Below are 57,671 nucleotides of genomic sequence, written 5' to 3' on the forward strand. Positions count from 1 at the left end.
TTTTCCGATTGTACTTCTGCCTGAACGTAAAAAGAAACCCAAGGTCGTAAAAATGACCTGGGTTTCTCGACAATCTGAGCCTCTATAACAGAGGCTCTTTTCTTTTTGGCCGGACCCTTACTTAATATACTGCCTGCGGTACTGATAAGGGGTGACGCCATATTGATCCTTGAACAGCTTGATGAAATACTGGTTTTTCTTGTATCCAACTAAATGGGAAATATCGACCACGTGTAAGCTGGAATCTATTAATAACTGTGAAGCCTTCTCCAGTCTTTTCATCGAAATGTAAGTGGATAGATTCTCTCCGGTTTCCTGTTTATACAATTTGGACAGATACACCGGATGAAGATGTACGATTTTGCCCAAATCCTCCAGACTCAGGCATTCACTGATATGATCGGCAATATAGGTCTGAACAGTATGTACAATTTGATTATTGGCGCAATCGTTGTGCTTGTTCCATTCACTGATGCTCAGCATGATGGATTTTAGCGCTTCATCCGGGTCCGATAATTGATGGAATAACAAATCTGCAACCTCGGCAGGCTGCAAGGGATCGGATTCAAAGTATACGGAATGGATAAACTCCAGAAGATAGAGCAGCTTTTGTTTCCTGGTGGTCAATTGAGCGAATTTCTTCAGCATATTTCTTCGCACAAGCTCCCACTGCGCAGCATCAAATTTCGCGGATAAATTCCAATCTTTCCATCTGGAAAAGTCACTGGCCTCCATTTCTTCATTGTGGAAAAAATGATAAAAGGTATGACGAACCGTATTTTTTCTAGTCAATTCAAAGCTTTGGGAAAATTGAATGTGCTCCACCTTGTGTTCTAAGCTGCTCATTCTGCTGGTTAAGACAAGCCCTGCCAATCCAGATGGCGTCCGCCAAAAAAAATCATCCAGACCTTCACAGTTGTCTTTAAGCGTGATCTCATCTTTCCCACTGGCCTTCGGAACTTGAAAAAAGCAAAAGGATTGCGTATTGAAGGAATAACTATCGTTGCTGCAAGGATGGACCGAAGGCTGCTGCTCACAGATGACGGACAACAAATAGCCGAGACCATCAAACTCCACCTTGTCCGGGGGATTCTCACCGATGTTCTTAATAACACTTTGCATGGCCTTCTCCATATCCTCTTTATCCACTGGCTTCAGCAAATAATCGAGCGCCCCTAAACGAATAGCACTTTGGGCATAATCAAATTGAGAATAACCGGACAGGATAATCACCTTCGTTTTGAGCATGTGTTTATTAATGTGTTCCAGTAGATCAAGGCCGGAGACCTCGGGCATACGAATATCTGTAATCAGAATATCTGTCTGGCCCTGTTCCAGGATCCCCTTGGCTTCAATGGAATTGGTGGTGGTCTCAATCTGGTCAACTCCGTACTTGGTCCAATCCAGCAGATGCTTTAAATACTCCACGATATAAAATCCGTCATCAACGATTAACAATCTCATGTTGTCCTCCCCCATCAAGTGAAAAGTCAATATAAATAAGTACCGACAAGCCTCCCCAGTCATTTTTGAAAAATCTCAGGCCACTAAATGGACCATACGCATTGATCAGACGCTGATTGATATTCCAGAGACCTATTCCCCGGGTTCCTTCAGGCGGCGATTCATGCTTAACTTTGTCCGCGAGCTGCTGGATATCACCGGGCGTCAGCCCTTTACCATCATCGGCAATAATAATGAGCGCTCCGTCATCGAGAGCTTTGATATCTATGGAAATGCGGTAGGCACCCTGCCGCTCTTCAATCCCATGCTGAATCGCATTTTCAACAATCGGCTGAATAATAAGCGGCATAAGTCTGTGCTCCCCCAGCTCGGGCGGCAAATTAATTTCATATTGGATTCTTTTGCTAAGCGACATGATGGACAGATAATGCCCGGCAAGCTGCAATTCAGACCTGAGTGTGGCGTCGTGCGCATCCAGTTTGGTCAAATAGCGGTAGTACTCGGCCAAATGCTTGCTCATTTGCATGACAGCTTCTGGTGAGGACTTAGCCATCGACATAATAAAAAACAGACTGTTATATAGAAAATGCGGATTGATTTGCGCTTGCAGCTGCTTGATTTCCGCGTTTTTTCGCAGCTCTGTTTCAATTTTCAGGGATGCAAACAGGGTTTGAATTTTGCTGACCATATGGTTGAAGCTTTTAAAGAGATTATTGAACTCATTGACCGGATTTGCGCTTATTCGGGTGCTGTAGTTGCCTTCCTCTACTTGATTGAACTTCTTGTCCAGCAAATACACATTTCGGAAAAAGTTCCGGTAGAACATGAGAATGACAATAAGTCCGATAATCAGAATAACCACAATGCTGACAAAGAAAACCTGTTGATTGCGGTGCAGCGGATACATTAATTCACTCATTCGTGTATAGGTAACCAGGTAGGTGTCAATAGGTTCGATGTACTTGGACAAGACATAATAATCCTCATGATTGATATGATAGTCAAATTTTAAAATCTGCAGCGTATCCGGTGTAATGGTCTCCTTAGCCTTCTTTTCGATTGTGCTGTCTACCATTTTGTCGCTGATTAAGATGCTTTTATTGACGAGAAAAAAGGCATTGGAGCTCTCGCCATTCACAGCCTTGTTCAGCAAACTGGTTAAGTAATCCGTATTCAGCTTAACACCTACAACATATTGAATATTGGCCGGATTCTTGGGCTGATGAATATAGGGATAGACAGAAAAATAATACAGACTGTTATTGATAGTTTGCCAGCCCCGGTGTTTTACATTCTCAAAAGGCAGCTTATTCAGCGGATCATGTCCTGTGGAGATAAAAGTGCCCTCAGCCCGCCAATAGATTCCGATGGAATCAATGGCTTGACTGGAGAGAAGGGGCTCGGAGATCCGGTCGAAAATATCGTTTTTTTTCATCTGGGCATCGTAGTTGCTTAAATCTTGTATCCGGCTTTGATAGAAGCGTACGGAGTTGTCAGCGGTGAACTGAATACCGTACAGACTGGCTTCAGAGATGACATTATCAACAATGCTCTCTGTATAAGCAAGCTGGTTTTTAGAGGCGCTGATCAAGCTCTCCTGAATGGTTTTCGAGCCCAAGGTGTTCAATATAAAAAACAAACCCAAGGTAAGCAGCAGAAAAAAAACGAAGAAGTATATAAAGCGCTTCATATTTACTTTTTTAATGATCAACACTTCCCTAGTAAGGTATATGAATATCATAAACCCTAAATTCCAAAAGAAAAGCCTAACCTGCCCTTTAAAATGTAAGCGCTTCAAAAGAGGTTGAGACATTGGCTATGATGTTTAGATTAAGACATTTTAGAATGAAGACGCCTTTGCTATCATGAACCTTGAACAGAAACAGACTTCTGAGAATGGAGAAAAGGGGGTAAGGAAAATTACTCAGGTTATGAATACCCAAGTTGAGCAGCTTAAGACAGATAGGGTTAAAAAGAGTGGGAAGAATCCATGGGGTAAGGAAATCAGGAAACACTGGCCTTTATATGTTCTGTGTCTCCCGGCTTTGATTTTTGTTCTGATCTTTGCCTACGGTCCGATGGTTGGTCTCGTCATAGCGTTCCAGGACTACAAGCCGTGGCTTGGCATCACCCGTTCAGCCTGGATCGGCATGGATAACTTTGCGAGAATATTCCAGTACGAGGAATCGACGCAGGCCATTATCAACACTCTTATTATTGCAGTCATCAAAATCGTCGTGGGCATTATCGTTCCCATTATCATGGCGATCCTGCTCAATGAAATCCGTCACATCGGAACCAAGAAGAGTATCCAGACCTTGGTGTACCTGCCACACTTTCTATCCTGGGTAACGGTAGCGGGCATCATGATTGATATTCTGGGGCTTGACGGCGGTATTAATCATTTACTCACCAGCATCTTTGGAACCAAGCCGATTTTCTTTCTTGGAGACCCGGCACTATTTAGACCCACAATTATTATCAGTGACCTCTGGAAGAACTTTGGATTCGGCATGATTGTCTATTTGGCCACGATTACAGGGATTGATCCTTCCTACTATGAAGCGGCTGAAATAGATGGTGCTTCGCGGAGGCAGCAGATTCGGCATGTTACGCTGCCAGGCATGCTGCCGATGATCATTGTGATTGCAACGTTAAGCCTTGGCAGCGTTCTCGATGCGGGGTTTGACCAGATTTTCAACTTGTATAATCCGCTTGTATACAGCACTGGGGACATTATAGATACCTATGTGTACCGTTCGTCCTTGCTGAATGGACAATATGGCTTCGGTACCGCCGTCGGGCTGTTCAAGTCAGGCATCAGCTTTATCTTGATCGTCATCTCTTACCGCATTGCCTATAAGGTTGCCAACTACAAAATTTTTTAGAAAGGAGGAAGGAGAGTGTATCATAAGTCCAAGGGGTATAAGGTGTTTTCAGTCTTCAATTATATCTTTCTGATTCTGATCGCATTATCGTGCTTTCTACCGCTGCTCCATTTGCTGGCGCAATCCTTCAGCAGTAAAGCGGCTGTCAACGGCAGTCTGGTATCCTTCTGGCCGGTTGATTTTAATACGGATGCTTATGTTAAAACGTTTAAAAACTCGAATTTCACAGGCTCGATGCAAATTTCGGTGGTTAGAACGATTCTGGGCACCTTAATCGGGATGTCGGTGATTACGATGGCCGGTTATGCGTTATCCAAGGATTTCCGTGGGCGCAACGCGCTGATGTGGGTTTTCGTATTCACGATGCTGTTTTCCGGTGGATTAATTCCTTCTTACATTCTGGTTACTAAGCTTGGACTCAAGGACACGATTTGGTCTTTGGTTCTTCCGGGTGCTTTTGGAGCGTATAACTTGATCCTGATTATGAATTTTTTCAAAACCATTCCGAAAGCGCTTGAAGAGGCGGCATTTATTGATGGGGCTTCCTTCTTCGGGATTTTCCTCAAAATCTATCTTCCACTGTCTCTCCCTGGCCTAGCCACCGTTGGATTGTTTATCATGGTGGGGCACTGGAATTCCTGGTTTGACGGGATCTTATATATGTCCAATACGACCAAGTATCCACTCGCTTCCTTTTTGCAGACGGTCGTTGTACAAAGCAATGCCCAGAGCATGGCCATGAGCCAGTCAGAGGCGGCGGCGATGTCGGAGCAAAGCATCAAGGCCGCACAAATCTTCATCAGCACATTACCGATTATTCTAGTGTACCCCTTCTTGCAGAGATTTTTTGTCAAAGGGATTGTGCTGGGGGCAGTGAAGGAATAACTAAATAACTCAATAGAATAGGGGCCTAATTTATGAAAAAGACAGGTATAACGCTCTCCTCTTTACTACTGATTGCCGGATTGCTTGCAGGCTGTTCTTCAGATAATAAAGGATCGAATTCGGCAGCGGAGGCTACACTTAAAGACGGCAAGTATGATCCTCCGATTAAGATCACCATAGCGAAACAGCAGGATGAAAATGCCGGCAAATATATCAATGGCGAAAGCCTGAATGATAATGTGCTGACCCGTTGGGGGACCAAGAACCTCGGCATTACCATCGAAACCACGTTGCTGGGTGGGGATGCGGCCCAATATAACACCAAGCTGCGCCTCGCGCTTACCGGTTCCGAGAAGCTCCCAGATGTCCTGCCTGTGTACGATACCTCTCTGGAGAATGATTTAATTCAATCCGGACTTGTCAAGGATATCACTGAAGACATCAACAAATATATGCCGGACCGGTTAAAAGAAATTTATAAACAGTATCCTACAACATTCAATCCGGTGATCCAGGACGGCAAGGTGTACGGGATGGCGATTTCCCCCAATCTGACCGAAGGTGAAGTGATGCTGATTCGTCAGGATTGGCTGGATAAATTGAATCTGAAAGCCCCTACAACCATTGATGAATTTGAAAAGGTGATTGCCGCCTTTACGAATGATGATCCGGACGGGGACGGCAAACAGGACACTTACGGGTTTGATTTCTCTGGTAAAGATTCCTATAACACTGGATGGGTTAGCGACTCTGTAATGATTTTCAGCGCATTTACAGGCAAGAATCTTCCGGGCTCATGGCATGAGGAGAACGGCAAGCTTACTTACGGGTCGGTGGCAGACGGCAACAAGGAAGCGCTGGCCAAACTTCGCGACTGGTATTCGAAAGGCTATTTGAATAAAGAATTGGCTACTCAGGGCGCTTGGGATGCTCTCGCTGACTTTACCGAAGGCAAGGCGGGGATTATTATTGGCCGTCCTTGGCTGTACGGCAGTGTGAAAGACGTTGAGGCTAACGTTAAGGGAGCCAAAATCAGTGCCTACCCAACGATCAATGGGGTTAGCGGAGACAAGACCTATCAATCGGGGCAGTTGAATGACGGTGTGTTCATGTTCAATAAAGACTTCAATAATATGGAAGCGTTCTTCCTGTATTATGACAAGCTGTACGATGCCGCCTTTGGTACCGGGGACTTCAAATACGGTTATGCTCAAGGCTATGACTATGATATTGTGGATGGCCAGGTTACCTTTGACTCCAAGAAATTCAACACACCTTTGGACGCTGTCCAAGGGGTAGGGAAGATGGCATTCACCAAGAATACGCCTAGTGTTGATGGTCCGGGGAAATCCTTCGAGGATCTTGCGGGTGGAGCCAAAGCGGATACTGGAGTGCTGATGAGATCGGAAGCGCTGGATCAAACGATGAAGGACGGTTATGTGATTTCTTATAAGAACAGCGAGTCGCTTTTGCCAAGCGCCTTCAACGGTCCGCCAACCAAAACGATGCAAAGCTCATGGGAACAGCTGACGACCATGGAAAAGGAAACCTTCACAAAGATTATCTACAGCAAGGAGCCGCTTAGTGCTTATGATGATTTTGTAAAACAATGGAACGAGAAAGGCGGCACTAAAATTACGGAAGAGGTCAACGCATGGTATGAAAATGCCAGCAAAGTGGATGTGATGTCTAATATGGGCTTGAAGTAAGTGGGGGAGTGCTTCCGGTAAAATAACAAATAACGGCACTGCGCTGGCAGGTTGTTCCTACATGGGAATATCGGCCAGCGCTTTTTTGTGCTTTTATAAGGTTAAGGACTGTAAGTTTCTTGAATTTAATGGCAAACGCATGTTCTGGTTATCGCGAGTATGCTATACTATTGAGACGAAGAAATGCAGAGCTACGGAAGGAGTTTGTCGTTATGTCGGTAACCTTGTTAACAGGCCGCTCGGGCAGCGGAAAGACTACTAAAATATGGAAGGGAGTGACCTCCGCTCTGGAGCAGGAGCCGCTGGGCGCGCCGATTATTGTCCTTGTTCCCGAGCAGGGCTCCTTCGGAGCGGAGCGCGGGCTGCTGACAACAGGGAATGTGCGGGGAAGTGTTCGGGCGCAGACGCTTAGTTTCTCGCGGCTTGCCTACCGGGTGAAGCAGGAGACCGGAGGCAGCGCCAGTCTGCCGATCAGCGAGGAAGGCAAGAAGATGCTGATCTACAAGATCATCAGCCGCCGCAAGGAAGAGCTGAAGCTGTTTGGTGCATCGAGCGACAGACCGGGTTTTGTAGAACGGCTTAGCCAACTGCATACGGAGCTGAAGCGCTGCTGCCTGGGCACTGCTGATCTGGAGGAGCAGATCGCCCGAATGCGGGACTCCATAGGGCGAAGTCCCATTCTTGCAAGCAAGCTGGATGATTTACATATGGTGTTCCGCGAGTTGGAACAGGAAATGTCCCGGCTGTACATCGATGAGGAGGATCGGCTGGCTGAGCTGGCTGAACATATTCAGGAGTCTTCATATATTCGTGGTGCGGAAATCTGGGTGGACGGTTTTCACGGCTTCACAACACAGGAATTTGCCGTGCTGCGAGAGCTGATGCAATATGCCGCTAAAGTCACGGTCGCTTTGACACTGGACCGGATCTACCCTGCGGGCATGCAGCCTCATGAGCTTGAGCTGTTTCATCCCGCGGCAGTAACCTGTATCAAGCTTCGCGGAATGGCAGAGGAAATGGGCCTGACGGTATGGGATGAACTTCTGGCACCGCCGGTGTTGCCGCGTTTTGCCGGAAGTCCTGTCCTTGCCCATCTGGAGAAGGGGTTTGGCCGGCGAATCCGCTGGAGCGGTGCCGCTTCAGAGGTTGCAGATTCCATTACCCTTACTGCGGCAGCTTCGCGCAGAGCCGAAGTAGAAGGAAGCCTGAGGGAGATGCTCCGTCTTGCCCGCGAGGAAGGTGCAAAATACGGGGAGATGGCAGTATTTATGCGCAATATTGCCGACTATGAGCAGCTTGTGGTTCCCCTGTTCCAAGACTACGGAATCCCATTCTTCCTTGACCAAAAGATGAATGAGCTGCATCATCCACTGGTAGAATTTATCCGCTCTGCCTTTGATGTGGTGCGCAGACGATGGCGGTATGAGGATGTGTTCCGCTGTGTGAAGACGGAGCTGTTGCTGCCGATGGATTACAGTGTGACGCGCGCCGATATGGATGCACTGGAGAATTATGTGCTGGCTTGCGGTATTCAGGGCCACCGCTGGACGAATGGCCGGTCCTGGAAAGGAATTCCGAGTCTGTCGCTGGAAGGCGAGAGAGTCGTGGATGAAGTGCTGCTGGCAAGAATGGAAGCATGCCGGGAGATCATTACAGGTCCGCTTCAGGCTTTTGAGAAGCGGGTCAAAACAAGCCGCAGCGGACTGGAACTGTGCAAGGCGGTCTATTTTCTTCTGCAGGACACGGATGCCGCACGCAAGCTGGAACAGATGAGTGCCAGGGCATTGGGGCTGGGGCAGCCTGAAGCGGCCCGCGAGCATACCCAGCTATGGGGAGCGGTACTGGACCTGCTGGATCAGATTGCCGAGATGATGGGAAACGAAAGAATGGAGTTTGACGTTTTTGCCGGGGTACTGGAGACGGGGCTGGCTGAACTGAAGATGGGGCTGGTGCCGCCTGCGCTGGATCAGGTGCTGGTGGGAACAATGGACCGCACCCGGGTATCGGGAGTCAAGTATGCCTTTTTACTGGGATTCAATGAGGGGGTTGTTCCCGCCCAATTCAAGGAAGACGGCATCCTCTCGGAAGGGGAACGTATGCTGCTGGAGAATGCCGGGATGGAGCTTGCTCCAGGTTCTTCCCGCAAGCTGCTGGATGAGCGTTTTCTGATTTACAATACACTCACTACAGCAAGCCGCAAGCTTTGGATCAGTTATGCGACAGCGGATGAAGAAGGCAAGGCCCTCCTGCCATCCGAAATGATCCGCCATTTGCACGGCATGTTTCCAGGGGCACTGAAAGAGCAGTTTGTTTCCGGATTTCCAACAGCTGTGGGTGGAGCGGCAGACGAAACTGAGGCGTTTGAAGCGCTTCATATGGGTTTTGTGGGTCAACCGGAACAGACGCTGCGCATGCTGATTTTACAGCTTCGGCAGTGGCGGCAGGGCGTGGACATTCCCGCACTCTGGTGGGATGTCTATAACTGGTTTATCACGGATGAGGAGCATGGACCGAAGCTGGTAAAGCTGCTCGGTTCACTGTTCTACCGCAATGACGGAATCCGGCTGAAGCAGGAGACGAGTCTGCGTTTATACGGCGGAACGACAGTGCGGGGCAGTGTGTCTCGCATGGAGAAATTCGTCGCCTGCGCTTTCTCGCATTTCGCTTCCTACGGGCTGAGACTGAAGGAACGCCAGCTCTACAAGCTGCAGGCCCCGGATATTGGTCAGCTGTTCCATGCCGCTCTCAGCGATATGGCTTTACGGCTGCAGAAGCAGGGACGCAGCTGGGGAAGTATGACGGCGGAGGAATGCCGCCGTGAGGCCGGGGAGACTGTGGACAGGCTCTCACCGCTTCTCCAAGGTGAAATCCTGATGAGCAGTAAGCGTTACGGATATATCTCCCGCAAGCTCAAGAACATCGTCGGCCGCGCCTCTGTGATCCTTGGGGAACATGCCAGACGGGGCAGCTTTGAGCCAGTGGGGCTTGAGCTTGATTTTGGACCGGGCAAGGACCTTCCGCCGCTTAGAATCACCCTGCCAAACGGCTGCGTGATGGAGGTGGTGGGCCGGATCGACCGTGTGGATATGGCCGAAGGCGAGCAAGGCATTCTGCTGCGGGTCATCGACTATAAATCCAGCCAGAAGGACCTTAAGCTGCACGAGGTCTATTACGGGCTGTCGCTGCAAATGCTTACCTACCTGGATGTTCTGCTCACCTATTCGGAGCAATGGCTCGGCAAGACTGCTCTTCCTGCCGGAACGCTCTATTTCCATGTGCATGATCCGCTCTTGACTTCAGCGAACGGTATGAACCGCGAACAGGCAGAGCAGGAACTAATGAAGCGTTTCAAAATGAAAGGGCTGCTGACGGCTGACCGTGAAGTAGTCTCGCTTATGGATACCACTCTGGACAAGGGGCATTCCTCGATTGTACCGGTGGCACTGAAGAGCGACGGGAGCTTTTACAGCAGTGCTTCGGTCGCTACGCCTGAGCAATGGGGACATCTGCTGACCTCGGTACGCAGCACGATCACTGATATCGGGACACGCATTACCGAAGGTGATGTGGCCATTCAGCCTTACCGGATACAGCAGGAAACGGCCTGCACCTTCTGCTCTTACCGGCCGGTATGCCAGTTCGATGAGGCTGTGGAAGGCAATGCTTACAACATTCTCGGCAAGCCGGGCAAAGAAGTCATCTGGGACCTGCTGTCCCGCGAAGGAGGAGAGAAGCCATGATACGAAAAGCGGAAATAGAGCCCAAACCGGAAGGAAGCCTATGGAGCGACGACCAATGGAGCGCCATCGCACAGAGCGGTGATGATATCCTGGTCGCGGCGGCGGCAGGCTCCGGCAAGACTGCGGTGCTGGTCGAACGGATTATCCGTAAAATCAGCAGCGAAGAGAACGGTTTTAGTGTAGACCGGCTGCTGGTAGCCACGTTTACAAAGGCAGCGGCTGCTGAAATGCGGCAGCGTATCCGCGAGGCACTGGAACGAAAGCTGGAGGAGGAACCCGGGGATGAAGAAGGGAACCGGGGCAATGAGCATCTGCGCCGCCAGCTTGCCCTGCTCGGCAAAGCTTCGATTACGACGCTGCATTCCTTTTGTCTGGAAGTCATCCGGCGTTATTACCAGCTCATCCCCATTGATCCGGGTTTCCGGATTCTGAATGAGCATGAAGCAGAGATGATGCGCCAGGAGCTGCTGGAGGAGCTGCTGGAAGAGAAGTATGGAGAAGTGACAGAAGACGGGGAAGATACTGTTTTTGTACAGCTGGCTGACTGGTTCAGCGGTGAACGCAGTGATGATGCTGTGCATGCGCTGGTGCAGCGGCTGCATGATTTTGCGCGCAGTCATCCCTGGCCGGCGGAGTGGCTGCGGGGTACTGCTGCGGATTTCTCGTTGCCGGACACGGAAGCTCTTAGCCGCACGCCATGGGTCCAGAGTATTCTGGCGGAAGCGAAGCTGACGCTGGACGGGGCTGCGAGCCAGCTCCGCCAGGGCCGGGATATCGCTTTGCAGCCCGGGGGTCCTGCTCCTTATGCCGAGAATCTGGTTGCGGATCTGGAGATGGTGCAGTCGCTGCAGGAAGCTCTGGAATCCCGTCCGTGGGCCGAGCTGTATGATATTTTTATGGAAATATCGTTTGGAAAGCTGAAGGCTTGCAAGAAGGACTCGACCGATCCCGGGCTGCAGGAGACGGTGAAGGATCTCCGTGACAGTGTGAAGAAGAACCTGCTGGAACTGCAGAAATCCCTATTTGGGCGTCCGGCTGAGGCCTTTCTGGGCGAGCTGCATGAGGCAGCACCGCTGATGCGGGAGCTTGCGGAGACGGTAATTGAATTCGGTGAACGCTACCGGATCGAGAAAGCAGGCCGGGGCCTGGTCGATTTCAGTGACCTCGAGCATTACTGCCTGAAGATCCTGCGCCACGAGGATTCTGTACCCGGTCATTCCGTGCCTTCGGATGCGGCGATGGAGTACCGCGACCAGTTCGACGAAGTGCTGTTGGATGAATATCAGGATACTAACAGCGTGCAGGAAGAAATTGTGCGCCTGATCTCCCGCGAATCCCCGGGCAACCGTTTTATGGTTGGAGATATGAAGCAGAGCATTTACCGTTTCAGGCTGGCGGAGCCGGGACTGTTTCTGGATAAATACCGGAGCTTTGGCTCAGTCACAGACAACAGAAGTGTTGGCGTAACCGGGACTGGGGAAGGTGCCGGAGGGGATGAAATCCCGGATTCAGATAAGCCGGAAGGTGGCTCGGTTATCGATCTGGCCCGCAACTTCCGCAGCCGCCTGGAGGTGGTTAATGCGGTAAATATGATTTTCCGGCAGATTATGGACAGTAAGGTTGCTGAAATAAGCTATGATGAGCGCGCAGAGCTGGTCTACGGAGCAAATTTCCCGGGGGCTGAGGAAAAAGGGCCAGATCTTTATTTTGCCCCTGAGCTGCTTCTTATTGACCGGGGAGCATCGACGTCCGGACGCTCAGAGGAGCCGGCTGAGGACGGGGAGCTTCCCCCGCAGGAGAATGAAGCCATTGAGAGTGAAACCGCACAGCTTGAGGCGAGGGCCATTGTGCGGCGCATCTCGCAGATGACCGGTATGAGTGGCGGCGAGCCTTTGCTTATTTATGATAAATCCCTGAAAATCATGCGTCCGGTTGTTAACGGCGATATAGTCATTCTGCTGCGATCCGCGCGGATCTGGACACCGCTGATGATCGAGGAGCTGCGTTTGGAGGGCATCCCGGCGTATGGCGACCAGAACAAGGGTTACTTTCAGGCTACCGAAGTAGAAATTGCCCTTTCGCTGCTGCAGATTGTGGACAATCCCCGTCAGGACATCCCGCTGGCTGGCGTGCTACGTTCACCTGTGGTGAATTTGCGCGAAGAAGAGCTGGCTTTGGTGCGTCTTTGCAGCAATGGTTCATTTTTTGATGCTGTCCTTGCGGCAGCCGGGGAAGAGAACAAGGCAGACTATTCTTCAACGTTTTTACGTGCGGAAATACAGCAGGCGGCAGCAGGACTGGCAGAGGCTGTTCAAGCCGAGAGTGCTGCTGCTAATGAAGAAAGCCGGGCACAAAGCGGTGGATTAGCGGAAGATAAAGCCGCTGCCGGAGACACGCCGGAGATTTCTGTGCAGCTTCAGACGAAGCTGCAAGCTTTTCTGAAGCTGCTTGAGGGCTGGAGAACTTCCGCCCGGCAAGGCAGTCTCAGTACATTGATCTGGCGGATTTATGGCGAGAGCGGCTACCTGGAGTGGGTCGGCGGCCTGCCTGGAGGCTTTCAGCGCCAGAACAATCTGACAGCGTTGTATGACCGGGCTGTACAATTTGAGAATGACACCTCTGCGCGAGGGTTATTCCGCTTCTTGGTGTTCATTAACCGTCTGAGAGAAAATGGCGGAGACTTGGGAGTGGCCGGAGGAACGGGTGAAGAGGCCGGAGGAGTCAGAATTATGACCATTCACAAGTCTAAGGGTCTGGAGTTCCCGGTTGTGTTTCTGGCAGGGATGGCGAAGCCGTTCAACCGCCAGGATTTGTATTCCCCGTTCCTGATGCATAAAGAGCTAGGATTCGGACCGCGTTTTGTAGAGCGGGAGACCCGGGTCAGCTACCCTACACTTCCTTATCTGGCCATTAACCGCCGTTCCCGTTTGGAACTGCTGGCAGAGGAAATGCGTGTGCTCTATGTCGGATTAACCCGGCCGCGTGACAAAATGATCCTTGTCGGCACGGTAAGAGATTTATCGCGCACCCTTGCAGGCTGGAGCAGTGTGCAGGCCCGTGAAGAATTGCTGCTGGAGGACCATTTGCTGGCCCGGGGACGCAGCTATTTAGATTGGGTAGGACCGGCACTCATCCGACATCCAGGAGCAGCTATTCTCCGTAAGTTGGCTGGAACAGAGGGGGCTGTATCTGCGGTACTGCATGGTGATGCTTCCAATTGGAGCATCTCAGCGGTGAACGCGGCAGAACTCAGTTCCGGCTCTCTTGCTGCGGCTGGTACAGTGGATCAGAATGAGGAACGGAATACTATGCTCGAAGCATTGAAGCGCGGCCGCAGTGTGGCATTTAAGAGCACAAGTAGAGAGACTGATATCACCGCACGACTGAACTGGGTCTATCCTTATGCCGCTGCATCCGGGATTCCCGCTAAAACTTCAGTCACCGAACTGAAATCGATGCTGTCCATGCAGGAGCAGCCTTCCTATGATTTGCTGGAAGAGTCCCGGCTCCCGGCTTCGGGGAACGGCCTGGCACGTGGGGTAGCCGGAACGGATAGTCTGCATCTCCAGCGCCCGAAATTTATGGAGAAACGTGGCTTGTCGCCTTCAGAGCGGGGAACGGCCTATCATACGGTCATGCAGCATGTTCCGCTGGAAGGTGCTGTAGACCGTGTTGTCCTGGAAGCTACAATAGCACGTCTTACACGGCTTGCCATTCTTACAGACGAGCAGGCTGAGGCAGTCGAGCTTGGTGAAATTGAGGCGTTTTATATGGGGGAAATGGGCCGGAGGCTAATTGGGGCTCCCTGGAAAAGAAGAGAACAGCCTTTCAGCTATATGGTTCCGGCAAGTGAGGCCTACCATGGACTCACTGATCTCAATGAAGCGGCAGCGGGACTTGAAGCTCCTGAAGAAAGCCCGGCCATGGGGGAATCCGTCCTGATTCAAGGTGTAATCGACTGCCTCTTCCGGGAGGAGGGACGGCTGATTCTGCTGGATTACAAGACGGACGCTGTTCTGGAGCATCAGGGCGGACTTGATTCTCTGAAAGAGAAATACCGGTTTCAGCTGGAGCTGTACAGCAAGGCACTACTGAATATTCTCGGGGAGCCGGTCAGCGAGATTTGGCTGTACTTTTTTGACGGCGGACATGCTGTAAAGCTATAAATCGACCCATATTTTTGCCGATGAAACTATAAATCTATCAATCGAGAAATACCGCATGAGGGCGGGGAAAAGAGGACGACAATGCGCATATTGCATACGGGGGACTGGCATCTGGGCCGGACGCTGGAAGGAAGAAGCCGGCAGAAGGAGCAGGAGCAGTTCATCGATGAGCTGGTAGAGATTGCCGATGATTCCCAGGCAGATCTTATTCTGATGGCGGGAGATGTCTATGATTCCGTGAATCCACCGGCAGCAGCAGAGCAGCTGTTCTACGATGCTGCCGCCAGACTTACGGCAAATAGCCGGCCGCTGGTGGTCATTTCCGGCAATCATGATCAGCCTGAGCGTGTAGCATCCGTATCCCCGCTTGTCCGCAGACAGGGCATAACACTGGTGGGTTTGCCTACCTCTGAGCCGGTGACGGTCCATGCCGTACGTACAGGAGAAATCGCCAAAATCGCTGCCCTTCCATATCCCTCCGAAGCCCGGCTTGGCGAACTTCTCGCCGGGGATAGCGGAGAAGATGAGCTTCGTCTTGCCTACAGCGCAAGGGTAGGCAGGCTGATGAGCATGCTGGGGCGGGAATTCACACCTCAGACGGTGAATTTGGCGATGAGCCATATCTATGTCCTGGGCGGGGTAGAGAGTGATTCGGAGCGTCCCATTCAGGTCGGCGGGGCGTACACCGTTGATCCCTCAGCGCTGTCATGCGGCGCACAATATACAGCGCTTGGGCATCTTCACCGCGCCCAGCGCGTGAAAGGCGACGGCATGATCCGTTATAGCGGATCGCCTCTGGCCTACAGCTTCTCTGAAGCGGGTCAGGCCAAGTCCGTGGCATTGCTTGAGATTGCACCTGGCGAAGAACCTTCCTTTGAGGAAATCTATTTGCGCTGCGGCCGTCCTCTGGTGAACTGGAAGTCTTCCGGCGGGTTACAGGAAGTCTACAACTGGCTGGACGAAGGACGGGATGAAACTGCTTTTATTGATCTGGAGCTCCGTCTGACGGAAGCGATGTCGCTGAATGATATCCAGCGGCTGCGCAAATCCCGTGAGGGGATTATCCATATCCGTCCGGTGTATCCGCAGATGGAGCAGGAGCTTGAGGAGATGGCCCGCTCGCGTATGCCGGTGCAGGAGCTGTTCCGGAGATTCTACCAGCGGCAGACCGGCGGGGCAGAGCCTGAGGACAGCCTGATTGAACTGTTCCTGGAGCTGGCGGAAGAAGAGCGGCGTGAGCCTGCGGAAGGGGAGGAGAACTGAAGTGAAGCCAATTCTACTAAAAGTAGCCGGCCTGCAAAGCTATAGAGAGCAGCAGGAGATTGATTTTGCGAGTCTGACTGAGACAGGACTGTTCGGTATTTTTGGGCCGACGGGAAGCGGGAAATCCAGTTTGCTTGACGCGATCACACTGGCCATGTATGGCAAAGTGGAACGGGCAGTGAACGGGACACAGGGAATCATGAACCATTCCGAGGACCAGCTTAGCGTGGCCTTTACTTTTGAGCTGACTTCCTCTGCTGGCCCCCGCCGTTACCGGGTCGAACGGAAATTCAAGCGGACCGGGGACCAATCGGTGAGCAATACAATCAGCCGTTTCATCGAGGTTGCAGATGACGGTGATCACGTGATGGCCGATAAGCTGGCAGATGTTACACGCTGTGTTGAGGAGCATATCGGACTTAAAATGGATGATTTCACCCGGGCCGTTGTGCTGCCGCAGGGTAAGTTTGCCGAGTTTCTGTCACTGCGCGGCGTAGACCGCAGACAAATGCTCCAGCGTCTTTTTCATCTGGAGCAGTATGGTGACGGGCTGGCGCTGAAGCTTAGCCGCCGGGTGAAGGAGAATGAGGCTGCGCTGCGCGCACTGGAGGCTGAGCAGCAGGGGCTGGGCAGTGCAGGCAAGGCGGATGTTGAGGCTGCTGAGCAGCGCCTGCAGGAAGCGGTCCGCCAGGCGGCAGATTGCCGCAAGCGGCTGGCTGAGGCGTTGCAGCGGGCGGAACGTTATGCCCGCATCCGCGAGCTGCAGGACGAGCGCTCCCGCCGTGAGGGGCAGCGGCAGGCTTTGCTTGCGCAGGAGGCGGATATCCTCCTGCTGGAGCAGAAGCTCGGCAAGGCTGACGAAGCCGAGAAGATGCTGCCCGCGCTGAAAGCCTGGCGCAGCGCAGAAGAGGCCTGGAAGAGCCGATTGGCCCGTGCGGAGAGCCAGGAGGTGCAGGCCGCTACAGCCGAGCGGCAGGCGGCGGCGCAGGCAGAGGCGGAAGCGGCGGCGCAGGCCGCTCTGGCCGCGGAGGAGCCCGCCCTCCGGCAGGGGGCGGATACCTACCGCCGCGCGCTCGAGCTGGAAGCTGAGCTGGGCGGACTGCGGCGCGAGCGCACAGCGGTGCTGGAGCGCCGCGATGAGGCCTCCCGCGGGCTCGCTGCCCGGCGGGAGAGTATGGCCCGGGAGCGTGAGCTTTTGGCCAAGGGCCAAAAGCGCCAGCAAGAGCTGCAGCAGAGCCTGCAGCCGCTGGCGGTCCGCTCCCAGGAGCGGCAGACGCTGCAGGAAGCCATGCAGCGTCTCCAGGGCCTGCGTTCCGCCTCCTCCCAGCGGGAGACGGCGGAACGGGAACGCGCCGAGCGCGCCGCGGTGCTCGCGGCGGCGGAGACTCGGCTCGCCGCCGCCGGGGACCGGCGGCGCTCGCTTGAGGCGCAGCGCGGCGCGGGAATCGCCGCCGCAGCGATGCACCTGGATGAGCTGCGCGCCGGAGAGGCCGCAGCGGGAGCCGCCGCCGATCAGCTGGAGCTTCACGGAAGCACGCTTGCGGCGGCGCTCAAGGGCCAAGAGCGGCACCGGCTCTCTCTGTCGCTCGCCAGTGAACTGCAGGACGGGCAGCCGTGTCCGGTCTGCGGCAGCCCGCATCACCCCACCCCTGCGCTGGCAGAGGACAGCGGCGAGCGCGAAGAGCTGGAGCGCCAGCTTGAGCAGTCCCGTACATTAGGCAGACGGGCGATTGAAGCGCGTCATCTGTTCCGCAGCCTGCTGGAGCAGGATGTGACCTGGCTGGAGCAGGTATACGGCGAAGGGGCAGCAGAATCCTTCGCAGCACCTGCAGCTGCGGGGCTGGAACAAGGCGGCGCTGCCGACTCAGCCCCGTCTTGGACCTTGACTCTTTCAGATTTAAATGCAGCCCCGGCTTCTTTGGATCGCCCTGCAAATCCGACTCTATCAACTGACCCTGAAGTCCTGGCATCATCGGATCGCCCTGCAGCCCTGGCTCCATCAGATTCATCGGCAGCTCTGGCCAATCCTTCTGAGGCTTCGGCTCCTGCCGGTCTCTCTGCCGATCCTGTTTCATTCAGCACTAGTACAGTTTCGGCTGAACAGGCTTTGTCCGGATTGGAAACTGATTTTTCTGCGCTTAAAATCCGCTCCGGCGAGCTTCGCCGAAGTGCGGCAGAATGGCAGCGCTCCTTGCAGGAAGAGCAGCAGCTGACCCATAAGGAAGCAGCGGCGGCGGAAGCCGAAGCAGCTTGGCTGCAAGGCGTTACAGCCAAGGCCGCAGATCTGGCCCGGCAGCTGGATGAGCTCCATAACGAATGGCAGCGGCTCTTTCCGGAGCTGGCTCCGGATGATGCGGAGCATGCCTACCGCGAAATGCAGAAGAAGGATGAGCAAGCTGAAGAAATCAGGGGACGGCTGGAGATCAGCGTCAAGTTCCTGGATGACAAGAGCACTTCCGTGCAGGTGCTTCAAGAGGAGATAGCTTCCTTAGACAAGGAACTGGCCCAGTTGAACGCACAGCTGGAAGGCAAAGAGGCGCTGGAGCAAGAGAAAGAGCAGCGCCTCCTTCAGTGGACTGGCGGAAGGTCTGCTGCCGTTTTGCTGGCGGAATGCGAGCAGCGCCTGCAGGTGTTGCAGGCGGGTCTGGACAGCAGCAGGCAGACTCACCGGACAGCAGCGGAACAGGCACAGCATGCGGTGAAGGAAGCAGCTATCAGCCGCCAGGCGGCTGATTCTGCCCGGGAGCATTATGCGGCTGCCGCCTCGCATTGGGAGGACGGCTTGAACGCTTCGCTGTTTGCTTCAGCCTCTGAGGTTGAAGGTGCTGCGCTCACCCCTGATGAGCGGACAGGGGCAAGTGCCCGTGTACGGGCCCATCGTGAAGGTGAAGCTGAAGTTACGCTGCAGCTGCGGAATATTGAAGAGAAGCTGGAAGGGGCTGTTCTAAGCGCAGAGGAATGGCAAGAGAGCCAGGAGACCCTGCGTAGATGCAAGGATGACGATGAGGCCGCTTTGCAGGGCCGGGCCCGTGCCGAACGTGATCTGGAAGACTTGCAGCACCGCCACGTCCGATGGATGGAGCTTGAAGGGAAGCGTGCGGAGCATGCTGAGCTTCAGGACCGGCTGTCCAAGCTGCAGACCGTGCTGCGGGGAAACGCCTTTGTAGAATATATCGCGGAGGAGCAGCTGATGCAGGTATGCCAGGCAGCTTCACAACGGCTTCGTTTCCTGAGCAAGCAGCGTTATGCGCTTGAGGTGGATTCCGGCGGCGGGTTTGTCATTCGTGATGACGGGAATGGCGGAGTAAGACGACCTGTATCCACCTTATCCGGCGGAGAAACGTTCCTGACCTCTTTGTCCCTGGCACTGGCGCTTTCGGCTCAGATCCAGCTGCGTGGGCAGTATCCGCTGCAATTCTTTTTCCTGGACGAAGGCTTCGGTACATTGGACCCGGATCTGCTCGACACAGTTATCACATCACTCGAAAGACTGCATAACGACCAGCTCTCCGTTGGGATCATCAGCCATGTTCCTGAGCTGAGGGCACGTCTGCCCCGCAAGCTTGTTATCGTTCCGGTAGAGCCGGGAGGCGGGGGATCGCGGATTATTTTGGAAAAAATGTGATGCCTGAAATACAGTGTGATAACTGTCACAGATACAGCATCATACCCTTGTTATAATACAGCTAAGCCGACATCATTTTGAAACACCTCGGCGGACGTATGACCGGGAGTTTTGCTCCTTTTCATACGTCCGCCGCCGAATCAGCTTTCTGAGCTGATAGGGTGTTTCTTTTTTTTTGTCTTTTTTTCATGGCAGAAATACACAATGAATTCCCAGCAATCTGTATCTATAACAGAGCTGATTATCTTCAAATTCCATGATTTATATATATTTAACTTTTAATTTTTCTATTATGGATCTGCTTTGACTACAGATATTCCTCATTCCTATTCCCCTATGCTCCTCAATCTTTCCGGCCCGCTCGCCGTTGCCACCGTCACCTGTCTTTCCCAATCCACAATTATCCTGTATGATAAGAGACATAAAAATAATGATGCCGCGAAGTAAGCCATTCTCGAGCACGGATTAGCACAAGCTGGATTCACCTGCTGGCTTTTCACCACAACTATAGGAGGAAGCGTCCCGATGGAAACCGTGTTTAGCAAAATCATTGAAGGTTCGATACCTTCCAAGAAGGTATTCGAAAATGAACGGATTCTGGCTTTTTATGATATTGAGCCTGCAGCTCCGGTACATGTGCTGATTATTCCAAAGAAGTTCATAGCTTCCATGAATGACGTTGCACCTGAGGACCTGCCGCTGATCGGTGAGATTCATGCCGTGGCGCAGCAAATTGCTGTCCAGCTTGGGATTGCAGACAGCGGATACCGCCTGATTAACAATTGCGGACCGGATAGCGGACAAGCCGTGCCACATCTCCACTATCACTTGCTTGGCGGGGCCAAATTAGGCGCTCTTGTCGGAAATTCGGCATCCCACGCCTGACAGATTTTAAATACGGAAGTACCTGGCCGAAAAAAAGAATAACACGAAGGTTGACACCTTATTTCGCTTTGACCTATAATGAAATTTGATGAACCGTGTTGTTATGCTCTTGGACGGTCTGGTCGGAGGGAGGGAAAACTGGTGTCTGAAACGAAAGTTCGCAAAAACGAGACAATTGATGCTGCACTTCGTCGCTTTAAACGTTCCATTGCTAAAGATGGTGTCTTGGCTGAGGTGAAGAAACGCAAGCATTATGAAAAGCCAAGCGTAAAGCGCAAGAAGAAGTCTGAGGCTGCTCGTAAGAGAAAGTTTTAGGAGGATTACCCACGCATGAATCTTAGCGAACGATTAAACGAAGATATGAAGCAAGCGATGAAGAGTAAGGACAAGTTCACACTCTCCACGATTCGAATGGTTCGTTCTACAATAAAGTATCTTGAAATAGATTTGAAGAGAACATTAGACGACAACGAAGTGCTTGATATCCTTAGTCGTGAAATCAAACAGCGCAAAGATGCCCTCCAAGAATTTGAATCAGCGGGTCGCGACGAGCTTGCCGCGAGTACGAAGGCAGAAATCGAGATTATCATGAAATACCTACCTGAACAGCTTTCCGAAGAAGAAATTAAAGTAATTGTACAGCAGACCATCCAGGAAACCGGTGCTTCTTCGAAAAGTGAAATGGGTAAGGTGATGAGCGCACTGATGCCTAAGGTAAAAGGTCGCGCCGATGGTAAACTCGTGAACCAGGCGGTTCTGCAATTTCTGCAATAATATAACGCTAGCACCCCTTTATTAAGGGGTGTTTTTCATTTTTTGGGGAATTTATGCATTTGTAGGTTTATAAGATTATGATAGGGACACATTCTAAGAATAGACTTTGATGTGTCTCTTTTTATGCTGCATTCTTTAACTTTGTTTTGAAACGCTTGTGTCTAAGGGGCGTACTATGCACTAAGAGCTTGAATTATGTGAAGAGGAGGTAAGGCCTTGGACAGATTTCGTAAAATCGCGGTATCCAGTATTTCCGTTCTCCTATTACTGCTGCTGCTGATACCGATAGCGGGTGTGGCAAGCGCAGACAAGGCTTCGCCGGGTACATCGGCAGCTGCGCCTGTGTCCAAGAATGGGCCTGTATTTATCATTCCGGTAGATCAGGAAATTGAACGTGGGCTCCAGAACTTTCTGGAGCGGGGATTCCAGGAGGCGGCAAACTACGGGGCTGTTCTGATTTTGCTGGAAATAGATACACCGGGCGGACTCGTGGATTCGGCTGAGCAGATCGGCATGATGGTACGCGACAGTAAAATTCCGACTGCAGCCTACATCAGGGGGGATGCCGCTTCAGCAGGCAGCTACATTGCGCTGAATGCAGGAAACATCATTATGAAACCGGGCAGTATGATTGGTGCAGCATCCCTGGTGGACGGCAGAGGAAATAGTGTGGAAGATGCTAAGCTCACGTCCTATTGGAAATCAAAAATGGTCGGTGCCGCTGAGCTGAACGGGCGTGACCCGGAAATAGCTGCCGGGATGATGGATAAGAATATTGTCGTCAACAAACCCGAGCTTGGCGTGGAAAAGGCACAGGGCCAGATTATCGCACTAAGCAGCGATGAAGCGCTCAAAGCCGGGTACGCAGACAGCATCGCAAGTACGCCTGAAGAAGCGATCACCTCATTGGGCTATTCTACAGAAGACATTTTTCGCGTGGAGCATACGGGTGCAGAAAAAATGTCGCATTTTCTGACCAATCCGATTGTGATGACACTTCTGCTCTTCATCGGAATTGCGGGAATTGTCATTGAGATGCTGGTTCCGGGCTTTGGTGTTCCGGGGATTATCGGCACGCTGGCCTTTGCGCTTTATTTCTTCGGTAATTACGTGGCAGGCTTTGCCGGTGCTGAGACCTGGCTGTTGTTCATTCTGGGGCTTGTGATGCTGATTCTGGAACTGTTTGTCCCAAGCTTTGGCATACTCGGTATTCTGGGCTCTGTACTCCTCGTAGCGGGCGTAGTAAGGGCTGCTTACAGCTATACACATGCGTTGTTCAGTCTGGGCATTGCTTTTGCAGCAGCGGCAGTAGTCATTATTGCTGTGGCTGTCACTTTCAAGGAGCGGGGGATATGGAACCGGTTTATTCTGAAGGACAGCCTAACCAAAGAGCAGGGATTTGTGCCTGTGCTGGAGAAGCTTAGTTTGGTTGGAGCCTCCGGCGTCAGTATCACACCGCTTCGTCCGGCAGGAACGGCCAGTCTGAATGGGGAGCGGGTGGATGTGGTCACCGAGGGCTCCTTTATTGACACAGGTGTTTCCATTTCTGTGATTAAGGTCGAAGGCGGACGAGTGGTTGTGAAGGAAGCCGCGAAGTAAGAATTGTGAAATTACATTTTAACGGAGGTTGGAAGAGGTATGATTGAAGCGTCTACTATTACGATTTTGCTGATCGCGGTTGTTGTGATTGTTGTGTTGAGTGTGTTTTTCAGCTTTTTCCCGGTCATGTTATGGGTTTCAGCCTGGGCTGCCGGAGTAAAAATCAGTATTATTACCCTGGTGGCGATGAGACTCCGGCGGGTTACGCCAAGCCGGATCGTCAATCCGCTGATCAAGGCAACCAAGGCGGGGCTTGGCGTGAATATTAATCAGCTCGAAAGCCATTATCTGGCGGGTGGGAATGTAGACCGGGTTGTGAATGCGCTAATCGCTGCGCAGCGTGCAGACATTCCGCTGGAATTCACGCGTGCCGCTGCGATCGATCTGGCTGGACGCGATGTGCTGCTGGCGGTGCAGATGAGTGTTAATCCGCGCGTTATCGAAACTCCGATTGTAGCCGCAGTAGCCAAGAATGGTATCGAGGTTAAGGTAAAAGCGAGAGTAACCGTACGCGCCAACATTGACCGCCTCGTCGGCGGTGCAGGTGAAGAAACCATCATTGCCCGTGTAGGGGAGGGGATCGTCACCACAGTTGGTTCAAGTGATTCCCATAAGGACGTGCTGGAAAATCCTGATTCCATCTCCCGGACTGTATTATCTAAGGGACTGGATTCGGGGACGGCTTTTGAAATTCTGTCCATAGATATTGCAGACATTGATGTAGGCAAGAATATTGGTGCCTATCTGCAGACCGAACAGGCTGAGGCAGATAAACGGATTGCCCAGGCCAAAGCAGAGGAGCGCAGAGCAATGGCTGTCGCCCATGAGCAGGAAATGAAGGCCCGTGTCGTTGAGATGAAAGCACTTGTAGTCGAGTCTGAGTCCAAAGTGCCGCTGGCTATGGCGGAAGCGCTGCGCTCCGGCAAACTTGGAGTCATGGATTATATGAATCTCAAAAATATCGAAGCTGACACCCAAATGCGCGGTTCGCTTGGCAAACTAAACGACGGTGATGACAACAGCCGTCCAACCAATAAATAAGGGGATGTGAGTCCCATGGGCAGCTTGATTTATGTAGCAGCGATTATAATCATCGCAATCATTTCGAGTCTGAATAAGGCGGGGAAAAAGAAGGGGGACACCGCTTCGCGCGGAGGAATGCCTACTTTTGGAAGTGGAGGAGGTAATCCCCTTCATCCTTCCAGGCGAACGCAGAGCAAGCCGATAAATGAGCGCAGTGGTTTTCCTGTTCCCGGAGGCGATTCCCCTAATCTTAGCAGGCCATTGGCTTCCTTCCCGGTGCCGGAATATGATGCATCCCCGGCATGGCCGGAATCTGCTGAGTCGCCGTCCCCCGATTACCAGACTGGTGAAGGTGTTTCTTTAGAGCAAGCCCGGGAAGATGGCGTACAAGTCCGTGCAGAGCGGATGGAGCGGGAGTTGAAACGCTTGGAATCGCAATTTAGCGGGAGTGCGTCCACCGTGGGCTCTGGAAACGCCGGTAAACGGCCTGATGCCGTCCAAGAGGTTGACCGGGATTTCAGAGCAGACCGCAAGGCACTGCAGGACGGTCTCCGATGGGCGGAAATACTGGGTCCCCCGCGGTCGCGGCAGCCCCGAACTTTTCGCAGATAGCCAGTAAGCTTCGGATTCCTATGAGGAGTCCGGAGCTTTTTTGCTTCAAATATAAGAATTCATATGTTTCACGCTATAAATTATCCTTCTATTTCTCGCTGAAACGGTACCGTCCTTTAAAGGACGGCGAAGCCGTTTCTGCTTGATGCTTACTTGTACTTGTTATTCGCTTCCCGAGTTCTTCTCATAAACAAAAGCGCTCCCGCATAAGGTGTACAGAAGGCAGGAAGGGGGAGAAGTCTACTTATGACCCGTATTGGCCGCAGGCTGCGGGGATGGACAAACGGGGTGCTGGATCTTCCGCAGGATGTACTGCAGGAGCTGCCCCGTATCACCCTGATCGGCAATAAAGAACTTTATATCGAAAACCACCGCGGCGTCCTGCATTTTTCCTCGGAGCAGTTGAAGCTGGCGTTAGTAAACGGTTCGCTGGAGATTTCCGGCGAGGGGCTTATGATTCGCAATATTTTGGGTCAGGAGCTGACGGTAGAGGGAGTTATCGGAGAAATCAGATACAAGGGAAGCGAGGAGAAATCATGAAGGAACCGCCTCTGTCATCACTGCGGGGGTTCGTTACACTGCATGTGACGGGACCGCAGGTGGAAAAGTTTATCAACGCTGTAACTGAAGCAGGTATCGTGATCTGGGACGTGAGGCCTGCCGGCAACGGTGCTTCCCTGAACCTGCTGCTGGATGACTTTTTTGTCCTTCGGCCGCTCTTGAAAAAGACAGGCTGCCGCTCGCGGGTCACAGCCAGAAATGGACTGCCGTTCCGGGCGGCCAGGCTGTGGAAACGGAAGTTTTTTGCCGCAGGTGTGCTGCTGTTCGGCATTGGCCTGCTGCTGCTATCCTCGATGGTATGGACCATCCGCATTGAAGGCAACAACCGGATTGCTTCTGAGGATATCCTGCAGGCCGCACGACAAGAGGGAGTATACCCCTTTCAGTGGATTTGGCGCATGGATGATCCGGACAAGCTCTCCAAAGCGCTGACCTCAGAGCTTCCGGGTGTCTCCTGGGTAGGGGTGCAGCGGACCGGGACGAGCGTCAAAATCCAGATTGTGGAGTCCGACCAGCCGGAGAAAAAGCCTCTGCTCAATCCGCGGCATCTGGTCAGCAGGACCGATGCAGTGGTCAGCGAAATCTACGCGGAGCAGGGCAGACCTGTAGTAAGCCGAAACACACGGGTTAAAAAAGGGCAGATATTGATCTCCGGCACACTGGGTGATGAAGAAAATATGGAATTTGTTGTTGCCAAAGGCGAAGTGAAAGGGCTCGTCTGGCATGAATACAATATAGAGGTACCGCTGAAAAGAGCGGGAAGCTCCTATACTGGAGAACGGAAGGACCGCACCTATCTGGTGCTTGGCAAATGGGCGATTCAGCTGTGGGGATACGGTGTATCGGGCTTTACGGAATCACGTACGCTTACGGAGCAAGATCCGTTGACGTGGCGGTCATTCCAGCTGCCGCTGGGGCTGATGACCGAGAAGGAGATGGAGGTCCGTAGCACAACTGATACACTGACACCCGAGGCTGCGCGGCAAGAGGGGATCATGCGGGCGAAGAACGATATTTTGGCCCGTTACGGCACCGACAGCACCATAAAAAGTCAAAAAATTTTGCATGAGAAGAAAGACAATGGTAAAGTTTATATGAAAGTGCTCTTTGAAGTGGAAGAGAGAATCACGGAAGAACTTCCGATAGTAAACAACTGAGGAGAATGAGGCTACTTGTCAGAACAGACTGCAAGCATTCGTATATCTTTGCAAAATGCGGGAGAAGCGCAATCCCTGTTCGGCCCGCAGGATGGTTTTCTGAAAATAATCGAAAGTGAAATTCCTGCCGTGATTGACTCGCGTGAAGCTGAAATTACGGTTCGCGGAGCGGAGCGGGAAGTGGACATGCTGGAACAGCTCTTTGGTGTGCTGCTCTCCCTGATCCGCAGCGGCTACATACTCAGTGAACGGGATATTCAGTATGCGGTGGAGCTGGCCAAGGATTTCCGGGCCGACCAGCTGCTTGATTTGTTCAAAGGTGAAATCACGACCACCTTCCGCGGCAAGCCCATCCGCGTCAAAACGATTGGCCAGAAGCATTACGTAACTACCATCAAAAAGCGGGACATCGTCTTCGGCATCGGGCCAGCCGGTACCGGCAAAACCTATCTTGCTGTTGTGCTGGCGGTTACAGCGCTGAAGGAAGGCTCCGTCAAACGTATAGTTCTTACACGTCCGGCTGTGGAAGCAGGAGAGAGCCTGGGCTTCCTTCCTGGCGATTTGCAGGAAAAGGTAGATCCGTACCTCCGTCCGCTTTACGATGCCCTGTACGACGTTATGGGCCCCGATCAGGTCGCCAAGGCACTGGAGCGTGGGTTGATAGAGATCGCCCCGCTTGCTTACATGCGCGGGCGCACGCTGGATGATTCCTTTATCATTCTCGACGAAGCCCAGAATACAACCCCGGAACAGATGAAAATGTTCCTGACCCGCCTTGGATTTGGCTCCAAGATGGTGATCACAGGGGATGTCACCCAGATCGACCTGCCGCGCGGCAAGAAATCGGGCCTGATCGAAGCCAAAGCGATTTTATCAGGCATTGATGAGCTGGGTTTTGTCTATTTCGCAGAACAGGATGTAGTCCGGCATTCCCTGGTACAGAAAATTATCGTCGCCTATGAACGCTCTGCCGAAAACCGCGAATAAAAAAGGGGACTGTCTTCATGGCCTCAAAGCAACCATCTAAATTAAGCGGATTTGTATACAGCAACAACGGCTGGAAGTATAGCGCGGTAACGCGCTATGCTCTTTTCCTGTTACTTGGGCTCATTTTCTACTTCAGCCTGTCATCAGACCTGGTACCCAAGAAGTATGACATCAAAGAGGGAACCCACAGTGCCAAGGAAATCACAGCACCCAAGCAAATCCTAGACACCAAAGCCAAGCTTAAAGCCCAGGAAGAAGCGGCTGAGATTGTAACCAACCGTTATGCAATCATTCCAATGAGAGCGGACAATCTCGTAACCTCCCTGCTCGACCGGATTGACAGGCTGAATCAGGATGATCTCATCTCGCAATCCGACAAAACGGCGATTTACCGGGAGGAGATTCCTCAGCGGGCCAATGATTTTATATTGAATTTTGTGACCTCCAGCCGAAATTCCGGTACCTATTCCGAACATCTGCTGGATGAAATGCAGTCGGTGATCAAGGATCAGACGTATGTTATTCCAGAAGAGACTTTTATCAAAATCCCGCGTCTGACCTCTCAGGATATTATCGAGATGAAGCCGGTTGCCCGGGATATCGTAACGAAGCTAATGAACGATCAGATTACCGACGCCCAGTCTGCACGTGCCAAAGTGGCTGAGCAGGTCAGCGTCAGTTCGCTTAGCCAGCGCACGGCCCGTGAGGTTGTGCAGGAACTGGTGCGGCTCGTGATTACAAGCAACAAGTTCTACGATGAGGATGCGACCAAAGAAGCCAAGGTACAGGCCCGGGAGAATACACCTGATGTGTTCATTGAGCAGGGGGATGTACTCGTTGCCAAAGGAGAGCTAATCACTCCCGAGTTATATGCACTTCTGGATGACAACGGCCTGCTGAGCAACGAGGTTAATTATTGGCCGCAATTTGGGTTGCTGCTGCTTTCAGCTATGCTGTCCTTTGGCCTTTTGACCTTCATCCGTTATACCGGGGGAGCCTCCGGCTTTAAGTATAATAACTCCCAGCTGCTGATGCTGGTGCTGGTATTCATAATTACGATTATTACGATGAAGCTGGCTGCGTTCCTGCAGACAGATGTACGTTCTTATGTCGGTTTCCTGGCTCCAGTTGCTATTGGTGCGATGTTAATTACCATGCTGCTCGATATGACCCTGGCATACTTCTGTTCCATTTTAATCAGTATACTTGCCAGCATTATTCTGAATGTGCAGCAGAACACCGTATTTGATTTTACCTTCGGGTTCTTTGCACTTATCGTTTGTTATGTCGCCATCTTTGCCACACACCGTGCGGGACAGCGTTCTACGCTCCTCAAAGGCGGGATCATGGTATCCCTGTTCGGCTGCGTGACTGTTTTTATGCTTACGGTGCTTGGCGGAGGCGTCTGGAATCAGACGCAGACTCTCTATGCGATTGGCTTCTCTTTTGCCAGCGGTCTGCTGACTGCCGTGCTGGTTATCGGTCTGATGCCTTTCTTCGAGGCTACCTTCGGTATCCTGTCGGCGCTGAAGCTCGTTGAACTGTCGAACCCGAACCATCCCCTGCTGCGCAAGCTGCTTACGGAAACGCCGGGTACTTATCATCACAGCGTGATGGTTGGCAACCTGTCGGAAGCGGCGGCGGAGGCCATTGGCGCAGATGGATTGCTCTGCCGGGTCGGCTCCTATTATCATGATATTGGCAAGACCAAACGGCCGTTTTATTTCATAGAGAACCAGAACAACATGGAGAATCCACATGATTCGATCGAGCCGATGCTCAGTAAATCAATCATTGTGGCGCATGCAAGGGATGGGGTGGAAATGCAGAAGGAGTACAAGCTGCCAAAGCCTATCCGCGATATTGCCGAGCAGCATCATGGCACAACATTCCTGCATTATTTTTATCATAAGGCACTGAAGCTGGCTGAGGAAAAGGGTGTGGAGCCCGATTTCACCGAAGAGGACTTCCGGTACCCCGGACCGAAGGCACAGTCCAAAGAATCCGCCGTGGTCGGAATCGCCGACAGTGTGGAAGCCGCCGTCCGTTCGCTCCGCAAACCTACAGTGGTGCAGGTAGAGACGATGATTGAGAAAATCATCAAGAGCCGCCTGGACGATCATCAGTTCGATGAATGCGACCTGACGATCAAGGAGCTCGATATTATCGCGCGGACACTGAAAGAGACGGTAATGGGGATTTTTCACTCACGGATTGAATATCCCGAGGATGTGAAAAAACCGAAAAAAGAGGAAGGGGCCGTAACAACATGAGCTTAGCAATCGTTTGGAACAACGAGCAGGAAGAGCATCCAATAAGCGATGAGCTGATCACCCTACTGGAGAATATTCTGCAAAAGGCGGGACAATTGGAAGGGATAGACGAAGGCGAAGTGGATCTTACTTTTGTCAATAATGAGCGTATTCACGAATTGAATATGGAGTACAGGGGGATTGACCGTCCGACGGATGTACTCTCCTTTGCCATGAACGAAACCGGAGAAGACGAGCTTGAAATTATATATACTGCCCAGGACGATGAAGAAGGAGAGGATGTGCCTTATGTTCTTGGCGACATCATTATCTCCGTGACCCGGGCGCAGGAGCAGGCGCTGGAATATGGACATTCTCTGGAACGCGAGCTCGGCTTCCTGTTTGTCCACGGTTTCCTGCATCTGTTGGGCTATGATCATCAGGATGCGGCTTCGGAGGCTGAAATGATGTCCAAGCAAGAGCATGTACTGGTACAGGTCGGGTTGACCCGCTAATGGTCAAGAATACAGCGGTAGGCCATAAAAAGTTCTGGCACTCTTTTCGATTTGCTGCGCATGGCATTGCTTCGGCGTTCAAATCCGAGCTGAATATGAAGGTGCACAGCACTTTAGCTATACTTGTGCTTGTTGCCGCTGGTATTTTCAGACTGCCCCTGTCCAGCTGGATGCTGCTATTCCTTGCGATTACGCTCGTTCTGACCGCTGAGCTGCTGAATACCGCCATTGAAGCGACGATTGATCTGGTTTCCCCGGAGATACATCCGTTGGCTAAAAAGGCGAAAGATACCGCCGCAGGCGCTGTACTGCTCACGGCGGTCTTTGCGGTCATCGCCGGAATCTATGTATTTTATCATCCTGTGATGGACTGGATCACCGGACTTATGTCATAATCAGTGTACAACTTAAGCTTATGGGAGAGGCGGACCTGCGTTTTGCGTTCCGTCTTTCATTGTCTTTACCTCAAAGCCAGTTTGTACGAAGTTATTCAGTGCAGTAGTCCTAACAAACTTTTAGGAGGACAACTATGGAATCTGCCCTACTCTTACAAGAAGCGATCAAAGCTCGGGCCAATGCCTATATCCCCTACTCCCGTTTTGGTGTCGGTGCAGCATTGCTGGACCAGGACGGCCACGTTCATCATGGCTGCAATGTTGAGAATGCCGCCTTTGGGCCGACGAACTGTGCCGAACGGACTGCGCTTTTCCGCGCCATTGCGGATGGCCACAAGGCTGGAAGCTTCAAGGCGATCGCAGTCATTGCGGATACAGACGGACCAGTATCGCCTTGCGGCGTCTGCCGCCAAGTGATGGTAGAGCTATGCAATCCGGATATGAAGGTCATTCTCGGCAACCTGAAGGGTGACATTCAGGAAACCACGGTGCGGGATTTGCTTCCAGGCGCGTTTGGACCCGCCGATCTGGAGCAGGGGCAGGCTCCCGAGTGAGCCTGAAATTACGGATCGATTCAGGGACTTACTAAGCGTATGCTACACTTCTTACAGCAGAGTTCGAGAATACAATAGATTGGTTAATCAGCCTTTTCTATGCGAATTCTAATGTACAAAGTGCAGCAGAATAAGAATTGAGCTTCAAATGAATAGAAGTATTCATTCAGCACCTTAGTAAATTTGTTCCACAGTCAAGCGTGTTCCCGTAGGGAACTTAAGCGCCCCACCCTCTATCCCTTATTCCCATACGCCTACAGTTACTGCCACGCTCATTTCCGGGTGTCCAGAGGGCCGGGGCCCTTGGGGTCCCCCTTGGTTAAGGGGGATTTAGGGGGATCGAAACGCCTTTAAGGGGATCGAAAAAGCTTTTGCAAAAGGTGTAACTCATGAATTCAGGAAGGAAGATCATATGAAATTCAAATCAGGGTTTGTCGCCATTATCGGCAGACCGAACGTAGGCAAATCGACACTCATGAACCAGGTAATTGGACAGAAGATCGCCATCATGTCGGACAAGCCGCAGACAACCAGAAATAAAATACACGGGGTATACACCGCTAATAATTCGCAGATCGTATTCCTGGACACGCCGGGTATTCATAAAAGACAGTCCAAGCTGGGCGACTATATGAACCAGACGGCAATGAGCACACTGCATGAGGTGGAAGCCGTGCTGTTCCTGGTGGACGCTTCCGAAGGCATGGGCGGTGGTGACCGCTATATTGCCGAGCAGCTGAATGGAATCAAGACACCGGTCATTCTCGTGATGAATAAAATTGACAAAATCGAGCCGGAAGCTCTCCTTCCGCTGATCACCGAGTACAACAAGCTGCATGAGTTCGCTGAAATTGTACCGATTTCAGCCAAGCTCGGCAGCAACGTGAATACACTGCTGGATCAGGTGGCGAAATATCTGCCGGAAGGCCCGCAGTATTATCCCGATGATCAGATTACCGACCATCCGGAGCAATTCGTCTGTGCGGAATTGATCCGTGAGAAAATCCTGCATCTGACCCGCGAAGAAGTGCCGCATTCCATCGCGGTTGCGATTGAGGACATGCGTGTCGAATCCAATGGCGTTGTACATGTTTCAGCTGTCATTTTTGTCGAGCGTGATTCCCAGAAGGGGATTATAATCGGCAAGCAGGGTGCGCTGTTAAAAGAAGTGGGTAGACGGGCCCGTACGGATATCGAGAACCTGCTGGGTTCGAAGATTTTTCTGGAGCTGTGGGTAAAAGTGAAAAAAGACTGGCGTAACCAGGACCGCGTTCTGCGCGATTTGGGCTTCCACAAAGACCTTTAAGATCCGCATCTGCGGCTTTTTTGAAATATACTTGGCAGGAATTGCAAGGATAGATCCTGGCCTATCGCACATCCTATTTCTGAAGAGACATCGTGTTTCCGAAGAAAGGATGTATACGAATGCGAGACTTTTCGTGGAAGTATTTTGCAATGACTGGAGATGTCGATGCTTATCTGCTGTACAAAGAAGCCGCAGATCCGCTTAGTGGCAGTATAGAGCTGCCTGCGGAGGAAGAGAAGGTCCTTGATGAAGAAGCACAATAAGGACTGGTTGCTTGCCGAGTGGTTGGGGGAAGAAGCATGCTATACAGGGTGGAAGGGATCGTCATCCGCAGCATGGACTACGGCGAGGGGAACGCGATTATTACGCTTTGCACCGAGAACGCCGGCAAAGTAGGCGTTCTCGTACGAGGTGCCAAAAAGGTTAAAAGCCGTCATGCTGCCTTGATCCAGCTGTTCACTACCGGAGAATTTGTGTTTTTCCGCAACAATGGGGGACTCGGAACACTGAATGCCGGGGAAATTACGAAGTCTCACCATCCGCTTCGTGAGGATCTGGTTAAAGCGGCTTATGCTTCATATGCCTGTGAGCTGCTCGACCGTGTGCTCCATGATGAAGAAACCGGCAGCTTCTGGTACCGGCAGCTCTCGGCTTGTTTGAATGCGATCGAGGAAGACAAGGAGCCAGGTATCATTACTAATGTTTTTGAAATGAAAGTTCTGCAGGCAGCAGGTTATGGCCCGCAGCTGGATCATTGTATTGTTTGCAGCCTGGACAAGCCTGACGAGGAACTCCGGCTCAGCCCCCGCCTCGGCGGTGTCCTCTGCCGCAGTTGCAGGCATAATGATCCTCCGGCAATGGAGGTCTCCCCCCGTGCACTCAAGCTGCTGCGTTTATTCGCTGCTCTTGATCTGACACGGCTTGGCAGCGTAGATGTGAAGGAAGAGACACGGGCTGAACTCAAAAAGATTATGCGGGCCTTTATGGACCATCAGCTGGGGCTGAAGCTGAAGTCGCAGAATTTTCTGGATCAGCTTGATAAATACAAGATTTGACGAAATGCAAAAAATCCGTTACTATAGGTTCAGTTTCTTTTATAGTTGCGCCGTTGTAGCTCCTAACATGGAGTAACGTGCAGTGATCGGGAAAGTAATGAACATCTTGTCGCTTAAGCGAGCCGGGGGTAGTGGAAGCCTGGCGGGACAACGTTCATGAACATGGCACCCGGGAGTACGCAAGCGGCCGAATGAAAGTGGATTTCGTCATTATTGATGAGGTCAAGTAGGGTGGAACCGCGGGAGTAATTTCAAGCTCTCGTCCCTATGTCTGTATATCAGGCATGGGGGCGGGAGCTTTTTTGTCTTGTGATGAGCAAGGATAGAAAAGTGACGCCTCCATCGCACAGCAGGCAAGATGAACCATGGCAAGAGGCGCAGTTAAACTTGTGAAGCGAAGGAGTCGGTAGTATGAATTTTCAGCAGATGATTTTGACGCTGCAGCAGTTCTGGTCTGCACAGAACTGTATTCTCGTTCAGCCTTATGATACGGAAAAAGGTGCCGGAACCATGAACCCCATGACCTTCCTGCGTTCGCTCGGACCGGAGCCGTGGAAGGTAGCTTATGTGGAGCCTTCACGCCGCCCGTCAGACGGACGTTACGGGGAGAACCCGAACCGCCTGTATCAGCATCACCAGTTCCAGGTAATCATCAAGCCGTCCCCGGATAATATCCAGGAGCTGTATCTGGACAGTCTGAAGGCGCTTGGGGTAGATCCACTTTTGCATGACATCCGTTTTGTCGAAGACAACTGGGAGAATCCGTCGCTGGGCTGCGCGGGTCTGGGTTGGGAAGTATGGCTGGATGGTATGGAAATCACACAATTCACGTATTTCCAGCAAGTCGGCGGCATTGAGACCAGCCCGGTAGCTGTCGAAATCACTTACGGTATGGAACGTCTGGCTTCATACATTCAGGATAAGGAAAATGTATTCGATCTGGAATGGGTGGACGGCATGACCTATGGCGATGTATTCCATCAGCCGGAAGTCGAGCATTCTACCTACACCTTTGAAGTATCCGATGTCAAAATGCTGTTTACACTCTTCAATACCTATGAAGAAGAAGCACGTAGAGCAATGGAGAAGCACCTGGTCTTCCCGGCTTACGATTATGTGCTGAAATGCTCACACACCTTCAATCTTCTGGATGCGCGCGGAGCGATCAGCGTGACCGAACGTACGGGCTTTATTACCAGAGTCCGCAATCTTGCCCGCACCGTAGCGGCAACATATCTGGAGGAACGCGAGAAGCTTGGATTCCCTCTGCTGAAGAAAGAAGGTGCTGACCTTGTCTAAAGATATATTGTTCGAGATTGGTCTGGAAGAGGTTCCTGCCCGCTTCATCCGTGCTGCAATGGAGCAGCTCCAGGACAGAACCGCTAAATGGCTGGAAGCTTCGCGCATTGCCCATAGCGGAATAAGCGCCTACGCAACACCGCGCCGGCTTACAGTTCTGGTGAAGGATGCGGCGGAACGACAAGAGGATATCAGCGAAGAAGTGAAAGGTCCTTCACGCAAAATAGCACTGGATGCGAGCGGCGAGTGGAGTAAGGCTGCACTCGGCTTTGCCCGCAGCCAAGGTGTATCCCCGGAGCAGTTCACGTTTAAAGAGCTGTCCGGGGTGGAATATATCTATGCCACCAAAAACAGTGATGGCGTAAATACCTCCTCCCTGTTGTCTGAAGGACTGAGTAGCATTGCAAACGCGATGACCTTCCCGAAGAATATGCGCTGGGGAGCGTATGATTTCAAATTCGTCCGTCCGATCCGCTGGTTGGTAGCTCTCTTCGGCCAGGAGATTATTGATCTTGAAATCACCGGCGTCAAAGCCGGGAATGTAAGCCGGGGACACCGGTTCCTGGGAACGGAAGCAGTCATCGCCGAGCCGTCTCAGTATGTGGAGACTATGCGCAGCCAGCATGTACTGGTGGATGTGAAGGAACGTGAAGAGCTGATTCTGAACCAGATCCACAAGCTGGCTGAAGAAAAAAACTGGACTATAGCCATCAAAGAGGATCTGCTGGAGGAAGTGCTATTCCTGGTGGAAACTCCGACAGTGCTGTTCGGTACTTTTGATGCTTCGTTTTTGAATATTCCGCAGGATGTGCTGATCACCTCGATGCGTGAGCATCAGCGTTATTTCCCGGTCTTTGACGCAGCGGGTGCACTTTTGCCTTTCTTCGTTACCGTACGCAACGGCAATGCACAGTCGCTGGACGTGATTGCCAAGGGCAATGAGAAGGTGCTGCGTGCACGTCTGTCGGACGCTAAGTTCTTTTATGAAGAGGATCAAAAGCTGCAGATCAGTGATGCGCTGGCTAAGCTCGAAAATATTGTGTATCACGAAGAGCTGGGCAGTGTAGGCGATAAGGTTCGCCGGATTCGTGCAGTAGCCGACCGCCTGTCGGCTAAGCTGGGACTGTCCGCTAGCACGGCTGCTGAAGTCAGCCGGACTGCTGACATTTGCAAATTCGATCTAGTTACACAAATGGTAAATGAGTTTTCGGAGCTGCAGGGAACCATGGGTGAGGACTATGCGCGCAAGGCTGGAGAACCTGAAGCAGTTGCCAGAGGGATCTTTGAACACTATCAGCCACGGTTCGCAGGAGATTCGGTCCCTGCTTCCGAAGTAGGACTGGTTGTAAGCCTTGCGGATAAAATCGACACCATTGTCGGCTGCTTTTCGATCGGTATTATCCCGACAGGTTCACAGGACCCTTATGCGCTTCGCCGTCAGGCGGCAGGTATTGTGCAGATCGTACTTGAGCATAAGCTGGCCATCTCTTTGCAGGAAATTTTTGATGCAGCGGTGGAAGTGCATGAAAATTTACGCAAAGAGAAACATTTTACCCAAGACCTGCGTATAAACCTTTACGAGTTCTTCGGACTGCGAGTAAAACGTCTGTTATCCGACAATGTGCGCTATGATGTTGTGGATGCGGTGATTGCTGCAGGCTTTGATGATATCGTGGCTGTAGTAGGCAGAAGCCGTGCGCTTATGGATACTGTGAATGGTCAGGCTGATTTCAAAATCACCGTAGATTCACTGACACGGGTAAGCAATTTGGCAGCCAAAGCGGCTGAAGGAACCAGCGTAGATCCTACTTTGCTGAAGGAAGAAGCGGAGCGTACGCTTTATGAGACTTGGCAGGCTATACACAAGCCGTACCAAGAAGCGCTGAGTGCCAGAAATGCGGAGGAAGCGTTGCGGATTCTGTCTGGTCTGAAGGATGCAGTTACCGGGTTTTTTGATTCCGTAATGGTCATGGCTGAAGACGAACAGATTCGTGCGAACCGTCTGGCGCTGTTGGCGGGTATTGATGCGGACTCCAAAGCCTTTGCCGATTTTGGCAAGCTGGTGTGGTAGTCTCTTCCTGAGAAGACCCTTATGTCTGTATCGGAACCGAAAAAATGTACAACTTTGTGCAGTTATGGTATAGATCGATGGTTTGGGGTATAAATATACGGAACGGTGCCAATGCGTAAGTTGACATCCGTTCCGTATTTATGCTTTTCAAAGCAGGATTTCTGTTCGGCAAAGCGTATATATATTACACGGGAAATTGGTGATGCTCATGGAAGGTTCCCAGGAAAGAAAGATCGTAGTCGATGGGGATGCTTGTCCGGTGAAGCAAGAAATTATTGCGGTCGCCCGAAGTTTCGGGATCCCGGTAATCATGGTCTCTTCATACGATCATGTGCTTAAGGGTGAAGAAGGCGTCTCCATCGTTCAGGTGGACCGCGGGGCAGATAGCGCCGACCTTTACATCGCCAACCATATTTCTGCAGGAGACATTGTCGTTACGCAGGATTTTGGCCTTGCTGCACTTGCGCTTGGCAAACGCTGCAGGGTATTGTCTAACCGCGGACAGGAGTATGACGATTCCACAATGGATTTTATGCTGGAGGGCAGGCATGCCAGGGCCGTGGAGCGCCGACGGGGACACTATTCCAAGGGACCTAAAGCGATCACCGCGGAAGAAAAAATTTATTTTCAACATAAACTGACAAAACTTTTAACACTTTTGCAGGAGAATGTACAGCTATAGCGAATTATATTTACTTGTTAAGAGATGAAGGTGGTTGAAGTGGCTAGCGGACAAGGTAATATTCCGGAAGAGGTTATCGAGAGTGTGCTCGCACGGCATGACATTGTCGATACAGTCGGTAAGGTTGTCCATTTGTCCAAGCAGGGGAAATATTTATGGGGCCTCTGCCCGTTTCATTCGGAGAAAACTCCTTCCTTCACTGTAACCCCTGACAGGGGTGTCTTTCATTGCTTTGGCTGCGGTATGGGTGGAAATGCCATCAAATTCAGGATGGAAATCGAAGGATTATCCTTCCCCGAAGCAGTCCGAATCATGGCGGAAGAAAGCGATATATCTGTTCCCGAAGGAGCAGGGGGGATTCAGTCTCCTCCTGACCCTGAGCGTGACCGGCTGATTCAGGCCTATGAGCTGTCGGCAAAATTTTATCATTTTCTGCTGAAGAATACGGAATACGGCACTGCCGCCATGGATTATTTGAGATCCCGGGGCTTCAGCGACAAAATGATCGACCAGTTCCAAATCGGCTACGCACCGGACCGCTGGGATACACTGCTGCAGTTCCTCGAGAAAAGGAATTTTGATCTCGCTGAGATGGAAAAGGGCGGACTGCTGTCTGCCAGAGGCGAGGGGAAAGGGTACATTGACCGCTTCCGCGGACGTGTCATTTTTCCGATTGCGAACCGCACAGGGAAGGTAATTGCTTTTGCCGGAAGAATTCTCGGAGAGGGTCAGCCGAAATATTTGAATTCTCCGGAGAGCAGATTATTTAACAAAAGCCGGATTCTGTACAATTTGCACCAATCCAAAGCATCCATCCGCAAAACGCGGCAAATCGTCCTTTTTGAAGGCTACGGTGATGTCATTTCGGCTTGGGAAGCAGGTGTGCATAACGGCGTAGCTACCATGGGCACCTCACTTACAGATGGGCATGTGGCGCTGATGAAGAGCCTGGGTGATGAAATTGTTCTGGCTTATGACGGCGACAAGGCGGGACAAGCTGCTGCGATCAAGGCGATCCCGATGCTGGAGGACAATGGCCTGCGGGTAAAGGTTGCCGTGCTTCCGAGCGGACTCGATCCTGATGAGTTCATCTCCCGTCATGGCGGAGAGCGTTTCAAGGATCAAGTGATTGATTCAGCGGTCTCATCGATTAAATTTAAGCTTATATATCTGAAAAAAAACCATATACTCCTAGAGGAAGACGGCAAAATTGCTTATGTCAAGGAGGCACTGGAGATTATTGCATCACTGCATTCCTCCACAGAGCGCGAGGTCTACCTGCGTGAAATCGCCTCTGAGCTGGAGCTGTCATATGATAGCTTGAAGCAGGACTGCAATTTACTTCGGGCTTCGATGCAAAAAAACATCCCCGAAGGGGATAATAACGACAAAAGGTGGAATAATGGTAGGCATAAAAAAGGGCAGGTGCAAACACCGACTTTGCTGCCGGCTTACCATGTTGCCGAAAGGCGCCTGCTGTCCTTGATGATACAGGACCCGGAAGCCGCCGCATATGTAGGCGAACGCCTCGGAGAAGAGTTCAACATCGATGATCATGCGGCAATAGCCGCTTATCTATATGCCTATTACGCGCAAGGCAAACCACCCGGCATTAGCCGGTTTCTATCATCGCTTCAGGATGACCGTCTGGAAAAGACTGCAACAGCCATTTCTATGATGGACACTCCTCCGGACTGGAACACGCAGGTCCTGGATGATTGTATCCGTGAAGTGCGGAAATACCCCGTGCAACGCGGGATGGAACTGAAACGCGAAGAGATGATTCAAGCTGAGAAATCAGGAGACTTTTTGCGTGCGGCACAAATAGCAAGTGAGATTATAGCCCTAGAGAGACAATGAGCAGTTGACAGGATGTACCTAGGGAGGAGGGAGTCGAATTATGGCGAACGATCAGCATACTGAATTGGAAGCAGAATTTACTTTGGATCAGGTGAAAGATCAGCTTATTGAGCAAGGTAAGAAAAGATCATCATTGAACTACAAAGATATTATGGAGAAATTGTCGCCGTTTGATCAGGACCCCGAGCAAATGGAGGAGTTCTACGAGCAACTGAGTGATTTGGGTATCGAGGTTGTGAATGAGAATGACGAAGAGGTGAACAGCCTCCGGCCAAGTGAGGATAATGAGGACAAAGACAGCGATGATTTCAGCTTCGACGACGATTTGTCACTCCCGCCAGGAATTAAGATTAATGACCCGGTCCGGATGTATCTGAAGGAAATTGGACGGGTGCCGTTGTTGTCGGCTGACGACGAGGTAGAGCTGGCGATGAGAATCAAAAACGGGGATGAGGAAGCAAAACGCCGTCTGGCTGAAGCGAACCTGCGTCTCGTAGTCAGTATAGCCAAACGTTATGTTGGACGCGGAATGTTGTTCCTGGACCTGATTCAGGAAGGCAACATGGGTCTGATCAAAGCCGTTGAGAAGTTTGACCATAACAAAGGATTCAAATTCAGTACGTACGCGACCTGGTGGATTCGTCAGGCTATTACACGGGCGATTGCGGATCAGGCCCGGACAATCCGTATTCCGGTACACATGGTAGAAACCATTAACAAGCTGATCCGGGTATCCCGTCAGCTGTTGCAGGAGCTTGGACGTGAGCCGTCGCCGGAGGAAATTGCCGCCGAGATGGAACTGACAGTAGAAAAGGTCAGAGAAATTATGAAGATTGCCCAGGAGCCGGTATCGTTGGAAACACCGATTGGTGAAGAGGATGATTCGCATTTGGGTGATTTCATCGAGGATCAGGAAGCCCTTGCGCCTGCGGATGCAGCTGCCTATGAGCTGCTGAAGGAACAGCTGGAGGATGTGCTGGACACGCTCACCGAGCGTGAAGAGAATGTGCTTCGTCTGCGTTTTGGCCTGGACGACGGACGGACGAGAACGCTCGAGGAAGTCGGCAAAGTGTTCGGCGTTACCCGTGAGCGGATTCGCCAGATCGAGGCGAAGGCCTTGCGCAAGCTCCGCCATCCGAGCCGCAGCAAACGTCTTAAGGATTTCCTAGAATAGTATTATGAACCGGACCTTCTGCTGCACGGTGGCAGGAGGTCCTTTTAGCTTGAAAGTGCCAGAGTTAAGGTCCGAAAGAGGGTTGAGCCGTTGAACTTGGAAAAACGTGAAATTATTTTAAGAGAAATTCAGTACTGGAGAAGAAGTAAAGTGTTGCCGGAGCAGTATTGTGATTTCCTGACCAACCTCTATGATGATGAGGCAGAGGTGAAGGACAGCAATCCGATTTCATTCCGCAATCTTCAGCAGGGAAGCATCAAAATTTGGCTGTTTGGTTTTGGAATTATTTCCTTGATTTTCTTGATTAGTCTTTATTTTAGCGTTTTTCCCTGGCCTTTGCAACTTGCAACAGCACTCTGTGTCCTAATTGTTTGTTATGGCTACTCCGCCGTTTACCAGGACCGGAACAACATGATCAGTCTCATGCTCGCAGGGATAGGCAGCATATTAACGCTGGGATTCGGATTATGGCTGATTGCACTACATAACCTGGACCCGGACTTCTGGAGGCCTTTGCTGATTGCAGGCTGCGGACTGCTGTGGGTCGTTCTTGGTTTTCTCCTCCGCATTAGCCTTTTGCATTTTTGCGGCTTTGCTTTCTGGACCCTGCTCTATGCGGGATTCTTCGGCCAGGTGCGCCCGGATGCCTCAATTCTCGAACTGGAGCTGCTGTATCTGCCGCTGTGCGTGCTTATGGTATGGCTGAGCTGGCTGCTGCATCACCGGGTGAATGGTGTTTCAGGAGTCTACCTGGGCGTTGGTGTTTCGCTGTGGATCATGCCTGAGATCGACGCATTGCTGCTGAGACCGGATTTTCCGCAGTGGGTTTCGCTAATACTGATATTGAAGATTGCGGCAGGTCTTGCTCTGCTGTTTATTTTTCGTAAAAAATGGATAACGTGGGTGACCTCATGAATAACAATAAATTATCAAACCGGCTTCAGCTTGTACTGGAGCAAATTCCGCAGGGAAGCGTGGTCGCCGATATCGGCTCCGATCATGCACTTTTGCCTGTAGCGGCTGTAGGGAGCGGACGGGTGCAGTCTGCTATCGCAGGAGAAGTGAATCCGGGACCGTTTGAAGCTGCCCGAAGAGGGGTGGCAGAGGCCGGACTAGGGAAGGCAATTGCCGTACGGCGCGGCGACGGGCTTGAGGTGCTGGAGCCTGGAGAAGTGGATTGCATTACTATCGCAGGTATGGGGGGAGCCCTCATTGCTTCGATCCTGGATCGTGGGTTGAACCTTGGAAGGCTGGAAGGTGTCAAGACTCTGGCTCTGCAGCCGAATGTGGGTGAGGATATTCTCCGCCGCTGGCTTTTGAACCACGGGTGGGTACTTACCGCCGAGCATATTCTGGAGGAAGACGGCAAGATCTATGAAATTCTGACGGCAGTGGGGGAAGCGGCTGCTGCCGGAATTACGAATGAACAGCTGTATCAGGAGCTTAGATTGTCTTCCGGTGTGGTATGTGACCGTGAGCTGCTGCTGGAGATGGGACCTTGGCTGCTCCAGGCGCCCAATGAAGCTTTCTTCGCCAAATGGCAAGGGGAGATTGCGAAGCTCGAAGGTATTCTCGCCTCTCTGTCACGCTCAGAGCTTGAATCTGCAGAGAAGAAACGCGGCAAGATCAAAGCACAGATCAGACGAATTACGGAGGTGCTGGAATGTTTGCCAAAGGTCAAACGGTAATCGGGTATATGGAGCAGCTTGCTCCCAAACATCTGGCGGAGGAATGGGATAACGTAGGCCTCCAGCTGGGATCTCTGCAGAAGGAGATTACCGGTGTTCTTGTGGCGCTTGATGTGAATGAAACCATTGTGGACGAGGCTATTGTCCGGGGCTGCAATCTGATCATCGCCCACCATGCGATAATCTTCCGTCCGATCAAGGGAATTCAGACCGATACTCCAATGGGCAAGCTCTACGAGAAGCTGATCAAAAATGATATTGCCGTCTATATCAGCCATACGAATCTGGATGTGGCGGAAGGCGGTATGAATGATTGGATGGCTGAAGCTCTTGGCATTCAGGAAGGTGCTCCGATCAAGGATATCCATACTGAACAGTTGTCCAAGCTGGTGGTCTTCGTGCCAAAGGATCATCACCAGAAGGTGCTGGATGCCATCCTGAATGCCGGTGCGGGTTGGATTGGCAATTACAGCCACTGCAGCTTCAATATAGAAGGGTACGGCACATTCATACCAAGGGAAGGCTCTGATCCGTTCCTTGGGGAGCAGGGCAAGCTGGAGCGTGCGGAGGAAATCCGTATTGAAACGATTGTGCCCCTGCCCATCCGGAACAAAGTCGTGCAGGCCATGCTGAAGGCCCATCCTTACGAAGAGGTGGCTTATGACCTGTATTCCATGGACCTCAAGGGCCGCAGCTTCGGTCTGGGCCGGGTAGGGAAGCTTAAGGAGCCGACTACGTTAGGCCAATTCATTGAAACGGTCAAAAGCGGACTTCAGGTGGACCATGTGCGCGTCGTTGGCGACTTGAACCGTCCTATCCGCAAAGCTGCCGTAATGGGAGGCTCCGGGGCAAAGTATTACAACAGTGCCATCTTCAAAGGAGCAGATGTGCTGGTGACTGGGGACATTGACTATCACACAGCCCAGGATGCTGCTCTGGCAGGCATCGCCCTGATTGATCCGGGACATAATGCAGAGAAGATTATGAAAGTGAAGGTAGCCGAATGGATGACGGGCAAGCTGACTGAGCATAAATATGATACAGCTGTGCATGTCTCTCAAGTGAACACGGAGCCTTTTGTATTCCTATAAAACACCACATATTTACACTTGTGCGTCAAGGTGCAAGTCTGTATAATATACAATGTTGTTCAGGAAAGTTTGACAGACAATCGCCGGTGTGCGTGAAAACGCCGCGGGAGGAAAGTCCGGGCTCCACAAGGCAGGGTGCTGGATAACGTCCAGTCGGCGCGAGCCGAAGGATAGTGCCACAGAAATGGACCGCCGATGGCCGCTTTCGGGCGGCACAGGCAAGGATGGAACCGAGGTGTAAGAGACCCCGAGGAACGCTGGTGACTTCGTTCCTGGTAAACCCCATCTGGAGCAAGACCTAATGAGACGCAGCTTCTCCTTACGGAAGAAGCAGCCTTCGCCTGAGGCGTGTCTAGGTTGGTCGCTGGAGCTGTGCAGTAATGTATGGCCTAGATAGATGATTGTCGCTTATGGTGGGAGGGTAGTTCCCGTATGAACCACGACGAGCACAGAACCCGGCTTACGGCAAACTTTCCTAACTGACAACTTATAAACAAAATGAATTTACTGATCGCTAATCATAAGACAGCGGCCCTCCTCGGAGGGCCGCTTATTTGTATAAATATAAGACTTTTATATGCTGAGCTGTTGTCTAATCTGCTTGAGCAATCGGCTGCGAGGCTTCTGCACTTTGCCCGTATATGTTCAGGGCTTCTTCCAGCCGCTGTACTGCAATTTGCATAAGCTCAGGCGGCGTATGGGTGAAATTGAGCCGCATCGTATTCCTGTGCGGCTGCTCGGAATAGAACACCTCGCCGGGTACGAAAGCTACGCCTTGCCGGACGGCATAAGGAAGCAGCTTAGCAGCGTTAATGTGTTCGGCCAGTGTCAGCCACAGGAACATGCCGCCGCGCGGCTCAAGAAAATGAGTACCTTCCCAGCTACGGGACGCCAATTCGCCGGACAGCAGCTTCATCCGCGAATGGTACTCGCGGGAAATCAGGCGAATATGTTCTTCAAGATCAAAGGTCTGCAGTAGTTCAGACAGCGCCCGCTGGTCAATGGCGCTAGAATGTAAATCTGCAGCCTGCTTGGCTTTGGTGATCACTTGGATCAATTCAGGAGGCCCGATGATCCAGCCGGTGCGCAGCCCCGGGGCGACGATTTTGGAGAAGGTTCCTGTGTAGACTACACAGGATTCGCCCTCACCGCTTCGATCAATCGCTGCAAGAGTAGGAGGGTATGCGTCCGGAGCATCGTCGAAGGTGATTTCTCCATACGGATTATCTTCAAGAATAAGGACATTGTAGCGCCGGCATAATTCTACTGTCTGTTCGCGGCGTTCCCTGCTCCATGTGGCTCCTGAGGGATTGTTGAAGGTAGGAACGGCATACAACAGCTTGGGCCGCTGGGTGCGAAGCTGCTCCTCCAGGTGATCCGGGAGCATACCGTGTTCGTCACTCTTGACGGTGTGGATGTCCGCACGGTAAGAGCCAAGCACTTGAAGCGCAGCCAGATAAGTAGGCGCTTCTACAAGCACACTGTCGCCAGGGTCGAGCATTATTTTGCAGAGCAGATCCAAAGCCTGCTGCGAGCCTGTAGTCAGGATCATATCGGAAGCAGACACAGCAATTCCCTGACCGGTGAGTCTTGCTGCGATTTGTTCACGAAGCGGCAGGTAGCCTTCGGTCAAGCCATACTGAAGGGCAGAAGTATCCGCAGCTAGTGCCCTGTTGTAAGCATCCCGGACCGCCTGCATCGGAAATAATTCTTCTCCGGGCAATCCTCCGGCCAGCGATATCATATTTTTGCCTTGGGTTACCTTTAGTATTTCACGGACTGCCGAGGAACCCAGGTGTTTTGCCGCAGTTGAAAAATTTATCTTCATAAAAAAATACGCCCCCGCTGCTTTGATTTTGTTGTATCATAACGGCATAGCGGTATAACAGTAAAGCGCTGAATATAACAGTTGGGAGGACGGAAGAATGCATATCGATTTGCTCCGCAGCGGCAGCAAAGCCTTGCCGCAGCAAATCAGTGATACGCTGGCTCAGCGGATCACTTCCGGGCTCCTGCAGCCGGGAACCCGGCTACCCTCTGTCAGAGGACTGGCAGTTACACTGAAAGTAAGCCAGGTTACGGTGAGCAAAGCCTACGCTGATTTGGAGAAGAGGGGCCATATTGTATGCAGCCAGGGCAAAGGCTGCTTTGTAGCGGAGCATGAGCCAAGCGGAGCAGGGAACGGGGCATGCTGGCAGGACAGATACGATGATTATTTGCCGCGTGCACAGCTGTGGCGCAATTTTGACTACACCGAGGTGGAATTCCCATTCCATCTTGCGGCGATTCATAGTGAACTGCTTCCTCTCGAGCCGATTGGTTCGACCATGGCAGCATTGGTAACGGGCCAGCCGGAGCTGATGGCTTCCTACGGCAATTTTCAGGGCGACCCGGAGCTGCGCGAGATCATGCGCAGGCATTTGCAGCCGCGCGGTATCCACATCAGCTCCGCCGATCTGATGATTACCAGTGGAACACAGCAGGGGATCGATCTTGTAGCACGGACCTTTGTGGGCCCGGGAGACACTGTATATCTGGAAGCGCCTAGCTATACCGGGGCTATAGATGTTTTTGCCGGAAGAGGAGCGGAGATGATCTTTGTACCCATGGATCACGAGGGGATGCGGGTGGATGTGCTGACCCGGCTGTGTGATGCCAGGCCGCCCAAACTAATCTATACGAATCCTACCTTTCAGAATCCTAGCGGTGTCACTATGAGCATAACAAGAAGACAGCGGCTGCTGGAGCTTGCCCGCAGCTACCGCTGTCTCATTGTGGAGGATGATCCGTTCAGCGACCTGTATTTCCGCACACCGCCTCCCCCTTCAATCAAGTCGATGGATGAGGACGGGCATGTGGTATATATGAAAAGCTTCAGCAAAGTCATTGCCCCGGGTTGCCGGATTGCCTGTGTGGCCGCAGAGGGCAACATCCTGTCCAGGCTGATTGCCGCCAAGTCGGCCAGTGATCTGGGTAGTCCCCTGCTTACGCAGGGAGCCGTACTCCCGTTCATTGCCTATAAATATGAGGATTATGCCCGCAAGCTCCGGACTGCCCTGCGGAGACGAATGGAGAAGGCAGCCAAGCTGCTGAAGCAATATGCCCCACCAGGCGTAACATGGGTTCTTCCCGAAGGAGGATTGAATCTTTGGCTGCAGCTTCCTTCCGCGTCCGGAATTGAGAAGCTCCATGAGCTGGCGGAGCAGGAGGGCATTTCTTTTCTGCCCGGCGATGTGTGTTATGCCGGTGATCAGCCTTCAAGACATATCCGTTTGTGCTATTCGCAAATGAAGGAAGCGGATATGGAGCGTGGCCTGAAGCGGTTCCTTATTTTGCTGGATAAGCATCTCAGCTCTCCGGATTAATAGTTATTTTTCGAGGCTCTGCCGGAGGCTGTTAAGCTGGCGGCCGACATGCTGCGGGAACAGCTGCAGCGGAACCTCGCCTCCCCCTGCTGCTTGCAGAGTTTTATAGATATCCACCTGACCCCAGCCGTAATATTTGTCGTGACCGGGATCGCCCAGATCTACAGCGTTTGAAGTCATCATTGCCATGACTTCCTTATTGGTCAGAGCCGGGTTCAGGGAACGCACCAGTCCGGCGAGTGCCGCAACATGCGGGCTGGCCATCGAGGTTCCGGACAGTGCCGCATACTGGTTGTCTGGATAAGTGCTAGCGATGCTCTCCCCGGGAGCGGCGACATCAATATATTCCCCGTAATTGGAGAAGGAAGCTTTTTCACCTGTGGCATTGGTTGCAGCAACTGCAAGGACTTCGGGATAGGCTGCAGGGAACCCTGGGCGTTCTGTATTGTCATTTCCTGCAGCGGATACAATTACCACATCGCGGTCGTAGGCATACTTAATCGCATCATGCAGAAATTGTGAATCGGCATAATTGCCCAGACTGAGGTTAATCACTTTGGCGCCCTTGTCTGCAGCCCAGATGATCCCTTCGGCTACGGAATAGGTTGTGCCTGCACCCGAGTTGTCTAGTGCTTTTACCGGGAGAATCTTATTGTACCAGCTGATGCCGGCCACGCCTTCTTCGTTATTGGTTAATGCCCCTATAATTCCCGCAACATGTGTGCCATGACCGACATCATCGTCAGGGGGGGAAGTATTCGTTATGGCATTATATCCGGCAAGCAGTTGGCCTTTGAGGTCCGGATGATTCGCCTGCACCCCCGTATCTACCACCGCGACAATCACATCTTTGCTGCCTTTGGACAGATTCCAGCCTTGTTCCGTTTCGATAGCCGGCAGATTCCACTGGTAAGCGGAAAAAAGTAAATCATTCGGTGTAATTACTGTGGCTGTATTTTCGCTGACGGAATCATTGGTTAAATACATATAGTGAGGTTCCGTATACTGCGGATGCCATTTGTCGTTGAAATAGGTTTTTAGCTGGGTATAGTTCATCTTCCCGGAGCGGAAAATGTAGGCGTAACCGAGTTTGCGCGGCTCCTTACAGCGGATATCGGCGGCAATGATCTGCAGCTGTCCTGCGGTAGGATGGCCATTTTTGAAACGGACGACAATCTCATTTTCGTAATAATGGCTGGCATTCTCGTTGTCATGACCGGTTTTGACGGTGAGATCCTTCAGAGTATCGGCATGAACCGATTCGACGCGGTACTTGCCTTCCTTCGGATAGGGGATTAGCCGCAGATTCTTGAGCTGGTGCTCTGCCACCTTATCCAGAATCTTTTGATGAATCAGGGCGATGACTCCATAATGGCCTTGCGGATCGCGCTGGGCGGTGAAATAATATTTTTTATTGCCGATAATAAAAGAAGGGGATTCATAGGCCTGATGCCCCTTAATTGCGGCTTTTGCAGTGTTCAGGTACTTCAGGAGCTGTTTATTCTCCTGGTCGTTTCCTTCGGGAAGGGACGATTTGAAGGTACTGGTCTGCTGCGTGCGGAAATCAATCCACATCAGCATGGTGATATGGCCGTGTCCCTGCTGTAGACGTTTGGCATATGCTGAAATATCCTCGGGCGTTTTGCCACTCGTCTCGAAGAGCATCGTTCTCAGGTGCTTGCTGACATCTACCCGGTTCAAGCGGTCAGTAGCGCTGACATCCTGAGTAAGTGCAGTCTTCTTCATCGTTTTTTCCTGTAAAGGCTTAGGCACGGAGGCTTGCCCCGGCTTAGGCTCTCCATCGGAACGAAATGTGAACGTTAGAACTGCTATGGTAAAAGCAGCGGTGACCAGACCGGCAAGCATTACATTTTTGCGTGACATATTTTCCGCTCCTTCATGGAATCGTAATAGCTGTAGGTTTAGGAGTGAACACAGGTTTTATGCATTGCAGAAAAGGATACCGTCGTCCAAGGATTTATGTTAATATCAGAAAGTAAGTGCTTACTAAGTAAAAACACTTGGAAAACCTTGCTTCATTTAATTCAACTTTCATGAGCCAGGAATAATAAGGGGGAGCAATCGCCATGTCAGCAGCCAATGTGCAGAAATTGTGTGAAACGACGAGAGAAAAGCTTAAATCCGTAATCGGAAAAATGGAATTATTCCTGAATCAGCATGCGCTGCCGCAACTGGCTACAGAGGAAGATGAGGAAACGCTGCTCTTTTATCAAGGCTTTTTGTCCGATCTCCGCCATTTGCTGGTGTTCTCGGAAATGTCATATGAGAAGCTTGGGGTTGCTTTACGGCGTGCCACATTTGATGAAGCCTTTGCGCAAAAAGCGCTATATAACGTATATCATTTTGGAGTGAACAACTTCTTTTATCCCAAGAATGAAAGCTATTCCGAAGATGGGCGTTATGCTTATACAGGCCAAGATGCCATCCGTTTCCGCAAAAAGCCGGTACGTCCGGCCCGTGACATTATTATGGATATCACCAAGGTTTATGAAGAACTGCGGGATGACCTAAGCTACTATGAAAATGATTATTTGACCGAGAAGCGCATGCAGAATCAGGTGTAGCCTGAGCTGAATAGTCCCGGTACAACTGGACCGCATTTGCCATGGATATGGCAGGTGCGGTCTTTTTTTTGAAATTTAAGGATTTAGTTGCTTCGGAAGCATTAGCTTGTATAAGGACGGCTAAGCCGTTCCACTTGATTGTTGGCGGAAGCTGGGGGGCGTGTGTTCAATTGGAAAGGCTCTTACAGGATAGGGGTGGCCTTCTGCGGACATAATGAAGCCGAGGTGATAACGATGACAACCGCCAAACCACTTGTGAAATGCAGTGTGAGCAACTGTAATTATTGGGGAGAGCAAAACCTGTGCCGTGCAGATCAAATTGTGATCGAAATCGACAAACATTCGGGCAGTGCTTTTTTGGAAGAATATGCCGAAGAAATGACTGACAAAGGCCACCACCACGATCATGCGGCTACTTCTTCTGCCACCTGTTGTCTGACGTTCAAGCCGAAGGATTAGGAGGACACCGCCATGGACAAGCGCAGTGATGATTCCAATCCAGGTGATTCAAGAAAAAAAATAATTCTGCGTCCGCGGAGGATAGATTATCCCCGCCGGGACAGAGCCCTAAATGAGGAATACGCCGCCGAGATTAGCCCGTTGCCGGCTCATGTGCACAGAGGGAATATCAACGGGGCAGAAGCCAAAGACGAAACCAAAAATGAAGAGGGTACAAACACGGATAGCAGGACCTTAGGGTATGTTGGCTTGGGGTTTGGGGTCGTTTCCTTGTTTATCTGGTCCATTATTTTGGGACCCATTGCAGCAGTGCTTGGCTATTATGCCTATGCCAGGGGGCAAAAAACTGCAGGGGCGTGGGCCATGGGGCTGGGAATTGTATCCACACTCAGCTATTTTATTATGATTCCTTTTGCCCGTTAGCCGTATAATCCAATGTAAAAAGGGAATCGAAACAGGCTTTAAGACCTATCTATGCGGGTCTGAAGTCTGTTTTTTCGTGTCGGCATATAGCAATTACAGCGGAGAAATTGTAAAATAAAGGCGTATTTTAGAATTGAATTGAGAACCTTAACATATAAAACGACCTTGAAAGAAGGAATGCTCAGAATGGTGATTAATGCCGCAGCAACAGGAAGCGGAACCGGCCAGCTGAAATGGATCGATTTACGAAGCTCTTCCCAGGTGAAAAATGTGATGGTCAAAAATAAATCGGCAGCTTCGGGCAGCTCATCCGCAGAATTTGCGGCCCTCCTGCAGGAGATTGCACTCAAGAATACCAACGGGGACACCGGCAATACACTGGCCTCACTGGACAACTCCTCCTTAAGCGGGTTGTTGTGGCAGCAGATTGGCGGGGTGGAAGAAGCGTATAACGCCATTTCCGGGGAAATAACGGAGACGAAACCTACCGATTATGAAGACCTGATTCAAACGGCTAGTGCGAAATACGGCGTTCCTGTTGATCTGATCAAAGCGGTTATTGATACAGAGTCCTCCTTTAATCCCAATGTAGTATCTTCAGCCGGAGCCAAAGGGCTGATGCAGCTAATGGATGGAACGGCGAATGGACTCGGTGTATCGGATCCTTTTGACCCGGCTCAGAGCATTGACGGAGGGGTGCGTTATCTATCGTATCAATTGAAACGGTATAACGGACAGGAGAACATGGCGCTTGCTGCTTATAATGCCGGTCCGGGTCGGGTGAACAAGATGGGAGTTAGCAATGACCTGGAGCTGATGGCCAACTTGTCGCAGCTTCCGAAGGAAACACAGGCTTACATCACTAAAATAGAACGCGCCCGCGCGAAATACGCGGTATAATAAAAAGGATCAAACGGGTTACCCTTAAACCACAGAGGTGGCAAAGGGCCGTTTGATCCTTTTTCGCCCTAGTGGGATGCAGGCGATTCCTGCACGCTGCCAAGAAAGACACAAAGGAGACCTTCAATATATGCTTTACTGGGATTACGCAGCTGCTGCACCTCCTTACGATGAGGTGGTGCAGACCGTAGAACAAATCATGAGACTGCATTATGCCAACCCCTCTTCCCTGCACCGGGCAGGGGTGGAAGCAGAGCGGCTTATCACACGTGCGCGGGAAGTGTGCGCAGCTTCACTTGGCGTACAGCCGATTGAAATACTGTTTACCTCGGGAGCAACCGAGAGCAATAACCTGGCCATAAAAGGTGCCGCCCTGCAATATCAGGGCAGGGGGCGTCATATCGTTACAACACAGTTGGAACACCCTTCCGTGTATGAGAGCTGCCTGCAGCTGCAAGGTCTGGGCTGGGAGGTTACTTTTGTCGCGCCAAAAAGCTCGGGAATCGTGGATCCGGCGGATGTTACCGCTGCCGTCCGCCCGGATACGGTGATTGTCAGTGTCATGCATGTCAATAATGAGATTGGAACGGTGCAGCCTCTTCGGGAGATTGGACAGGGGATCAAAGCTGTGAACCGCCGGACCTTGTTCCATGTTGACGGGGTGCAGGGATACGGCAAACTTGAGACTCAACTGAAGGAGTGGGAGGTTGATCTGTACAGCTTGTCCCCGCATAAAATTCGCGGACCACGCGGTACGGGCATCCTGGTTGTCAGAGAAGGGGTAACCCTGTTTCCGCTCCTGACGGGAGGCTCGCATGAGAATGGAAACCGTGCCGGAACCGAGAATGTAGCGGGAATTGTGGCTTCAGCCAAGGCTGTGCGAATGAGCGGTGAGAAGCGGGAGGAACTAAGCAGACGGCTGATTCCGCTTCGTAATCGGCTGCTGCATTTTATCTCAGGTGTACCCGAGCTAATTCTGAACAGCAGAGAGGACGGTGCCCCTCATATCGTGCATTTCTCCTACCCGGGCATGAAGGGAGAGGTACTCGCCCGTAAGCTGGAGGAGTTGGGGATGACCGTCTCGACCCGTTCAGCCTGCTCTTCGCGTCTTGCCGAACCAAGCCGGATATTGCTGTCGATGGGCAGAGATATCCCAGCGGCACTTGGCGGTATCCGAATCAGCTTTGGGGATATTCATACGGAAGCTGATGTTGCCAAGCTTGAACAAGCGCTGCTGGATGCGGTACAGTCATTGAAGAAAGCTCAAGGAGGCATGAAATAACACATGAAAGAGATAGAGAATGGATACGGAATTGAATCCTGGTCAGGGATAGTAAGAAGTAGTGAATATGCAGATATGCTGATGCTGCGGTTCGGAGAGTTTATTTTAAAAGGGAAAAACCGCTCCCGGTTTGAGAAAACTGTGCTCCGCCATGTGAAGGAAATGGTCAAACCCTTTCCCAAAGTGAGCTTAAGCAAGGAATTCGGACGCATTTACGTACAGTTAAACGGTGAACCCGCAGGAGAACTGATCGCTGTGCTGCGCAACGTTTTCGGTATTGCTTCGATCAGTCCGGTTAAAGTTTCGCAATCGGAATTTGAGGATATTTTATCCGTCAGCCGGACCTTTTTACAGATTGCAGCTCCACCAGCCGGCACGACCTTTAAGGTGAATGCACGGCGGGTCTGGAAGGAATTCCCTTATGGCTCAATAGAAATGAATAAGCTGATTTCAACACCGCTGCTACAAGGTTATCCAGGTCTGCTTGTGGATGTGAAGTCGCCGCAGATGGAGCTGAGAATTGAAATCCGGGAAGGCCATACGTTTATTTTCTGTGAAAATATTGCCTGTGTAGGAGGTTTCCCTCTGGGCACCAATGGGAAAGCCATGCTGCTGCTATCTGGCGGTATTGACAGTCCTGTCGCAGGCTGGTCCTCCATGCGCCGGGGACTTGAAGTCGAATGTGTCCATTTCTACAGCTTCCCTTATACCAGCGAGCTGGCAAGGCAAAAAGTCGTAGATCTGACGCGGGTGTTGTCACGGTATGCGGGAGTCATTAAGCTGCATCTTGTTCCATTTACAGAGGTGCAGACCTCTTTTACCGGTATCGGTCAGGATAACCTAATCGTTACGTTGATGCGCCGGGCCATGTTGAAAATTGCATCGCGTTTGGCTGAGCAGGAGGGGGCACTGGCCCTCGTTACGGGAGAAAGCCTCGGACAAGTTGCCAGCCAGACGCTTTCCAGCATGAATGTAATCGGCCGTGCGACCCCGCTTCCGCTGCTGCGTCCTCTCGTAATGATGGATAAGCGTGAAATTGTGGACATTTCCAAAACCATTGGCACCTATGAACTCTCTATCCTTCCCTACGAGGATTGTTGCACACTGTTTGTCCCCAAATCGCCGACGACCAATCCCAACCTGCGAATCGTGGATAAAATTGAAGCCACCCTTCCGGACTACAGTGCCCTCCTGGATGCGGCGGTTGCCGGAACAGAGACAGTCATCATTACTCCTTACGGGGATGAAAAGCCAAGTGATGTGGTCCCGGCGGAGGCTGGGCTTCAGGAGGAATGGTTCTAGTCAACCCCTTTATTCATTCGGTGTTATCCCATGGCGAGTTGGGAATTCCTTAGACCGCCGGTCCGCCATGTACCGATTTCCGGTGATCCCGGACCCGCTTCCAGTGCCCGGCTGTAAGGATCCCCGCAATCACCAGCAGAATAAAAAGAACACGCAGCAGCGGATGCTCCTCTACAAAAGGACCGATCCGCTGCTCTTCGGTAATCATACTTGAGGCAGTCAACCCAAGTACGGCAGCGCCGATATAAATGATCCAGGGATAACGGCCCATCAGCTTAATGAAAAGGGTGCTGCCCCAGACGACAATCGGAACACTGATCAGCAGTCCCAGCACAACCAGCACAATATTATGATTGGCAGCTCCGGCAATTGCGATTACATTGTCCAGACCCATGGCAGCATCCGCAATAATGATCGTCCGCACCGCCGACCAAAGTGTCCCCCCGGCCTGAATATTCGGGCCCCCATTATCCCCGGTTAGCAGTTTATAAGCAATTAGAATGAGCAGAAGGCCACCGAACAGCAGCAGCCAGGGGATTTTAAGCAGCCAAACTACCAGAATAGTGGCGATAATCCGTAGTGCTACAGCTCCGCCTGTACCCAGCAAGATCGCTTTTTTCTGTGTTTTTCCCTGTAAATTCCGTGCAGCCAGGCCAATGACTATGGCATTGTCACCGGCCAGAATCAGATCCAGAAAGATAATATTGAGCAGCGGCAATATGAAATCCCAAACGGATGTGTTCAAGAGCGTGTCACTCCTAATGTTTTGTTAGAATTGCTTTTTGAATCAGCTTCGTACAAAACTTTGCCCTGAAACCGTATAGTGTTGTATACGCTATAACAACCCCGGACATTCGTAACTTGCAAAAAAGCCTTCCCATGAAGCATAGCTTGCCCGGCTTGGACATACATGTAAATACATGCAGTTCGGGGAGGCTGAAGTCAATGGAATCTTTATTGCTGCTTGGTGAAATACTGATGATCAATCTCGTGCTGAGCGGAGATAATGCAATGGTCATTGCAATGGCCAGCAAAAATTTGCCGGAGCAGCACCGTAAGCTTGCGGTCTGGTGGGGGGCCGCTGGTGCTGTCGTGCTGCGCTGTCTGCTGACTTTTGCCGCGGTGTTACTGCTGAAGATCCCTTATATTGAGGCCGGCGGGGGGATATTGCTGCTGTGGATCGCATTCAAGCTGCTGCTGGAGGAGGAAGAGGACATCCGCGTAGAAGAGAGCTCTACCGTATGGAAATCCGTCCGCACCATTCTGCTTGCTGACTTTATTATGAGTCTGGACAACGTGCTGGCTATTGCAGGCGTGGCGAAGGGGGATCTTGCACTAATTGTGATCGGTATCGCGTTAAGCATTCCGATTGTGGTCTGGGGCAGCGGAATCATTGTGGGCTGGCTGCACCGTTTCCCTGTGCTGATCTACATTGGGGCTTATATCCTCGCATATACGGCGGGAGATATGCTGCTTCAGGACGCCAAATTTGGTGCGGTGATTTCCTTCCTGCTGCCGTCGTTCCACTCGATGCTGCCGCTGCTGCTCGGAATCATTGTGGTGATATCGGGCTTGTTCAAGCGGGGAACCTTATCGGCAAAGTAGAACTCCGAAAGTGATCCCGAGGCTGAGTCAGAGCTGTGCAACAGCTTTGGCCCGGTCTCTTTGAAATATAAGAATTTATATGTTTCACGCTATAAATTATCCTTAACTTTTTGGAGAAACGGATGCCGCCGCTTTCAGAGGACGGCGAAGTCGTTTCTTTTTAGCATGTGAGCCAATATCAAGAAGAATGATGGTGTTTTATTTATTTTTCAGATAAAATATAAAGAGAATCCTGTCATATGCTTGTGTGTCTTAGTGGCGGGTCTGTGAGAAGAGACATGAATTTTGAAGGGATGGGTGGAAAAATGTCTTCCAAAAATGACGCGAAACTGGGTATATTTATATTCGCTGCCGGCATAGTGATACTGTTCGGAAAGCTGGGGGTATTCGGCTTTCTCGGGCGTGCTCTGTGGCCACTCGTGATTCTGGTACCCGGCCTGTTCCTGCATGTGCTTTTCTTCAGCCGCCGGGCTCCGGCATCCGTGCTGCTGCCGGCTGGGATTCTGACCGTATACGGATTGCTGCTGGGCCTCTGCAATACCTGGGGCTGGGGACTGATGTCACATCTGTGGCCGCTGCTGCTGCTGGGCATTGCTGTCGGACTGTATGAGTATTCACTCTATTCCCCGGGGCGAAACGGCGGTCTTACTACCACAGCTGTCATTCTGGGGCTATTGAGTCTTGTACTACTGATCTTCAGCATGCTGGGAACGGGAGCACTCTATTTACTCGGAGCCATTCTGATTGCGGCAGGTGCCTGGCTGATCTTTGGACGGGGCAAACCGGGAGGCCGTAAAAAGTGGAACGGAGGCTGGTAAGACAGCTACATCCCCCGAAACTTGTTCAAAGAAGGAACGGGAAAATTGCCCGAATGCAACTTTAGCAAAATTAAACGGAGCTGGAAACCGTTTTTTCATAAAAAGACTTGCTTTTCATAGTGCTTTCACTATAATATTAAGGATATGTTGAAGCGTCGGCTTTCTGCCTGGCGCTTCTTTTGTGAGACTGCCGCGACAAGCTATAAATTTAAACATTTTTAATTTGATAAATGAGAGGATTTGGATACAAATCATGCATTCAAGAAAAGATATCCGCAATATTGCGATCATTGCCCACGTTGACCATGGCAAAACAACACTCGTCGATCAGCTTCTGCAGCAATCAGGAATTTTCAGCGCTCACGAGCACCTGCAAGAACGGGCCATGGACTCGAACGATCTGGAGCGGGAACGCGGAATTACCATCCTAGCCAAAAATACAGCAATCACCTATAAAGAGTTCCTGATCAACATTGTAGATACCCCTGGACACGCCGACTTCGGCGGTGAAGTAGAACGCATCATGAAGATGGTTGACGGTGTACTGCTGGTTGTCGATGCATATGAAGGCTGCATGCCGCAAACGAAATTCGTTCTGCGCAAGGCGCTGGAACAGCACCTGACACCTATCGTTGTCGTAAACAAGATTGACCGTCCGGCTGCACGTCCGAAGGAAGTTATTGATGAAGTCCTGGATCTGTTCATTGAGCTTGAAGCCAGTGACGACCAATTGGAGTTCCCGGTTGTGTATGCTTCCGCGATTAACGGTACATCCAGCATGGACCCTGAGAAGCAGGATGAAACCATGCTTGCACTGTACGAAACCATTACTCAGCATATCCCGGCTCCAACTGAAAAAATTGAAGAACCATTGCAGTTCCTTGTAACATTGATGGACTACAATGAATATCTGGGACGTATCGCTATCGGACGCGTGAACCGTGGCATAATTAAGCAAGGCCAATCCGTTACTGTCATCATGCGCGACGGCAAGAGCAAAACAGCCCGTATCGAGAAGCTGTTCGGCTTTCAGGGTCTTAAGCGTGTTGAAACTGAAGAAGCTGGCGCTGGCGACATCGTAGCTATTGCCGGGATTAAGGATATTAACATCGGTGAGACGATTGCCGATCCGGCGAACCCTGAAGCGCTGCCTGTCCTAAAAATTGATGAACCAACCATGCAAATGACGTTCCTCGTGAACAACAGTCCTTTTGCGGGTAGAGAAGGTAAATGGGTGACTTCCCGCAAGCTGCGTGAGCGTCTCTTCAAAGAGCTTGAAACCGATGTGAGTTTGCGCGTGATGGAAACTGACAGCCCGGATGCATTTATCGTTTCCGGACGCGGTGAGCTTCACCTGGGGATTCTGATTGAGAATATGCGCCGTGAAGGCTATGAAATGCAGGTATCCAAACCTGAGGTTATCGTTAAGGAAATCGACGGTGCCAAAATGGAGCCGCTTGAGCGTCTGATGATTGATATTCCGGAAGAAAGCATGGGAGCCGTAATGGAGAGTCTGGGTACTCGCAAAGCGGAAATGGTCAACATGATCAATCACGGAACCGGACAGGTTCGTCTGGAATTCCTGATTCCTGCACGCGGCTTGATCGGATATAATACGTACTTCCTGACGCTGACACGCGGCTATGGTGTAA

Annotated in this window: 46 protein-coding genes and 1 other RNA gene (1 of these 47 running past the window's edge); 42 read left to right on the plus strand and 5 right to left on the minus strand. The window is 51.4% G+C overall.

The genetic code is table 11. The features are described 5' to 3' along the window. Positions 1–117: 117 nt before the first annotated feature. Positions 118–1,464 (minus strand): response regulator transcription factor, encoded by a 1,347-nt coding sequence (locus tag ACTJKB_RS06840; protein WP_440832770.1) that lies wholly within the window; start codon positions 1,462–1,464, stop codon positions 118–120. Next, positions 1,445–3,154, minus strand: coding sequence for a sensor histidine kinase (locus ACTJKB_RS06845; protein WP_440832772.1), 1,710 nt, complete (start codon positions 3,152–3,154; stop codon positions 1,445–1,447). Before ACTJKB_RS06845 ends, ACTJKB_RS06840 begins: the two co-directional genes overlap by 20 nt. Before the next feature lie 241 nt (positions 3,155–3,395). On the opposite strand from ACTJKB_RS06845, the gene ACTJKB_RS06850 reads away from it, so the two are divergent. The 32 genes from ACTJKB_RS06850 to rnpB all read left to right on the plus strand — a co-directional run bounded on the left by ACTJKB_RS06850 (position 3,396) and on the right by rnpB (position 43,758). Beyond that, on the plus strand, positions 3,396–4,352 hold the full coding sequence (locus ACTJKB_RS06850) for an ABC transporter permease (protein ID WP_440832774.1): 957 nt from the start codon (positions 3,396–3,398) through the stop codon (positions 4,350–4,352). Positions 4,353–4,367: 15 nt separating this feature from the next. Then, positions 4,368–5,237, plus strand: a complete 870-nt coding sequence (locus ACTJKB_RS06855; RefSeq protein ID WP_440832776.1) for a carbohydrate ABC transporter permease — start codon at positions 4,368–4,370, stop codon at positions 5,235–5,237. Between the two features lie 32 nt (positions 5,238–5,269). Continuing rightward, complete coding sequence (locus ACTJKB_RS06860) at positions 5,270–6,946, plus strand: hypothetical protein (protein WP_440832778.1); 1,677 nt, start codon at positions 5,270–5,272, stop codon at positions 6,944–6,946. A 212-nt stretch (positions 6,947–7,158) separates the two neighbouring features. Next, positions 7,159–10,686 (plus strand): helicase-exonuclease AddAB subunit AddB, encoded by a 3,528-nt coding sequence (addB, locus tag ACTJKB_RS06865; protein WP_440832780.1) that lies wholly within the window; start codon positions 7,159–7,161, stop codon positions 10,684–10,686. Next, entirely contained in the window at positions 10,683–14,852 is a 4,170-nt protein-coding gene (locus ACTJKB_RS06870) for a UvrD-helicase domain-containing protein (protein ID WP_440832782.1), read from the plus strand. The genes addB and ACTJKB_RS06870 overlap by 4 nt, the downstream gene beginning before the upstream one ends. An 81-nt stretch (positions 14,853–14,933) precedes the next feature. Then, complete coding sequence (locus ACTJKB_RS06875) at positions 14,934–16,115, plus strand: exonuclease SbcCD subunit D (protein WP_440832783.1); 1,182 nt, start codon at positions 14,934–14,936, stop codon at positions 16,113–16,115. A gap of 1 nt (position 16,116) precedes the next feature. Beyond that, a complete protein-coding gene (locus ACTJKB_RS06880) occupies positions 16,117–19,740 on the plus strand; it encodes an AAA family ATPase (RefSeq protein WP_440832784.1) in 3,624 nt (1,207 codons plus the stop codon). Positions 19,741–20,265: 525 nt separating this feature from the next. Further along, positions 20,266–20,625 carry a histidine triad nucleotide-binding protein gene (locus ACTJKB_RS06885; RefSeq protein WP_074085707.1) on the plus strand — a complete coding sequence of 120 codons (360 nt, stop codon included), beginning with the start codon at positions 20,266–20,268 and terminating at the stop codon, positions 20,623–20,625. Positions 20,626–20,766: 141 nt separating this feature from the next. Beyond that, the gene (gene rpsU / locus ACTJKB_RS06890; protein WP_005547957.1) at positions 20,767–20,940 is read left to right on the plus strand and encodes a 30S ribosomal protein S21; all 174 of its coding nucleotides are present in this window, start codon (positions 20,767–20,769) and stop codon (positions 20,938–20,940) included. Between the two features lie 15 nt (positions 20,941–20,955). Then, complete coding sequence (locus ACTJKB_RS06895; RefSeq protein ID WP_074085706.1) at positions 20,956–21,399, plus strand: GatB/YqeY domain-containing protein; 444 nt, start codon at positions 20,956–20,958, stop codon at positions 21,397–21,399. A gap of 216 nt (positions 21,400–21,615) precedes the next feature. After that, entirely contained in the window at positions 21,616–22,998 is a 1,383-nt protein-coding gene (locus tag ACTJKB_RS06900) for an NfeD family protein (protein WP_440832790.1), read from the plus strand. A gap of 39 nt (positions 22,999–23,037) precedes the next feature. Continuing rightward, positions 23,038–24,039: a flotillin-like protein FloA gene (gene floA / locus ACTJKB_RS06905; protein WP_074112507.1), complete on the plus strand. Its 1,002-nt coding sequence runs from the start codon at positions 23,038–23,040 to the stop codon at positions 24,037–24,039. Between the two features lie 15 nt (positions 24,040–24,054). Then, on the plus strand, positions 24,055–24,633 hold the full coding sequence (locus tag ACTJKB_RS06910) for a hypothetical protein (RefSeq protein ID WP_440832793.1): 579 nt from the start codon (positions 24,055–24,057) through the stop codon (positions 24,631–24,633). Between the two features lie 246 nt (positions 24,634–24,879). Next, on the plus strand, positions 24,880–25,173 hold the full coding sequence (gene yqfC / locus ACTJKB_RS06915; protein ID WP_440832795.1) for a sporulation protein YqfC: 294 nt from the start codon (positions 24,880–24,882) through the stop codon (positions 25,171–25,173). Further along, the gene (yqfD, locus tag ACTJKB_RS06920) at positions 25,170–26,351 is read left to right on the plus strand and encodes a sporulation protein YqfD (RefSeq protein WP_440832796.1); all 1,182 of its coding nucleotides are present in this window, start codon (positions 25,170–25,172) and stop codon (positions 26,349–26,351) included. The genes yqfC and yqfD overlap by 4 nt, the downstream gene beginning before the upstream one ends. Positions 26,352–26,366: 15 nt before the next feature. After that, on the plus strand, positions 26,367–27,338 hold the full coding sequence (locus tag ACTJKB_RS06925) for a PhoH family protein (protein ID WP_074085700.1): 972 nt from the start codon (positions 26,367–26,369) through the stop codon (positions 27,336–27,338). Positions 27,339–27,355: 17 nt separating this feature from the next. Then, the gene (locus tag ACTJKB_RS06930) at positions 27,356–29,611 is read left to right on the plus strand and encodes an HD family phosphohydrolase (protein WP_440832798.1); all 2,256 of its coding nucleotides are present in this window, start codon (positions 27,356–27,358) and stop codon (positions 29,609–29,611) included. Then, positions 29,608–30,105, plus strand: a complete 498-nt coding sequence (gene ybeY, locus ACTJKB_RS06935) for an rRNA maturation RNase YbeY (protein WP_440832799.1) — start codon at positions 29,608–29,610, stop codon at positions 30,103–30,105. Before ACTJKB_RS06930 ends, ybeY begins: the two co-directional genes overlap by 4 nt. Continuing rightward, the gene (locus ACTJKB_RS06940) at positions 30,105–30,500 is read left to right on the plus strand and encodes a diacylglycerol kinase family protein (protein ID WP_440832801.1); all 396 of its coding nucleotides are present in this window, start codon (positions 30,105–30,107) and stop codon (positions 30,498–30,500) included. The genes ybeY and ACTJKB_RS06940 overlap by 1 nt, the downstream gene beginning before the upstream one ends. 134 nt (positions 30,501–30,634) lie before the next feature. After that, positions 30,635–31,054 carry a cytidine deaminase gene (cdd, locus tag ACTJKB_RS06945; RefSeq protein WP_440832803.1) on the plus strand — a complete coding sequence of 140 codons (420 nt, stop codon included), beginning with the start codon at positions 30,635–30,637 and terminating at the stop codon, positions 31,052–31,054. Positions 31,055–31,466: 412 nt separating this feature from the next. After that, entirely contained in the window at positions 31,467–32,360 is an 894-nt protein-coding gene (gene era, locus ACTJKB_RS06950; protein ID WP_074112500.1) for a GTPase Era, read from the plus strand. A gap of 119 nt (positions 32,361–32,479) precedes the next feature. After that, entirely contained in the window at positions 32,480–32,623 is a 144-nt protein-coding gene (locus tag ACTJKB_RS06955) for a YqzL family protein (RefSeq protein ID WP_074085694.1), read from the plus strand. 36 nt (positions 32,624–32,659) lie between these two features. Beyond that, positions 32,660–33,415 (plus strand): DNA repair protein RecO, encoded by a 756-nt coding sequence (gene recO / locus ACTJKB_RS06960; RefSeq protein ID WP_074085693.1) that lies wholly within the window; start codon positions 32,660–32,662, stop codon positions 33,413–33,415. A 411-nt stretch (positions 33,416–33,826) separates the two neighbouring features. Beyond that, positions 33,827–34,714, plus strand: coding sequence for a glycine--tRNA ligase subunit alpha (glyQ, locus tag ACTJKB_RS06965; protein WP_074112497.1), 888 nt, complete (start codon positions 33,827–33,829; stop codon positions 34,712–34,714). Next, positions 34,707–36,785, plus strand: coding sequence for a glycine--tRNA ligase subunit beta (gene glyS, locus ACTJKB_RS06970; RefSeq protein WP_440832806.1), 2,079 nt, complete (start codon positions 34,707–34,709; stop codon positions 36,783–36,785). Before glyQ ends, glyS begins: the two co-directional genes overlap by 8 nt. Positions 36,786–36,993: 208 nt before the next feature. Then, positions 36,994–37,467: a YaiI/YqxD family protein gene (locus ACTJKB_RS06975; RefSeq protein ID WP_440832807.1), complete on the plus strand. Its 474-nt coding sequence runs from the start codon at positions 36,994–36,996 to the stop codon at positions 37,465–37,467. A gap of 24 nt (positions 37,468–37,491) precedes the next feature. Beyond that, positions 37,492–39,327 (plus strand): DNA primase, encoded by a 1,836-nt coding sequence (gene dnaG, locus ACTJKB_RS06980; RefSeq protein ID WP_440832809.1) that lies wholly within the window; start codon positions 37,492–37,494, stop codon positions 39,325–39,327. A 40-nt stretch (positions 39,328–39,367) separates the two neighbouring features. Next, complete coding sequence (rpoD, locus tag ACTJKB_RS06985; protein ID WP_036683799.1) at positions 39,368–40,501, plus strand: RNA polymerase sigma factor RpoD; 1,134 nt, start codon at positions 39,368–39,370, stop codon at positions 40,499–40,501. A 90-nt stretch (positions 40,502–40,591) separates the two neighbouring features. Next, complete coding sequence (locus tag ACTJKB_RS06990; protein ID WP_440832812.1) at positions 40,592–41,416, plus strand: hypothetical protein; 825 nt, start codon at positions 40,592–40,594, stop codon at positions 41,414–41,416. Further along, complete coding sequence (locus ACTJKB_RS06995) at positions 41,413–42,189, plus strand: tRNA (adenine(22)-N(1))-methyltransferase (protein WP_440832814.1); 777 nt, start codon at positions 41,413–41,415, stop codon at positions 42,187–42,189. Before ACTJKB_RS06990 ends, ACTJKB_RS06995 begins: the two co-directional genes overlap by 4 nt. Then, on the plus strand, positions 42,165–43,280 hold the full coding sequence (locus ACTJKB_RS07000) for a Nif3-like dinuclear metal center hexameric protein (protein ID WP_440832816.1): 1,116 nt from the start codon (positions 42,165–42,167) through the stop codon (positions 43,278–43,280). The genes ACTJKB_RS06995 and ACTJKB_RS07000 overlap by 25 nt, the downstream gene beginning before the upstream one ends. A gap of 64 nt (positions 43,281–43,344) precedes the next feature. After that, positions 43,345–43,758, plus strand: an RNA gene (rnpB, locus tag ACTJKB_RS07005) — RNase P RNA component class A. 114 nt (positions 43,759–43,872) lie between these two features. Here rnpB and ACTJKB_RS07010 read toward each other — a convergent pair. Then, complete coding sequence (locus ACTJKB_RS07010) at positions 43,873–45,108, minus strand: PLP-dependent aminotransferase family protein (RefSeq protein ID WP_440832818.1); 1,236 nt, start codon at positions 45,106–45,108, stop codon at positions 43,873–43,875. A gap of 97 nt (positions 45,109–45,205) precedes the next feature. Between ACTJKB_RS07010 and pdxR the strand changes: the two genes are divergently transcribed. After that, positions 45,206–46,645 (plus strand): MocR-like pyridoxine biosynthesis transcription factor PdxR, encoded by a 1,440-nt coding sequence (gene pdxR / locus ACTJKB_RS07015; RefSeq protein WP_440832820.1) that lies wholly within the window; start codon positions 45,206–45,208, stop codon positions 46,643–46,645. A gap of 3 nt (positions 46,646–46,648) precedes the next feature. Here the strand turns inward: pdxR and ACTJKB_RS07020 are convergent, their stop codons facing one another. Beyond that, positions 46,649–48,529 (minus strand): S8 family peptidase, encoded by a 1,881-nt coding sequence (locus ACTJKB_RS07020; RefSeq protein WP_440832822.1) that lies wholly within the window; start codon positions 48,527–48,529, stop codon positions 46,649–46,651. A 203-nt stretch (positions 48,530–48,732) separates the two neighbouring features. Here ACTJKB_RS07020 and ACTJKB_RS07025 point away from each other — a divergent pair, with 203 nt between their 5' ends. The 6 genes from ACTJKB_RS07025 to thiI all read left to right on the plus strand — a co-directional run bounded on the left by ACTJKB_RS07025 (position 48,733) and on the right by thiI (position 53,596). Beyond that, a complete protein-coding gene (locus ACTJKB_RS07025) occupies positions 48,733–49,230 on the plus strand; it encodes a YpuI family protein (protein ID WP_074085684.1) in 498 nt (165 codons plus the stop codon). Positions 49,231–49,392: 162 nt separating this feature from the next. Next, complete coding sequence (locus ACTJKB_RS07030) at positions 49,393–49,689, plus strand: DUF1540 domain-containing protein (RefSeq protein WP_440832824.1); 297 nt, start codon at positions 49,393–49,395, stop codon at positions 49,687–49,689. Between the two features lie 12 nt (positions 49,690–49,701). After that, complete coding sequence (locus ACTJKB_RS07035) at positions 49,702–50,112, plus strand: hypothetical protein (protein ID WP_440832825.1); 411 nt, start codon at positions 49,702–49,704, stop codon at positions 50,110–50,112. Between the two features lie 186 nt (positions 50,113–50,298). Continuing rightward, positions 50,299–51,012, plus strand: coding sequence for a lytic transglycosylase domain-containing protein (locus ACTJKB_RS07040; RefSeq protein ID WP_440833850.1), 714 nt, complete (start codon positions 50,299–50,301; stop codon positions 51,010–51,012). Between the two features lie 130 nt (positions 51,013–51,142). Beyond that, the gene (locus ACTJKB_RS07045) at positions 51,143–52,294 is read left to right on the plus strand and encodes a cysteine desulfurase family protein (RefSeq protein WP_440832826.1); all 1,152 of its coding nucleotides are present in this window, start codon (positions 51,143–51,145) and stop codon (positions 52,292–52,294) included. A 75-nt stretch (positions 52,295–52,369) separates the two neighbouring features. Then, the gene (gene thiI, locus ACTJKB_RS07050; RefSeq protein ID WP_440833851.1) at positions 52,370–53,596 is read left to right on the plus strand and encodes a tRNA uracil 4-sulfurtransferase ThiI; all 1,227 of its coding nucleotides are present in this window, start codon (positions 52,370–52,372) and stop codon (positions 53,594–53,596) included. A 49-nt stretch (positions 53,597–53,645) separates the two neighbouring features. On the opposite strand, the gene ACTJKB_RS07055 is transcribed toward thiI, so the two are convergent. Next, positions 53,646–54,341 carry a TerC family protein gene (locus tag ACTJKB_RS07055; RefSeq protein WP_440832828.1) on the minus strand — a complete coding sequence of 232 codons (696 nt, stop codon included), beginning with the start codon at positions 54,339–54,341 and terminating at the stop codon, positions 53,646–53,648. Between the two features lie 200 nt (positions 54,342–54,541). Between ACTJKB_RS07055 and ACTJKB_RS07060 the strand changes: the two genes are divergently transcribed. The 3 genes from ACTJKB_RS07060 to typA form a co-directional block, all read left to right on the plus strand. Next, the gene (locus ACTJKB_RS07060) at positions 54,542–55,201 is read left to right on the plus strand and encodes a TerC family protein (protein WP_440832829.1); all 660 of its coding nucleotides are present in this window, start codon (positions 54,542–54,544) and stop codon (positions 55,199–55,201) included. A 305-nt stretch (positions 55,202–55,506) separates the two neighbouring features. After that, positions 55,507–56,019: a hypothetical protein gene (locus ACTJKB_RS07065; protein ID WP_440832831.1), complete on the plus strand. Its 513-nt coding sequence runs from the start codon at positions 55,507–55,509 to the stop codon at positions 56,017–56,019. A gap of 253 nt (positions 56,020–56,272) precedes the next feature. After that, positions 56,273–57,671, plus strand: partial view of a translational GTPase TypA gene (typA, locus tag ACTJKB_RS07070; protein ID WP_074085677.1) — the 5' portion only. The gene runs 446 nt beyond the window's last position; 1,399 of the gene's 1,845 nt are visible here — the first part of the coding sequence; the start codon lies at positions 56,273–56,275; its stop codon lies off the right edge, out of view.

This window comes from Paenibacillus sp. 22594 (assembly GCF_052044425.1).
Classification (GTDB): domain Bacteria; phylum Bacillota; class Bacilli; order Paenibacillales; family Paenibacillaceae; genus Paenibacillus_AQ.

Excerpts from the sequence above, each read along its gene's own strand:
- addB (WP_440832780.1), top strand. The coding sequence starts at position 7,159 with ATGTCGGTAACCTTGTTAACAGGCCGCTCGGGCAGCGGAAAGACTACT.
- ACTJKB_RS07060 (WP_440832829.1), top strand. The coding sequence starts at position 54,542 with ATGGAATCTTTATTGCTGCTTGGTGAAATACTGATGATCAATCTCGTG.
- ACTJKB_RS06930 (WP_440832798.1), top strand. The coding sequence starts at position 27,356 with ATGGCCTCAAAGCAACCATCTAAATTAAGCGGATTTGTATACAGCAAC.
- ACTJKB_RS06885 (WP_074085707.1), top strand. The coding sequence starts at position 20,266 with ATGGAAACCGTGTTTAGCAAAATCATTGAAGGTTCGATACCTTCCAAG.
- ACTJKB_RS07020 (WP_440832822.1), bottom strand. The coding sequence starts at position 48,529 with ATGTCACGCAAAAATGTAATGCTTGCCGGTCTGGTCACCGCTGCTTTT.
- ACTJKB_RS07040 (WP_440833850.1), top strand. The coding sequence starts at position 50,299 with ATGGTGATTAATGCCGCAGCAACAGGAAGCGGAACCGGCCAGCTGAAA.
- ACTJKB_RS06975 (WP_440832807.1), top strand. The coding sequence starts at position 36,994 with ATGGAAGGTTCCCAGGAAAGAAAGATCGTAGTCGATGGGGATGCTTGT.
- yqfD (WP_440832796.1), top strand. The coding sequence starts at position 25,170 with ATGAAGGAACCGCCTCTGTCATCACTGCGGGGGTTCGTTACACTGCAT.
- ACTJKB_RS06940 (WP_440832801.1), top strand. The coding sequence starts at position 30,105 with ATGGTCAAGAATACAGCGGTAGGCCATAAAAAGTTCTGGCACTCTTTT.
- dnaG (WP_440832809.1), top strand. The coding sequence starts at position 37,492 with ATGAAGGTGGTTGAAGTGGCTAGCGGACAAGGTAATATTCCGGAAGAG.
- pdxR (WP_440832820.1), top strand. The coding sequence starts at position 45,206 with ATGCATATCGATTTGCTCCGCAGCGGCAGCAAAGCCTTGCCGCAGCAA.
- ACTJKB_RS06840 (WP_440832770.1), bottom strand. The coding sequence starts at position 1,464 with ATGAGATTGTTAATCGTTGATGACGGATTTTATATCGTGGAGTATTTA.
- ACTJKB_RS07025 (WP_074085684.1), top strand. The coding sequence starts at position 48,733 with ATGTCAGCAGCCAATGTGCAGAAATTGTGTGAAACGACGAGAGAAAAG.
- glyQ (WP_074112497.1), top strand. The coding sequence starts at position 33,827 with ATGAATTTTCAGCAGATGATTTTGACGCTGCAGCAGTTCTGGTCTGCA.
- ACTJKB_RS06860 (WP_440832778.1), top strand. The coding sequence starts at position 5,270 with ATGAAAAAGACAGGTATAACGCTCTCCTCTTTACTACTGATTGCCGGA.
- ACTJKB_RS06910 (WP_440832793.1), top strand. The coding sequence starts at position 24,055 with ATGGGCAGCTTGATTTATGTAGCAGCGATTATAATCATCGCAATCATT.
- ACTJKB_RS07010 (WP_440832818.1), bottom strand. The coding sequence starts at position 45,108 with ATGAAGATAAATTTTTCAACTGCGGCAAAACACCTGGGTTCCTCGGCA.
- ACTJKB_RS06845 (WP_440832772.1), bottom strand. The coding sequence starts at position 3,154 with ATGAAGCGCTTTATATACTTCTTCGTTTTTTTTCTGCTGCTTACCTTG.
- ACTJKB_RS07065 (WP_440832831.1), top strand. The coding sequence starts at position 55,507 with ATGTCTTCCAAAAATGACGCGAAACTGGGTATATTTATATTCGCTGCC.
- era (WP_074112500.1), top strand. The coding sequence starts at position 31,467 with ATGAAATTCAAATCAGGGTTTGTCGCCATTATCGGCAGACCGAACGTA.
- yqfC (WP_440832795.1), top strand. The coding sequence starts at position 24,880 with ATGACCCGTATTGGCCGCAGGCTGCGGGGATGGACAAACGGGGTGCTG.
- ACTJKB_RS06895 (WP_074085706.1), top strand. The coding sequence starts at position 20,956 with ATGAATCTTAGCGAACGATTAAACGAAGATATGAAGCAAGCGATGAAG.
- cdd (WP_440832803.1), top strand. The coding sequence starts at position 30,635 with ATGGAATCTGCCCTACTCTTACAAGAAGCGATCAAAGCTCGGGCCAAT.
- ACTJKB_RS06850 (WP_440832774.1), top strand. The coding sequence starts at position 3,396 with ATGAATACCCAAGTTGAGCAGCTTAAGACAGATAGGGTTAAAAAGAGT.
- ACTJKB_RS07045 (WP_440832826.1), top strand. The coding sequence starts at position 51,143 with ATGCTTTACTGGGATTACGCAGCTGCTGCACCTCCTTACGATGAGGTG.
- ACTJKB_RS07000 (WP_440832816.1), top strand. The coding sequence starts at position 42,165 with ATGTTTGCCAAAGGTCAAACGGTAATCGGGTATATGGAGCAGCTTGCT.
- recO (WP_074085693.1), top strand. The coding sequence starts at position 32,660 with ATGCTATACAGGGTGGAAGGGATCGTCATCCGCAGCATGGACTACGGC.
- ybeY (WP_440832799.1), top strand. The coding sequence starts at position 29,608 with ATGAGCTTAGCAATCGTTTGGAACAACGAGCAGGAAGAGCATCCAATA.
- ACTJKB_RS06995 (WP_440832814.1), top strand. The coding sequence starts at position 41,413 with ATGAATAACAATAAATTATCAAACCGGCTTCAGCTTGTACTGGAGCAA.
- ACTJKB_RS06870 (WP_440832782.1), top strand. The coding sequence starts at position 10,683 with ATGATACGAAAAGCGGAAATAGAGCCCAAACCGGAAGGAAGCCTATGG.
- ACTJKB_RS06875 (WP_440832783.1), top strand. The coding sequence starts at position 14,934 with ATGCGCATATTGCATACGGGGGACTGGCATCTGGGCCGGACGCTGGAA.
- thiI (WP_440833851.1), top strand. The coding sequence starts at position 52,370 with ATGCTGATGCTGCGGTTCGGAGAGTTTATTTTAAAAGGGAAAAACCGC.
- rpoD (WP_036683799.1), top strand. The coding sequence starts at position 39,368 with ATGGCGAACGATCAGCATACTGAATTGGAAGCAGAATTTACTTTGGAT.
- ACTJKB_RS07035 (WP_440832825.1), top strand. The coding sequence starts at position 49,702 with ATGGACAAGCGCAGTGATGATTCCAATCCAGGTGATTCAAGAAAAAAA.
- floA (WP_074112507.1), top strand. The coding sequence starts at position 23,038 with ATGATTGAAGCGTCTACTATTACGATTTTGCTGATCGCGGTTGTTGTG.
- ACTJKB_RS06955 (WP_074085694.1), top strand. The coding sequence starts at position 32,480 with ATGCGAGACTTTTCGTGGAAGTATTTTGCAATGACTGGAGATGTCGAT.